The following is a 53,685-nucleotide window of genomic DNA, read 5'->3' as shown; positions in this document are numbered from 1 at the left end:
TGCTCGGCTGCGGCGTCATGGCCGGCGTCGGCGCCGCGATCAACACCGGTGCGGTCAAGCGCGGCGAGAGCGTGGCGGTGTTCGGCTGCGGCGGCGTCGGTGACGCCGCGATCGCCGGCGCGAAGCTCGCCGGCGCGACGACGATCATCGCCGTCGACATCGACGACCGGAAGCTGGAGTGGGCCCGCCAGCTGGGCGCCACCCACACGGTCAACTCCAGGCAGACCGACGCGGTGGAGGCGATCAAGGGCCACACCGGCGGCTTCGGCGTGGACGTCGCCATCGACGCCGTCGGCCACCCCGCGGTGTTCGAGCAGGCGTTCTACGCCCGCGACCTGGCCGGTCGCGTCGTCCTCGTCGGCGTCCCGACCCCGGACATGACGATCGAGCTGCCGCTGATCGAGGTCTTCGGCCGCGGCGGTGCGGTGAAGTCCTCCTGGTACGGCGACTGCCTGCCCAGCCGCGACTTCCCGATGCTCATCGACCTGTACCTGCAGGGCCGCTTCCCGCTCGACCGGTTCGTCACCGAGGCCGTCGGCCTGGACGACGTCGAGGAGGCCTTCGACAACCTGCGCCGGGGTGAGGTGCTGCGCTCCGTCGTGGTGTTGGACAAGTGAGCGCCCGGACCGAGCGTCTCCTCGTCCCCGGCCCGGCCGGGCAGGACGCCGACACCAACGTCTGGTTGGTCGGCGACGACGACGAGGTGCTCGTCATCGACGCCCCCCACCGCGCCGAGCCGATCGTCGAGGCGGTCGGCGGACGCACCGTGACGGCGATCGTGCTCACCCACGGGCACAGCGACCACATCACCGCCGCCGTGGCGCTGCGCGAGGCCACCCGCGCACCGATCTGGCTCAACGCCGCCGACCTCCCGCTGTGGCGGAGCGTCCACCCCGAGGCGCTGCCCGATCAGCCCGTCGGCCACTGCACGCCCTTCTCCGTGGCCGGGACGCGGTTGCTCTCGATGCACACGCCGGGCCACAGCCCGGGCAGCACCTCGCTGTACGCGCGCGACCTGGACACCGTCTTCACCGGGGACACGCTGCTGCGCGGGGGCCCCGGTCACTCCCCCGGCGACCGGACGTCGATCCGGCACTCCATCCGCTCGTGTCTGCTGACCCTCCCCGGGGACACCGTCGTCAGGGCGGGCCACGGCGAGGACACGACCGTCGCCGCGGAGGTGTGCCGTGTCGGTTGAGACGTCCGGCGCGCCCACGGGCGCGGGGTCCCCGCCTCGGGACGGGGGCCGGCCGGCGCGGCGGTCCCGCGCCGCGGTGGAGCGGGCGCTGCGCGGTGCGAGCTACGAGGTCCTGCCGCTGCGGGGCGCCGAGGAGGCGGTCGTCGAGTCCGTCCCCCGCACGGTGCCCCTCACGGTGACGGTGACGGAGGCGAAGGGCCTGGCGCCCACGCTCGAGCTGGCCGAGCGGTTGTCCGGGCACGGGTTCGACGCGACGCCGCACCTGGCCGCCCGGCTGGTCAGGGACCGTGCCCACCTGGCCGACGTCACCGCCCGCCTCCGCGCCGCCGGCGTCGACAGCGTGTTCGTCGTCGGCGGTGACGCGGCCGAGCCCGCGGGGGCGTTCCCCGACGCGCTCAGCCTCCTCCTCGAGCTGGAGACCGCCGGCCACTCCTTCCGGCGGGTGGGGATCGGCGGCTATCCCGAGGGGCACGGGCACATCAGCGCCGAGCTCATCGAGCAGGCACTGGAGCGGAAGGCCCCGCACGCGACGCACGTCATCACCCAGCTGTGCTTCCACCCGTCGACGACGACGGCGTGGGCACGTCAGGTCAGGGCACGCGGCGTCGACCTGCCGATCCGGGTCGGGCTCCCCGGTGCGGTGACGCGCCAGAAGCTGGTGCGCATCTCGGCCGGGCTGGGGCTCGGGCAGTCCGCCCGGTTCCTGCTCAAGCAGCACAGCCTGTTCTGGCGCTTCTTCCTCCCGCACGGCTACCGGCCGGACCGCCTGGTCGAGCGTCTCGCACCGGCCCTCGGCGAGCCGGGGCACGGCCTGCAGGGCCTCCACCTGTTCACCTTCAACGAGGTGGCGCGGACCGAGGCGTGGCGGCAGGCCTGGCTGACCCGCCTGTCGGACACCGGCAGCGACGACCGGTGAGCGGAGAGCCCGCGGCGTGCGGGGACGTGTCGTACGGGGGTGTCACCGTCCTCGCCTCACCCGGAGGCGGCCGCTACCCCGGCGGGAACTCCCTGCTGGTCCGGGGCAGCAACGGCACCGTGCTGGTCGATCCCTCGACCGAGGTCTCCCGGCGCGGCGGGGTGCCGGCCGCGGTGGACCTGGTCGCCGTCAGCCACGCCCACGAGGACCACCTCACCGGGCTCTCCCTGTTCGCCGACGTCCCGGTCCTCGCCCATCCCGCCGAGGCGGCCGCCGTCCGGTCCCCCGAGGCCCTGCTCGCGGGCTTCGGGGTTGGCCCCGACGAGGCCACGGTCCTCCGGGAGCAGTTCCGCGACACCTTCTCCCTGACCGGGCACGGGGAGGTCGGCACGTTCGAGGACGGGGAGGTGCTGGACCTGGGCGGTCGCACCGTGACCGTCGTCCACCTGCCCGGACACACGGCGGGTCACTGCGGCTTCCTCGTCGAGCCCGACGGCTTCCTGTTCCTCGCCGACGTCGACCTCACGTCCTTCGGCCCCTACTACGGCGACCTGTCGAGCAGCCTGGAGGACTTCGAGAGCTCGATCGCGCGCCTGCGGGACGTCGAGGCGCGCTGGTACGGGACCTCCCACCACGTCGGCGTGGTCGAGGGCAGCGCGGCCTTCCTCGGCATGCTGGACCGGTTCGCGGCGGTCATCCGCCGTCGGGACGACGTGCTCCTGGACCTGCTGCGGCAGCCGCGCACGCTCGAGGACGTCGTCGCCCACCGGCTGGTGTACCGCCCCCACGTGCGGTCGCCGCTCGTCGACGCGGTCGAGCGGCGCACCGCCCTCCTGCACCTGGAGCGACTCGTCCGCCTCGGCGCGGTCGCGGCCACCGGCGACGGCTACGTCGTCGTCTGACGGAGACGGCTCCGGGGCCGGGAGGACGACGTCCCCCCGGCCCCGGAGCACCGGTGGTTCAGCGCCCCAGGCGCTGGGTGAGCCACTCGTGGAAGGCACCGATGTGGTGCTCGGAGGGCACCAGCACGCCGCCCTTGGCGTAGGCACGGGAGGACATGGCCGGCTGGGTCCGCTCGCAGGCGGCGAAGTCCTGCTCGTTGACCCGGTGGAACAGCTCCACCGAGCGGGACACGTCGCGGCCCGACTCGACGACCTCGTGGGTGTACAGCCAGTCGCACTCCACGATCGTCCGGTCGGCCGAGACCGGGAACATGCGGTGGAAGATGACATGGTCGGGCACGAGGTTGACGAACACCGTCGGCTTGACCGTGATGGCGTAGTAACGGCGGTCCTGCTCCTCGTCGACACCGGGGAGCCGGTCGAAACCCTCACTGCCGTCGACGGTGAAGCCCTTGACGTCGTCGCCGAACTCCGCCCCGTGCCCGACGAAGTACTGCGCCGCGTAGCCGTCGGCGAACTCGGGCAGCACCTCGGTGAGCTCCGGGTGGATGGTCGCGCAGTGGTAGCACTCCATGAAGTTCTCGATGATCAGCTTCCAGTTGGCCTTGACGTCGTAGGTGACGCGGCGGCCGACGGACAGCGAGTCGAGGTCGTAGTGGTCGATCGCCTCCACGCTGCCGAGGCGCTCGACGATCTCGCCCATCACGCTGTCCTCGAAGGACGGGGGCTCCTTGGCCAGGCACACCCAGGCGTAGCCCAGCCACTCCCGCAGCGCCACGTTGACCAGGCCGTACTCGGCCCGGTCGATGTCGGGCATGTTCTTCAGGTTCGGGGCCGCGATCAGCTTGCCCTCGAGGTCGTAGGTCCACGCGTGGTACGGGCACCGGAAGGCCCGGTTGGTCGCGCCGGAGTCCTCCGTGCAGATCTGCGCGCCGCGGTGCCGGCAGATGTTGAGGAAGGCCCGCAACTGCCCGTCCCGGCCGCGGACCACGAGCACGCTCTCGCTGCCCACCTGCACCTTCTTGAAGGAGCCGGGCTTGGCCAGGTCACTGGACCGCACGACGCAGAACCACATGTCCTCGAAGACGTGCGACTGCTCCAGCGCGAAGACGCCGGGGTCGGTGTAGTAGTGGCCCGGCAGCGTGGAGATGAGGCTCGCGGGCTGTTCGGTGGTGGTCATACGGCACCTCGGGGTTCCGTCGGCGATCTGCGGGACGCCGGAAGTCGGACACAGGTCTGCGACTAGCCACGGTCGCCGTCCGCCAGCAAGCTGAGGACGACCGGTGTGTTTCACATTACAGAGCGAGTCGCGCTCTACGCAACAACCTGTTCCGCCACGAATCCCATGGGGTCCTTCTCGGAGCGTCAGCGCCGCCGACGCGGGGTGCGCAAGCAGGGAGCACCGGACGCCGCGCGCCCACCCGTCGCCGTCCCGCCGACGTCGTGCGCGCAGGACGTGCTCCCGACGCCGCCCCCGCGACGCTCTGTGCACAGAGCGCGCGCACCGACGCCGTCCCGTCGCCCCCCTCCGCCACCCCGTGGACGCTCGGCGCCGACCTCGCCGGTCACCGCTGTGTGCACACGACGTCCTCTCGACACCGCCGCGTCGACGGTGTGCGCACAGAACGCGCACCGGGCACCGAGCCCGGACGCGCGGACGCGCGCGGCCGGCAGCGCCCGGCCGGGAGTCAGCGGGACTGTGCGAAGTAGCCCAGCCGCCGGCTCAGCTCCTCGGCACCGGACTGCACCCGCCGGGCCAGCCTCGGGAAGTCCTCCTCGGCCATGCGGAAGGACGGCCCCGAGACGCTGAGCGCCGCGACCACGTCCCCGTCCGCACCGCGGACGGGTGCGGCGACCGCGCTGAGCCCGACCTCGAACTCCTCGACGGTGGTGCCCCACCCCTGCTCCACGATCCGGCCGAGGTCCTGCCGCAGCACCTCGGGATCGGTGATCGTCGCGGGGGCGAAGCGCGGCAGCTCCCGGGAGAGCACGTCCTTGCGGACGGCGTCGGGCGCGTAGGCCAGGAGCACCTTGCCGCTGGAGGTCGCGTGCAGCGGGGTGCCCTGCCCGACCCAGTTGTGCGTGCTGAGCGCGGCCGGCCCGCGGACCTGGCTGACGTTCACCGCGCGGTCGCCGTCCAGGATCGCGATGTTCACCGTCTCCTCGAGGTCGGCGGCCAGCGCCTCGCAGATCGGCCGCCCCTCCCGGGCGATGTCCAGCTGCGCGGCGGCCGCGCCGGCCAGGCGCACGACCCCGAAGCCCAGCCGGTACTTGCCCCGGTCGGCCAGCTGCTCGACGAAGCCGCGGCTCTCCAGTGCCGCCACCAGCCGGAAGGCCGTGGACTTGTGCACACCGAGCTCGGCGGCCACCTCCGTGACCCCGGCCTCCCCCTGGGCCGCCAGGATCTCCAGGACGCTCAGTGCCCGGTCGACGGACTGCACGACGGCGACCGAACCCCGGTCTGCGCTCTCACCCTGCGGCCCATTCATGACGCCAGAGTAGGCGGGCATGCCGGACGTGCCGGGTCGTCTCTTGACGCCCCCCTCCCGCGCGCGCATGCTGTTGCGCTATCAGCAGTGAGTTGCAGATACCGCAACACCGACCAGCTGGAGCGCCCATGATCCCGGTCTGCCCCACGACCGCGCTGCCGCCCGGAGAGGCGACCCGAGTCGAGGCCACCGAGCCCATCGCCGTCTTCAACGTCGACGGCGACTTCTACGCGATCGACGACACGTGCACCCACCAGGACGCGTCGCTGTCCGACGGCTGGCTGGACGGCTGCGCCGTGGAGTGCCCCCTGCACGCCTCCTGCTTCGACCTGCGCACCGGGAAGGTGTCCGGCCCGCCGGCCAAGACCGCGGTCCGCACCCACCGGGTCGTCGTCCAGGACGGCATGGTCTACGTGCAGCCCGGGATCGCCGCGGACGGTGCCGCATGACCCCCACCGTCGCCGTGGTCGGGGCCTCCCTGGCCGGCCTGTCGGCGGCGCGCGCCCTGCGGGAACAGTCCTACGACGGCCGCATCGTGGTCATCGGCGACGAGGTGCACGCCCCCTACGACCGCCCGCCGCTGTCCAAGGAGTTCCTGGCCGGCACGGCCTCGCTGGACGACATCGCCCTGGGCACGCCCGACGACGCGGACCTCGGTCTCGAGTGGCGGCTGGGCCGCCGGGCGGTCGGCCTGGACCGCACCGGCCGCTCGGTGCTCCTGGACGACGGCAGCGAGCTCCGCGCCGACGGCGTCGTCCTCGCCACGGGCGCCCGGGCCCGGCGCCTGCCCGGCAGCGAGGGGCTCGACGGGGTGCACGTGCTGCGCTCCCTGGACGACGCCGTCGCCCTCCGGGAGGACCTCGTCGCCGGCGGGCGCCTGGTCGTGATCGGCGCCGGCTTCATCGGGGCCGAGGTCGCCTCCACGGCCCGGACGCTCGGGCTGGAGGTCACCGTCGTCGAGACCCAGCCAGTCCCCCTCGCGGGCCCGCTGGGCACCGACATGGGCACGGTCTGTGCCGGGCTGCACGCCGACCACGGCACCCGGCTGCTGGTCGGCACCGGGGTCGCCGGAGTGGTCGGCACCGGCCGGGTCGAGGCAGTCGAGCTCGCCGACGGCACCCGCCTGCCCGCCGACGTGGTGGTGGTGGGGATCGGCGCCGTCCCGAACACCGAGTGGCTGGCCGACTCCGGTGTGGCCCTCGGCAACGGCGTCCTCACCGACGCGCGCTGCGCCACCAACGTCCCGGGCGTGGTCGCCGTGGGTGACTGCGCCGCGGCGTGGTCGGCCTCCGCGGAGCGGCACGTCCGCGTCGAGCACTGGACCCACGCCCTGGAGCAGCCGGCCGCCGCGGTCGCCACCCTGCTGGGCACCGGGGAGCCCGCGCCCGCCGCGGTCCCCTACTTCTGGTCCGACCAGTACGGCGCCCGCATCCAGTTCGCGGGTTCCCGTCGCGAGGGCGACGTGGCCCGCGTGGTGGAGGGCAGCTGCGCCGACCGCAGCTTCCTGGTCGTCTACGAGCGCGACGGGCAGCCCGTCGCCGTCCTCGGGATGAACCAGCCCCGCCTGTTCACCCGGTGGCGCCGGCAGCTGCGCTCAGCCGTGCCCACGCCGTCCTGACCGCTCCGCCGGCGTCGCCCGGTGACCGGCGCGCGGAGCGGCGACCGCGGCGGCCGGCACGAGCCCCGCGGCGGCGACGAGGGCGGCCGGTGTCCCGCCGGCGCCGGCGAGGACGCCGAGGAGGAGAGCCCCGACGGCCTGGCCCGTGGTGAGGGCCATGAACAGCAGAGCCGTGGCCCGCGCGGCGGCCCCGGGCACCAGCCGGCCACCCCAGACGATGAGCACGCCGCTCAGGGCGACGAAGCCGCAGCCGAACAGCGCGAACGCCACCGCGGCGAGCGGCACCGACCCCGGCCGCCAGGCGAGCAGCGCCGTCTCCGCGGCGGCCGTTCCCGCCGACACCACCCAGGCGGCGGGGAGGCCGGCGCGGCGCACGAGGCTGCCGCCGCAGCCGCCCAGGAGGGCGGCCCCGCCCAGCAGGCACCACAGCAGCCCGGTGACCCGGGTGGACGGTCCACTCCCGGTCGTCGCCTCCGGACCGAACGTCCACACCCCGGCCCCACCGGCGCCGGCGAGCAGACCGGCGGTCAGCGCGCGCCCGAGGCGCAGCGGTCGCGGTCCGGACGCCGGCCCACCGGGAGCGGCCGAGGGCGGGCACCAGCAGGCGGAGCGGTCGGTCCACCAGGTCACGAGCAGCGCGGCGGCGGCGAAGCCGAGCCATGCCCACCGCCACTCCTCCGGCCAGGCCAGGACCACCAGACCGCCGATGCCCCCCTCCGCCCCCGTGCCGCTGTTCACGACCGCCTGGGACCGCGGCTCGGCAGACGGGGACACCGTCCCGGCCACGGCGGCCACCAGCGCCGGGCTCGCGGCACCGGCACCGCTGCCGGCGACGAGCGCCCCGATCGCCAGGACCGGTACCGCCTCCGCGGCGGAGACCACCAGCGAGCCCCCCGCCGCCATGAGGCCGGCCCACCACAGGGCTCGACGCGCCCGCCCCCGGCCGACCAGGTGCAGGCCAAGGACGGCCGCGACGCAGTAGGCGAGGTAGCCGCCTGCGGAGATGCCGCCCGCGACCCCGGGGTCAGCCCCTGGTCCGCATCGGACCCCGGCAGGTACAGGCCGAACCCGTATCTGCTGTCCTTTACGACGGCGCGCTGGCCCGCCTCGCGCGCCGGGCCACCACGTCCGGCCTGGAGACGGGCGACCCGGTGCACCGCGCCCGGCAGATGGCGGCGGACTGGCTGGTGGGGCGGCTGCGTCGCGCTTGAGCGGGGCGCGGGGGCCCGCGAAGCGACGGACGAGAGCCACCCGGCACCGGTGCGGGGGGGGCGCGGCGGGTGCCGGGAGGCTCTTCCCCCTGGGGGCTGGTCAGTCCCGCGGGTCCTGCGGGCGGCCGATGGCCTCCGCCGTGGGCTGACTCGGCGCGGGGACGGGCGGGGTCCCCTCCTGCACCACGTAGTTGCCGCTCGGGCTGACGACCCGCCGGTCGGGCGGCTGCGGGGCCGCCGACCCCGCCGCCACGCCTCCGGCGTCCGGGCTCCGGGACGGCTCGACCACGATGACGAAGTCGTCGCCGTGGCGGGTGATGCCGTCGACGACGGCCTGCTCGATCGCCAGGTGGGCGTAGTTGCCGCGCAGGATGATCGGGTCGTGGCGGAGGTCCTTGACCAGGCTCACGGCCATCGCCGCCATCACCAGCGCGAACGGCAGGGCCGCGATGATCGTCAGGTTCTGCAGCCCCGTCAGGGCGGCGCCGTCCTCCCCCAGCAGCAGCATGATCGCGGCCACCGAGCCCATCACGACGCCCCAGAAGACGACGACCCAGCGGCTCGGCTCCAGGGTGCCGCGCTGCGAGAGCGACCCCATGACGATCGACGCGGCGTCCGCACCGGACACGAAGAAGATCGCCACGAGGACCATCACCAGGATGGTGGCAGCGGTGGCCAGGGGGTACTGCCCGAGGACGGCGAACAGCTGCCCCTCCGTGGTGCCCTGACCGGCGACGTCGATGCCGTCGCGCTGGGCGGCGATCCCGGCCCCGCCGAAGACGGCGAACCACAGCAGGCTGACCAGGCTGGGCACCAGGAGCACGCCGGTGACGAACTGCCGGATGGTGCGGCCGCGGCTGATCCGGGCGATGAACAGCCCGACGAACGGCGTCCAGCTGATCCACCAGGCCCAGTAGAAGACCGTCCAGCCGCGCAGCCAGGTCGCCATCGGGTCGCCGCCGGTGGCCTCGGTGCGCGCGGCCATCTCGCCGAGGTCGGAGAAGTAGCTGCCGACCGCGTCGGGGATCAGGTTGAGGATGAAGATCGTCGGCCCGAGGACGAACACGAACACGGCCAGCAGCAGGGCCAGGACCATGTTGGTGTTGGACAGCCACTGGATGCCGCGCTCGATGCCGGAGACGGCCGATGCGACGAAGGCGGCGGTCAGCACCGCGATGATCCCGACCAGGATGCCGTTGCCGACGTCCCCGGCCCAGCCGAGGATCTCCACGCCGCTGCCGATCTGGAGGGCGCCGAGGCCGAGGGAGGCCGCCGACCCGAACAGCGTCGCGAAGATGGCCAGGACGTCGATGACCCGGCCGGCCGGACCCTCGGCCCGCCGCCGGCCGAGCAGCGGGATGAAGGCGGAGCTGATCAGCTGACGGCGGCCCTTGCGGAAGGTGCCGTAGGCGATGGCCAGCCCGACGACGGCGTACATCGCCCACGGGTGCAGGGTCCAGTGGAACAGCGTGGTCGCCATCGCGGTCTGGATCGCCTGGGCGCTCTCGGCCTCGGTCGTGAGCGGCGGCGGGGCCACGAAGTGCGACAGCGGCTCGGCGACCCCGAAGAACATCAGCCCGATGCCCATGCCTGCGCTGAACATCATCGCGATCCACGAGATGGTGCGGAACTCCGGCCGCTCGTCGTCACGACCCAGCGGGATCCGCCCGTACTTGCCGGCCGCCAGCCAGATCACGTAGATGACGAACGCCGAGGCCAGCAGCACGAACAGCCAGCCCAGGTTGCCGGTCACCCAGCCGAGCACAGAGCCGCTGACCGTGCCGAGCCCGGTGGGGGTGGCGAACCCCCAGACCACGAAGCCCAGCGCCATGGCCGCGGCGATGGCGAACAGGACCCGGTCCACGGCCCAGTGCCGGTCGGCGACACAGGGTGGCGTCTCGGCGATCGCGGGATGGCACTCGGCCACGGAGTCCTCACCACCGGGGCCGGGGAGGCGCTCCTCCGCCACTCGGCCCGCGTCGCTGTCGGACGGCGGGGGCTGTCCGTTCACCTCCGCCCGGTTCGGCGGGCCGGAGGTCGAGACGTGCCTGCTGTGCGGCTGCTCCATGACACTCCCATTCCTGTTGCGTCATTCGAAACCGACTTCGCAAGAGGGAACCAGAGCCGTTGGGATGGGACAAGGGTCGAGCGTGATTCTCTGCACAGTTTCGTCCTGCGACGGCCCCGCGTCGCCCCGGGGACGAGGTCGGAGTCGAGCGCACCGGGTGACCCGCCGGTGCCGCCGGGTACGGCCGGGCGAGGAGGACGCGAACAGCCGGCCCCCCGGGACGCTCTGCGCCGGCCACGGCAACGCCTCACCCGGGTCGAGGAGGGCGGTGTCGGCCCCGGCACGCCGGTCAGAGCGACGAGGGCGCCGGCCCTCCGTGGTCGGGCTTCACGCGGTGAAGTCGGTGCTGCGGCTGACGTCCTCCCACGTGTCCACGTCCGATCGCAGGGCGTCGAGCGCGGCGCGGAACGCGTCCGAGGCGTCGTTGCCGAGCACGAGCAGGTAGGGCGCCTTGCCGGACTCGACGACGTCGACCAGCGCGGCCGCCGCCCGCGCCGGGTCCCCCGGTTGCCTGCCGTGCGCGGTGTCGTGGTCCTTGCGGCGCCGGCCGGCGGTGTCGGCGTAGTCGGCGATCGGCGTCTCGGCCTGGGTCAGCGACCGGCCGGAGAAGTCGGTGCGGAAGCCGCCCGGCTCGACCGTCATGGCGGTGATGCCCAGCGGGGCGACCTCCTTGCGCAGTGACAGCGTCAGCGCCTCGATCGCCGCCTTGACCGCCGAGTAGTAGCCCGACCCCTCCGGGCAGATCCGCGCGCCGATCGACGAGAGGTTCACGATCGTGCCCGACCGGCGCTGACGCATGCCCGGCAGGACCGCCTTGATCGTGCGGACGGTGCCGAAGACGTGCGTGTCGAACAACTGCCGGACCGGGCCGTCCTCGCCCTCCTCGACCGCCGCCCGGTAGCCGTAGCCGGCGTTGTTCACCAGGACGTCGACACCACCGAAGCGCTCCTCGGCGGCGGCCACGGCCGCGGCCACCTGCTCGTCGCTGGTCACGTCGAGGGCGCGGGCCAGCGCCGTCTCCGGGTGGGCGTCGGCCAGGTCCTGCACCGTCGCGACGTCCCGGGCGGTGACGACGACGTGGTGTCCCCGTCGGAGGGCCGCCTCGGCGAAGGCCCGGCCGAGTCCGGTCGAGCAGCCGGTGATGAGCCAGGTACGCATCCGGGTGTCTCCTGCCATGCCGCCTCTGCCTCCAGACCGGTCGGCTCCGTGGCCGGCCCCGAGCAGCCGCCAGATCGCCATCGGGGTCGTGGGTGCCGGGCTGCAGCTTGACCGACCGGAGCGGGACGTGGCCACTCCTGGGAGGCGCCGGCAGGACCGGCCGATGGCGAGAGGAGCCGCCCCACGCCGGCGACGTGCATCCCGCCGTCCGCGGGCCCGTCGCGACGGGTGAGCTGCGCGGCGGGCCCAGGCCGCGCGCCTGCGCGCGCAGTGCGCGGGTGGCGACGCAACTCACACCCCGCTGGGACGAAGTGCCCTGCCGGACACCGGGGTCAGCACCGACCGTGGTCGGCGTGAGTCGAGGAGGGGGCCACCACGGACGTCCTGGGCCCGCCCGGGGTCGCCGGTACGGCCGTGTCGAGGTGGAGAGCTGGACGGTGGGTGCCGATGCGGTCGTCCCGCGACCCTGGGAACAGGAGTGGGTGGACATGCCCGCCGGACGCCTGCACGCGGTCGGCGGCGACGGGCTCGTCGCCGGCCGCGCGGTCTGCCGGACGGCGGTGACGCTGCTCGACCCCGCGGACTGGACGTGGCCGGACGACGGCGACCGCGAGTGGCCGCTGTGCTGGACCTGCCTCGCGCTGACCCACTGAGGGCCCCGCCGCCGCAGCCCGTCACCCGCGGGCGGGGCCGCGGCCCGGCGACGGGTATCAGCTCGCGTCGATCCGGCCGGCGGCGCCGGCCGAAGGGCTGCGCGGACGGCGTGCACGCCCGACCACCAGCACGATGGCCCGGTGGAGCAGAGCACGAGGGTCGACGTCGGGGCCCCGGTCGAGCGGGTGTGGGAGGTGCTGCGCGAGGTCGAGCGGTGGCCGGAGTGGGCGCCGACGGTGACCTCGGTGCGGCGCCTCGACGACGGGCCGCTGGCCGTCGGGGCCCGGGTCCGGGTGGAGCAGCCCCGGATCCCCCCGACCGAGTACGTGGTGACCGAGCTGGAACCGGGACGCTCGTTCACCTGGGTGGCCACCGGCCCGGGCGTCCGCACCACCGCTCGGCACCTGCTCGAGGACCTCGGCACCGGAGGCACGCGGGTCACGCTGGCGGTGGAGCAGGCCGGGCCCGTCGGGCGGGTGATGGGGCGGTTCTACCGCCGGCTCACCGATCGCTACCTGACCGCCGAGGCCGAGGGGATCAAGGCGAGGAGCGAGGGACGGCGGTGACGCCCCGCGGGGTCGCCGCCGCCGAGCGTGACGATCGGGTAGCAGCTGAGGGCGCCCTAGCCTGGCAGCGTGTCCCTCTGGCCCCCGCATCGCCGTGTGCCGTACTCGCGTCTCCCGGAGCGGGCCTGGCGTGCGGTCGCGGGAAACGACCCGCCGACCGCCCCGATCGGCCTGCGGGCCCAGCCCAGCCGGATGGACGACCTCACCGCCCACGCCGCGCTGGGCCTGGCCCTGCGCATCGGGGCGTCCGTGCTCGCCGTCGGAGCTCCCTCTGCCGACGTGACCGCGATGGTGCTGCGGGTCGCCGCGGCCTACGGGCTGACCAGCTGCCAGGTCGACATCACGTTCACCTCTATCACGGTCAGCTTCGACCGGGAGGACGCCGTACCGCTCACCGCGATGCGGATCGTGCGGATGAGCCGCCTGGACTACACCCGCCTGCAGGGGATCACCGACCTGGCCCGCGCGATCGGCGCCGGGGACCTCGACGTCGAGGAGGCGCACCGCCGGCTGGACCGGGTGGTCGCGGCGCCCGCCACCTACCGCCGGAGCGTGAACGCGCTGGCCTGGGCCGGCGTGGCGGGCTGCTTCGGCCTCGTCCTCGGCGGCGGGTGGCGGGAGGCCCTCATCGCGGCGCTGACCACCGCCCTGATCGGGCAGGTGATGCGCGTGCTCGACCGGCGGAGCCTGCCGGTCTTCTTCCAGCAGGTCGTGGGGGCCGCACTCGCCACCGGGGTGGCCGTCCTCCTGCTGGCCTGGGACGTCGACGTCCGGACCTCCCTGGTCGTCGCCGCCGGCATCGTCGTGCTCCTCGCCGGACTCTCCCTGGTCACCGCCGCCCAGGACGCGATCAGCGGGTTCCCGGTGACCGCCGGGGCGCGGGCCTTCGAGGTGGTGACGCTGACCGCCGGCATCGTCGTGGGCATCGCCGGCGTGCTCGACCTGGCCCAGCGCGCCCAGCTCCCGCTGACCGTCGTCACCACCGCGGCCGCCCCGGTCCGCTTTCCCGTCGCGCTGGCCGCGTCCGCCGGGATCGCCGCGTTCTGGGCCCTGGCCAGCCACGCCCGGCCGCACGCCGTGGGCCTCGCCGCGACCGCCGGAGCGCTGGCCTGGGCGACGTTCTGGGCGTTCAGCGCACTGGGTGCCGGCCCTCCGCTGGCCTCCGGGATCGCCGCCGTCGTCATCGGGTTCTCGGCCGAGGTGCTGCCCCAGCGGCTGCGGATCCCCCCGCAGCTGATCGCCGTCTGCGGCATCGTCCCGCTGCTGCCGGGTCTGGCGATCTACCAGGGCCTGTTCCGGATCGTCGTGGACACAGACATCGACGGCGGGCTGGCCGCCCTCGTCGGGGCGCTGGCCGTCGGTCTCGCGCTCGCCGCCGGCGTCACGCTGGGCGAGTACCTCGGCAGGCCGGTCAGCGACGAGCGCGACCGCTTCGACGAACGGGTCCGCCGGCGGGCCATGACCACCGACTGAGCCGCTGATCGCCCCCGTGGCGGCACAGGACCCGGCTCCACCGCCGACGCGATGACCCCGCCCCCGTCCGAGGGCCCCCCGTCGGCCGCGGTGCCACCCGGCCACGTCGGCGGCTTCCCCCGTGGCCGTCGGCCCCGGGGGAAGCGGCGCGGCCGCCGCAGACCGGCTCACGGTCGAGCGGCGTCCTGCGCCGGCGCCAGGCGGCCCGGTCGGGTGCCGCGCGGACGACGGAACAGGGCTCGCAGGCCCCGCCGCGTGGTCGACGACACGGGTTGTACCGCCCGGGCCAGGCGGTCGTAGTCGTCGGCCCAGCACTGCGCCGGGTACGGCTGGCCGGGGTAGAAGCGGCGGTGGAACTCGATCATCGCCCGGTCGGTCGCCGCTTCCCAGATCCCGTCGTCCCAGCCCGAGCGGACGTAGTCCCGCGACGGCACCTCGGCGACGCACCCCCGCCAGATCAGCCACTGCTGGATGTTCTGCACGAACGGCCGCTCGCGGACGTAGTAGCCGCCGTGGCTGCGGGCCGGCCCACGGATGTTGCCGTAGTAGTGCCCGCGCGGCAGGTCCCAGCCGAGTCGCGGCGGAGCGCCCGGGACCACCACCGGCGGCGGCACCGGGGGCGCGGACGGAGGCGGGACGACCCCGCCACCGGCCGCCCTGCCGAGGATGCCCGGGATCTGGCCGACCTTCGCGGCGCCGGGGCAGAGCTTGCCGATCACGGTGGACCAGCGCTCCCCGCCCGGCTGCAGCCACCCGGGCACCGCGCCGACGCCGCGGGAGTGCTGGATCCCCAGCCGGTGCGGGCCCCAGCCACGACGGCCGGGCAGGCTGTCCGGCAGCAGCGCCAGCGGCACGCCGTGCACGTCGCGGGCCCAGCGCATGATGTCGGCCAGCCGCTCCTCCTGGGCCGGGGTCCACAGCTCGCTCTCGACCTGAGCGACCGGACCGGTGCCGCCCTGGGTCTCGATGGCGATCGCGTCGTCGTTGGCCTCGACGTCCGCGAACGCCCGGAAGGCGGTGTCCACGTACTGCTCGCAGTAGCCGTCCTTGGCGACGTAGAAGTGCCAGGTGTTGCCGTTGAACGGGGGCAGCGACCGGCGTTCGGAGACGGCGACGTGCAGGATGCCGCGCCCCTGCTCGTTGCGGGGGGTCCGCCCACCGAAGTCGGTCGGCTTGAAGACGGCTCCGGGGTAGATGGCCACGGGTCCTCCAGGGTCTCGGCCATGGCCGGTCGCGGCCGCGACCGGGCAGGAGTTGAGATGACTGACCGCGCCGCACGCTCGCGGGAGCGCCGGCGCCTCCCGCGGCCCGGTGGGAGCCGCGGGTGGCGTCCGCGGTGCGGCGCTCTCGGTCGTCACATCGCGGATCGCCGCGGCAGGTGTGCTCGGCCCGCCGGCTGCGCCGCGGGCCGGCGCCGGACGAGGCGTCACCCGAGACCGTCCCGGTCGGCGCCGGTCCCGTCGTACAGGCACTCCAGTCGCTGCTGGGCCTCGCGGACCTGGGCGAGTTCGGCGGTGAGCCGCAGCACGTCGAGGCGGAGGCCGAGCACCCCTTCCACGTAGGGAGGGTTCGGCGGCTCGGAGGTGCCGTGCTGCCCGGCCGCCACCGGGACGGGACTCACCGCCGCGTGCCGCTCCAGGGCGCGTACCTGGACGACCGGGGAGGGGCTCACGGACACGCCGGCGGAGTGCTCCGCCATCCGCTGGCGCAGCGCCCCGGCCAATGACCCGTAGGAGCCGCGGAACTCGGCATCGGGTCGTCCCGGGGCGATCGGCACGCCGCTCCCGTCGATGAACGTCGCCAGGTTGGCCGTCAGGCTCTCACCGCGCTCGTCCCAGGGCGTGGAGGTGGACCACGACCACATGTACACGCCGACGTACCACATCGGCCGCCGCGGCATGTCCGCCCAAGGCCCCGAGGACCGCGGATCCGCGTCGACCCCGACGATGTCGACCCAGCGTTCGAGCCTGGGGAGGACGATGTCGCCGCCGGGGCAGGACGCCGAGAGCAGCTGGGTGAGTTGGGCGACCTCGAGCACGGCCCCTCGTTCGTCCGTCCACTCGTGCTCGTGCTGTCCACCGGACGACGGCGCTGTGTCCGGATGACCCGTGGCGGCCGGTGAGCCCGGCGAGTGAAGAGGGGCCCAGCCCCGTCCCGTGCTCTCCGGGTGACCGGCGCAGGAGGGGTCGTTGCACCGCCCGCAGCGGGCCAGGACCCGGACGCCGTTCCGGTCGATCACGTGGTCGGCCCTCACGGGCTCCTCCAGGTCGTCGCGGTACGCCGACCCGTCACGGGGCTGCGGGACGCCGAGGACGCGGCCGGGCGCCGGTTCCGCTCCCCGGCTCGGATCGAAGACCGGGCACGTGACGGCGGTCCACGAGCTCCCGTCGAACCACCGCTCGGTCCGTGGGTGCTGCTCGGGCGAGAAGGGATCCGGATAGAAGCCGGCGGCCTGCGGGGCGGTACCCCGGTGCGGGTCCGTCGTCGGATCGGGCCCGGGCGGCGCCGCCAGGGACGTGCCGTCCACCGGCAGCCGACGCTGCGCGTCCCGTGGTCGTGCAACGGCGCGGGCGACGCCGCGCCGCGGCCGCAGCAGCCGTAGCCACAGGTCCCGGCCGGCGAGCAGCCACGACGCCGCGAAGGCCCAGACGGCGGCCGTCTCCGCCGCGAACAGCAGGGGAAGCGGGCCGAGGTCGACCGCCACGGAGTTGCCGAACCCAGCGGCGGCGACCGACAGCAGGACGACCACACCGCAGAGGGCGTGGGCGTACGCCGCCGTGGGGTTGCCGCCCCGGGCGCGCTCCCGCCGGGCGAAGAGGAAGGACAGGGCGGCCAGCAGCACGAAGCACGCGCCTGCGGCGATCAGGTGGAGTCGTCCCGTCCAGACGTCACCGAGCAGCTGTTCCAGCGGCGGGCAACCGGACAGGTCGCGCGTGCTGCCGCACCGGGGCGCTCCGTCGGGGATGCCAGGCCGCGCGATCGGGAAGAAGACCACTCCGAGCAGGGCCAGTCCCGCGAGCAGGCTCAACCAGAAGTCCCACGTCCACGGTTGCCCCGCGAGGTAGGTCGCCAGCAGGACGGCGATGATGCACAGAGCGCCGACGAACACGTCCTGCATCGAGGTGTGGTAGTAGGAGCTGAGCGAGCTCTCGACGTGCACCGCGCCGCCCCGGACCCAGCTCTCCCCGGCGATGAGGACGAGGGGCAGCAGGATGCCGATCGCCCCGACCGCCGTTCGGATGAGCAGGTAGGAGCGGACGTAGAGCACCGCCGGATCGCTGCGGTCGGACAGCCCACGGGGGCGGGGCAAGGTGTCCGGGCTCGGCTGACGCATCGCACCTCCGCATCGGCTCCCCCGACCGGTGTGCGCGGAGGAGCGCCAGTTGGCAGATCACCGCGCCTGGCCACCGCCAGGACCACGGGGGGACCTGGCGGTGTCGACGGCGCGGCCATCTCACTGCGGTCATCGCTCGGGAACGGCACGGGGATACGCCCACGAACCACCTGCCCCAGGCGTCACAGCCGTCCCGGATGCCACGCCGGCGTCCGTCGTGGCCGGCACCTCCGGCCCGAACGGCTCCCGCGGGCAGTGCGGGATGCCGAGTTCGCGCGTCCGGCCGTCGCCCCCACGGCGCAGGCCGGCCGGCAGGCCCACCGGTCAGCCACGGACCGGCGCGGTGCGACCGCTCGTGGCGGAAGGCGGCGTCGGGCGCCACCGACTCCGTGCGGTCACCCCGCGACTGCGCGGGGTCGTACGACCACGCGCAGGGGCCGACCCGGGCACGGAGCGTGTCCAGCGGCGATCCCGGCGGGGTGGGCCGCTCCCGGCCCGGTGTGGGGACGGACCGGGTCCCGGCGCCTCCACCGCCACGCACCGTCAGCGCCGGGCCGCCTTCGCTGCTGCGTTCTCGCAGGTCGACACGGTGGTCTACGACGATCGGCCACTGTCCGTCACTCCCCGTGACCTCCCAGGGTGTGGGTGCTTGATCAACTACTCAGGAGGACCCATGACAGCACCGCACGGTCACCGCCCACCGGGAGTCGCCCGCCGCCGGCGCAGCGCACTGATCGCCCTCGCCCTGCTCGTGGCCGCGGCCGCGCTGGCCTCGCCGGCTCAGGCGGCGTCGTCCAAGGCGTGCGAGGGCGGCGGCTACCAGCTGGTCGACGCCGCGACCGGTGCGGTGGTGGCCAACGGCCGCGGCGACCGCCGGGTGCGGACGACGATCCCGGCCGCCAGCCTCGGCGACCGGTTCATCGTGCGCGGGGTCCACCAGCAGTTCGCCGTGCGAGCCGGCGACTTCGCCGTGTTCGACCACCTGTTCACCGGGGCGGCCAACCGGGAACGCATGGTGACCGCACCGACCGTGGTGTGGGAGAGCAAGGTCCCGGACCACCGCGGCCTGACCCTGAGCAGCGCGATCACCGTCCAGTTCGACAGGGAGGCGATCGAACTCGGTCGTACCGGCGCAGGGCTGTCGATGAAGATCCAGAGCAAGGACTGCGCGCAGGGCGGCATCTTCCAGATGGAGCCCGAGCGCGGGGACGGCACCCGCACACGCATCGTGCACACCCTCGGCGGCCAGTCGTTCTACTTCGACAACCCGCTCTTCCGCGCCCGCATCGGACAGTTCCTCGGCTCCACCTGCACCAGCGTGGAGACCGGACCGCCCGGTCAGTTCTGCGTCCAGGTGTCGGCCCGCGTCAACATCGCCAGCGACAGCCCCGCCGCCCGCGACCTGGTGGCCCGCGACAGCGCCCAGGTGGCCACCCGGATCGACCAGCCGGCGTGCCGTGCCGTCGACCCGGCCCTCCCGCCGATCCCGCACTGCGGTCGCCAGTCGATCTGGGACGTCGCGAGTGGTGGCCGGATGGGCTTCGTCACGGGCGAGGACGCCGTCGAGGTCGCCAACCCGCCGACCACCTGCACCCAGGACTGCCAGGCGCAGAACCAGGTCCGCGGTCGCCTCGCCGTGCTCGGGTTCCCCTCCCCGGTCCCCCAGGGCAGCCGGCTGACCCCGCCCACCGCGCCGTTCGACAGCGCTCCGCTCACCGCCCCGTGACAGCAGGGCGGCCCTGATCGACCGTCGGGGGACCGACCGTTCCGGGCCACCCCCGGTGACGGCCTCCTCCCGCGCTCACGGCGGGAGGAGGCCGTCACCGGCTCCCGCACGGCCCGGCGCCGCCACCGGGCTGTCGGCGGCGACACCGACACCGCGGCAGGGACGTCCGATGGACAGGAACGGCTGCCGGTCCCCGAGGTGGCCCTCCATCCCCTCGATTGAGGGACTGGCACGCGACGGCCCGATTCCCGACCATCCAGGGGATCCGCACGGGGACCACGCGGGCCCGGTCGGGCCGGCGACCGCTGGCGGTCACCGCGGATGCCGGAGGGGTTCACTGTGACAGCGCCACGGAGCGTCGGGGACGAGCACGTGACGTCGGCGGAGACCCCACCGTGGGTGCGGCTCGTCGACCCGCCCCCCGCAGGGGGCTCGGCGCGAGCCCAAGGTTCACCGGCAACCGCCCGCCGGGTGCTGAGCAGGTTCGTGGCCGGCAACGTCGTCGCCGCCAGCCTGCTGTTGGCCGCCAGCGTCTGGGCGAGCCACGCGGCCGCCCGCAGCGAGGCGCTCGCCGACGCCCGGAGCAGGACCGACCTCGTCGCCGAGCTGCTCGTGGAGCCGAACCTGGGCGGCGGCCTGCTCACCGGGGACCCGCAGGCGATCGCCGACCTGGACGCCGTCGTGGAGACCCAGCTCCGCGACGCGGCGGTGGTACGCCTCAAGATCTGGGACGACGACCAGCGGATCGTCTACTCCGACGAGACCCAACTCGTGGGACGCACCTTCCCCGAGTCCGAGTACTCCGTGCGGTCGTTCGTGGACGGTGACATGTCCGCCGAGGTGAGCGACCTCGGCCGCGCCGAGAACGAGTTCGAGCGCTCCCGGGAGCGACTGCTCGAGGTCTACCGTCCCGTCATCGCCCAGTCCGGGGAGCGTCTGCTGCTCGAGGCGTACTTCGACTACGACCGGGTGACCAACCGGCAGGTGGCCATCTGGCTCGAGTTCGCCCCCATCTCGGCGGCGGCGCTCGTCTGCCTGCTGCTGTTCCAGCTACCGATGGCCAGGCGGATGATCCGCGACGTGCGGGCAGCGGACCAGGAACGGTTGCGGCTCCAGGCACAGGCGGCGGACGCGACCGTCGAGGAGCGACGCCGGATCGCGGGTGGTCTGCACGACGGCGTCGTCCAGGACCTGTCCGCGGCCCCGCTGATCATGTCCCGGGCGATCGACCATCTCAGGACACGCGCCCCGGGCGGCACCCACGACCACTCGGTGGCCGACGACCTGCAGCTGGCGACCGCCGCCGTCCGTCAGTCGGTCGCCTCCCTGCGCTCCCTGCTCATCGAGATCTACCCGCCACACCTGGCCCGCGCCGGCCTGCCGGCGGCGCTCGGCGACCTGGCCGCGCGCACCCAGTCCCGCGGCGTCCACACGCGCCTCGAGCTGCCCGACGACCTGGACCTGCCGCCCGAGAGCGCGGCCCTGCTGTTCCGCACCGCCCAGGAGGCGCTCACCAACGTCGTCAAGCACGCCCGCGCCCGGAGGGCCGTCCTCACCGTCACGGAGGACGAGTCGTCGGTCACGCTGGTGATCCGGGACGACGGGATCGGCTTCGACCTGACCGAGTCCTCGGAATCCCCGCCCGGCCACTTCGGCCTCCGCCTGATGCATGACCTCGCCCAGGCGTCCGGAGCCACGCTCGACCTCGCCACGGCCCCTGGTCGCGGCACCGCCCTGCGCCTACGCCAGCCGCACCCGCGGCGGCCACCCTCCGGGCGGGACGACGAGCGCACCCCTCGACCCTGACCTGGATCCGAGATCACCGCCGGCCTGGCGGGGTCCGGGGTGGTGGCGAGGGACCGGCAGCCGGGTCAGCCGACGAGGCGGACGGCGAGCAGTGCGACGTCGTCCTCCGGCTGACCGGACAGCACGCGGTCGAGCAGCGCGTCGCACAGCTCCTCGACCCCGAGGGGTTCCGGGCGCGCGTCACCGACGGCGACGAGGTCGGCGAGCGTGCTGCACAGCAGGTCGATGCCGTCGTCGATCGGGCGGTCCGGAGCCTCGACGAGTCCGTCGGTGTAGAGCAGCAGCAACGCGCCCGGCTCGAGCACCGCCTCCGCCTCGCTGTGGAGCACCCCGAGGGCCACGCCCAGGAGCATCTCCGGCCCGGAGGCCAGCACCGTGACCCGGCCGTCGGGATGCACCAGCAGCGGCGGCGGATGGCCGGCGTTGGCCCAGCGCAGGCGCCACGCGCCGGCCGCGCCGTGCTCGAGCGGGCGGACGTGGGCCACGATGGCGGTGGCCAGGGCGCCCAGCCGCAGCTCGGCCATCGCCGCGTCGACGGCGTCGAGCAGCGGTCCCGGCCCGGCGTGGGTCGCCACGGCGATGCCACGGAGCAGGGTGCGCACCTGGCCCATGGCGGCGGCGGCGTCCACGTCGTGACCGGCGACGTCACCGATGACGAAGGTCGCGCCGCCGCGCTGGACGAAGCAGTCGTACCAGTCGCCGCCGATCTCGGCCGCCCGCGCCGCCGGGGCGTAGCGGACCGCGATCTGCAGCCCCTCGATGGTCGGCGGCTCGGTGAGCATGGAACGCTGCAGAGCCTCGGCCAACGACCGCTGCGCGTCGTGGAGGCGCGCGTCGTCGAGCACCAGCCCGGCGCGGCCTGCGACATCGGCGGCGGCAGCGAGATCCCCGGCGGAGAACCGGCCCCGAGCCGCACCGTTGCACAGGCTCAGCAGGCCGACGGCGCCGTGCCGACCGAGCAACGGGAGCAGCATGACGTGCTCGGGGGCGAGAGTCGCCAGCAGGTCGTGCGCGGGTCCCGGCCGCAGCATCCCCTGCAGGGTCCGGGTCGCGTCTCCCCGCAGCAGCTCCGGACGGCCGGTGCGCAGGGCGCGGAACAGCAGCGAGTCGTCGGTGAGCGCCTCGACCCGGGTGCGGACGTACTCCGCAGCCAGCGCCTGTCGCGCCGGATCGCGATGTCGGGTGACGGCATGCCCCAGCCCTCGCCGGTGCCCGGGCCTCGGCACCTCGTCGATGAGGGTGAGCACGGCCCAGTCGGCCAGGGCCGGCACCAGCAGGTCGCACAACCGGGCGGCGGCCTCCTCGGGCTCCAGCGTGGTGACCAGCGCCTCGGTCACCACGCGGAGCAACGGCTCCCGATCGGCCGGGTCGGCGGCGGCGGTGGCGGACCGACCGAGGCCGGCGCCACTGGGGGACCCACCCCTCGGCGGGACGGATGGATCCCGGGGAGGCGTCGGGTCCGGGATCGGCACGTCCGCGCTCCTCACCGTGGGCACCCCAGGGCCGCACGCGGGACGGACACGCGGCACACTGCGGGTGGGTCGGCGCCGGAGCGAACTGTTTCGCCACGGGCGGGGACGTGGATCGTTGCTCGGACACGAGCCGCTGTCAACGATCGTTGCGGCCCGTGTCGACCGAACCGGGAGAGGCGACCGAGCGTCCGCGGGGAGGCGTCAGGCATGGAACCCCATGAGCCACCTGATCGGCGGGAGGGGCCGGGCGGGCTCGCGGAGGAGCCTGCGCTGCGCGCGCTCGCCGACCTGGTCGCCGTCGCCGAGCAGATGGCCGAGGTCACCGCGCTCATCCGCGAGCACGCCGCGGAGATCCGGGCCTGCCGGGCCCAGGGCCTGCCGTACCGGGAGATCGTCGCCCGTGAGCGCCGCCCCCTCATCGTGGAGGTCCTCACCGACGCGACCGCCCGCTTCGAGGCCGCCGGCACCCGGTTCCGACAGGCGAAGGCCGCCGCGTTGCGTCAGGAGGGGTTGACGCTCGAGGAGATCGGCGCCCTGTTCGGGCTGACCCGCCAGCGCATCTCCCGGCTCCTGCAGGAGGCCGACGGGGCCGACCCCGGCAGGCGGGCCGAGAGCCGAGACACCGGGCCGATCCCCGCCGAGCTCCCCCGACCCACCGACCGATGATCAGCCCCTCCCCCACCGTCCTGTGACCGAGGGGGACTCTCCGCGGTCACCGGACACGCGGGGGCGTGGAGGATGACCCGATGCTGATCACCGAGGATCGGGACGACGTCGCCGTCCTGCGCATCGACCACGGCCGGGTCGGCGCCCTGGACGTCGAGCTGCTGAACGCCCTGACCGACGCCGTCACCGCGTCCGACCGGGCGCTGGTGATCACCGGCAGCGGCTCCTCCTTCTCCGCCGGGGTGGACCTGCGCCGGATCCTGGACGGGGGCCGGCCGTACACCGAGGAGCTGCTGGCCGCGCTGTCCCGCACGTTCCGCGCCGTGTTCGATCATCCGCGGCCGACGGTCGCGGCGGTCAACGGGCACGCGATCGCCGGTGGCTGTGTGCTGGCGCTGGCCTGCGACCTGCGGCTGATGTCCGGCGGACGGATCGGGTTGGCGGAACTGGCGGTCGGCGTCCCCTTCCCGACGTCCGCCCTGGAGATCGTCCGGCACGCGCTCGGCTCCCGTGCCGGCCAGGTGCTGCTCGGCGCGCAGACCGCCGACCGCGAACGGGCGCTGACCCTCGGGATGGTCGACGAACTCGCCGCGCCCGGCGAGCTGCTCGACCGGGCGGTCGCGCTGGCCGCCGAGCTGGCCGCCCGGTCGCCGGAGTCCTACCGGCTGGCCAAGGTCCAGCTCCACCGTGCCGCGAACGCGGCGATCGAGGCGACCGCCGGCGACGACGCGGCCGTCCTCGCCGGGTGGACCTCCGATGACACCCGACGTCGGATCGAGGCCGCGCTCGCGGCGCTGGCCCGGCGCTAGTCGTGCGACCTCGCGGGGGGCACGCGCGCCGCGGGTCGTCCGAGCGCCGCGCGGTGCTCGTCCCCCGCCTCCGGGGTAGGGACGACGGAGAGGACGCCCGGTGACGCCGACCCCGCCCGGCCGTGGTCGTGCCGGGCGGCCACGACGTGACCGGTGGGTGTACAGGGAGCGGTACTCGCGACGAGGTGGACGAAGGGATCGAGAACGATGACGTCGTCGGCAGGCCAGCCACTGATCACCCCCGAGCTGCGCGAGGAACTGCACGCTCTGTACCGCCACCTGCACGCCGACCCCGAGCTGTCGATGCAGGAGCACCGGACCGCCGCACTGGTCTCCGAGCGCATGGGGCGGCTGGGCTGCGAGACGTCCACCTGCGGCGGTACCGGGGTGGTCGCGGTCCTGCGCAACGGGGACGGACCGGTCGTCGCCTTCCGCGCCGACACCGACGGCCTGCCCGTCGCGGAGGACACCGGGCTGGACTACGCCAGCACCGCCCGCGGCCGGCTCGGCGACGGCACCGAGGTGCCGGTGATGCACGCCTGCGGCCACGACGTGCACGTCACGAGCGCCATCGGTGCCGCCTCGGTGCTGGCCGCCGCCCGGGACACGTGGTCGGGGACCGTGGTGTTCCTCTTCCAGCCCGGGGAGGAGACCAGTGAGGGTGCCGCGGCGATGGTCGCCGACGGGTTGTGGGCCCGCGCCCCCCGACCCGAGGTGGTCCTCGCCCAGCACGTGTACCCGTTCCGGGCCGGTGAGATCCGGGTGGCCGGCGGGCCGGCGATGGCGATGGCCGACAGCTGGCAGGTGACCGTGCACGGACGCGGCGGGCACGGATCCCGCCCGGAGGACACCATCGACCCCGTCGTGCTCGCCGCCCACATGGTGGTGCGCATCCAGAGCATCGTGTCCCGCGAGGTGCCCCCGCTGACGCCCGTCGTGGTGACCATCGGCAGCTTCCACGCCGGGCTCAAGGAGAACATCATCCCGGCCACCGCGGTCTTCACGGTCAACGTGCGCACCCTGGACACCGACATCCGGGAGCGCGTGCTCGCCGCCCTCCGCCGGGTGATCGCGGCCGAGGCGCAGGCCTCGGGCGCGCCCGAACCGGAGGTCGAGGAGCTCTACACGTTCCCGCTGCTGCGCAACGACCCGGAGGCGACCGGACGCGTCACCGACGCGCTGACGCAGGTGTTCGGCGCCGGCAGGGTCAGCGACACGCCGCCGCTGCTCGGTAGCGAGGACTTCGGCCACCTGCCGGAGGCGATCGGTGTGCCGGGCGTCTACTGGTTCATCGGCGGCATGCCCGACGAGGTCGTCGACGGTGACGATCCCGTGCCGACCAACCACTCCCCCTTCTTCGCGCCCGTGATCGAGCCGACGCTCACCACGGGTGTCACGGCCGCACACACGGCGATCACGGCGTATCTCGGCGGGGCGACCACGGTGCGGTGATCGCGGGGACGCGTGACGTTCCGCGTCCGGCTCGGCGGGCGGTGCCCGCCGTCGGCGAGACCCCGAGGGCGATCGCCCCGGGCAGGCCCGCCGGCCGGTCACCGCGCGCCGGCGACCTCCGGGCTGGTGGGCCGCGCGTGGGCGACCGCCCAGTCGAGCACGTGGTCGGCGATCGCCTCCCAGCCCTCCTGGGCGGGCAGCAGGTGGGCGTAGCCGAGGTACTCCCGGTGCTCGGTGACCGTGTGCGGCGCCCGGCAGTGCCGGACGTTCGACCGCTGCACGCTCGGCGGCATCAGGTGGTCCTCGCCGCCCGAGACGAACAGCAGCGGCGGGCGGTCGTCGTCGGCGTGGTCGACCGCGGCGTCCTGCGGGCCCGGCATGACGTCGGCCAGCACCGAGCTCCACAGGATCCGGCCGGACGCCGGGATCGCGTACCGCTGGTACAGCCGCCGCGACTCCTCCTCGGGGAACGTGTCGGTGAAGGCGTAGCGCCACTGCTCCTCGTCCAGAGCCACCGCGCGGTGCCGGTTCGCCGGGTTCCCGAACGCGACGAGGGTCGAGCGCAGCTGGGACAGCGGCAGCACCCGCACGCCCTCGGTGGGAGCGGAGTCGAGGACGACGCCGACCGCCCCGTGGCCGCGGTCGAGCAGCAGTTGCACGAGGGTGCCGCCGGCGGAGTGGCCCATGACCATCGGCGGCCGGTCCAGAGTGCGGAGCAGCTCCTCCAGCGAGGCCACGCACGGCGGTCGCGGAGGCTCCGCGTCCGCCACGGCGCGGCACAGGGACCGCTCGACAAGGGGAGGGAGCGTCGCCTCCCATGACGTCCATGGACGACGTTCCCTCCGGGCCGCACATCAGCGATGAGGACCTCCAAAAGGTCACCGTCGGCGAGCGGATCCCGCACGACGCGCCGATCACCCTGGTCGAGTACGACCCGCGGTGGCCCGGCCTGTTCGCTCGCGAGGCTGACCGCGTCCGCACCGCCCTCGGTCAGGTCGCCGTCCGTGTGGAGCACGTGGGCTCGACGTCGGTTCCCGGCCTGTGCGCCAAGCCGATCATCGACATGGTCCTGGTGGTCCCCGACTCGGCCGACGAACCGTCCTACGTACCGGCCCTCGAGTCCGCCGGCTACGTCTTGACGATCCGTGAACCGGAATGGCTGGAACACCGCCTGCTCCGGGGCCCGGACACCGACGTCAACCTGCACGTGTTCAGTGCTGGTGAGCCGGAGATCGACCGGATGCTCGCCTTCCGCGACCGGTTGCGCACGCACGACGAGGACCGGGAGAGATACGCCGAGGCCAAGCGCGCTCTGGCCCGCAGGGTGTGGCGCCACGTCCAGCACTACGCCGACGCCAAGACCTCCGTGGTCCAGGAGATCCTGGCAAGAGCGGCGGCCGCTCGCGGATGACCGCCTCACCGCGGGCCGGACGAGGTGGTCGACGACTGCGGAATCCACGGCGCGGCCGAGGAGACCGCGCACCGAGGACCCGGTCGACCCACGTCCGCGGGCGCGGAGCGGACCGTCGTCGCCGCGGCTCGGCCGGTCAGGTCCCGACGGGAGCGGCGGGGGCATCCCGCGGCGGCCGGCAGTGCGGCCCCGGGGGCATGCCCGCCGCTCCGGCAGCGTTCGACGGCTGGACCGGCACGCGGTCAGGTGCGCGGGTTCCGCTGAGCCGGTCCAGCTGACCGCTCGGTCGACTCCCCTGCCTCGCGCGGGGACAATCGTCACGGCTGGGCGTGCGCGACGCCTCCGTGAGGGGCCAGGTGTCCGCCCTCGTCGTCCAGCAGGAACTCCACCGGCGGCGACGAGCGGAGGCGACGTGCGGTTCTCGACCACCTCGTTGTTGCGGGTGACGACGTGGGCGATGCTGGTCTCGGGCGCGGTCTACGGAGCCACGCTCGTCCCCGGCATCCGTCAGGCACCGGGCTACGACGCCGCCGTCGACGGATGGCTGAACATGACCGTCGACGGCCTCGTCATCGTCGTGCTCGCCCTCCGCTGCGTCGTCGACCGCCGGGACCGGGCGGCCTGGCTGTTCATGACCGCGGGACTCGTCGCAGCCTTCGCCGCGAGCGCCTCCTACTTCGCGTACTACCGGCACCTCGACCCCATCCCGAGCCCGTCGTGGGCGGACGCGGGGTGGTTGCTCTTCTACGGCCTGCTCGCCATCGGACTCGTCCTGCGGCTGCGCGCCCGGGCCCGCAGCATGCCGGCGAGCCTCTCCCTCGACGGCCTCATCGCCGGGCTGACCGCCGTCGCGCTGGCCGAGAACTACCTCGACGGAGCGTCCGTGCCGTTGGGCGACGACAGCGGTGCGCCCTTCACCGCCGCCTACCCGATCGCCGACCTCCTGCTCCTCGCGCCGGCGGTGGCCGCCCTCGCCGTGCTCGGGCGGAGTGCCGGCCGCTCCTGGTGGCTGCTCTGCGCCTCGTTCGTCACCTTCTTCACGACCGACGCCGTCTACGCGGACCTCGTGGCGCGGGACGCCTACGTCGGCGGGGAACCGGTCGACCTGGGGTGGCTGGTGGCCCGCCTGCTGCTGGCCGGTGCCGCGCTGGCCTCCCTGCGCCGATCGGAGTCGCGCGACGTCGACCTGGAAGGAGTCAGCGTCCTGGCCCTGCCCGGGGTCTGCGGTCTCGCCGTCCTGGTCCTGCTCTTCGACGGGACCCGGGCCGGGATCAGCGCCTTCGCCGCGGTCGTGGCCCTCACCGCAGGGGTGCTCATGGTGGGGCGCACGGCGCTCACCTTCCGGGAACTGCGCGCGCTCACCGAGGCCCGCCAGCGTGCGCTCAGCGAGCGACTGGTCGAGGTCCAGGACGACGAGCGGGCCCGCATCGCCGCCGACGTCCACGACGACTCGGTCCAGGCCCTGGCGGCCGTGGACCTGCGCCTCGGGGCCCTCCGGAACCGGCTGCGCGACCGGGCGCCCGAGGAGGCCACCGGGGTCGAGGCCGTGCTGGACGCCGTCCACGGCGCGAGCACCCGGCTCCGCCACCTGCTCTTCGACCTGGAGACGCCGGTCCTCGACGCGACGCTGGCCGAGGGCCTGACCGATGCGGCGGCGCACGTGTTCGAGGACTCCGACGTCACCTGGTCGGTCGAGGAACGCGGGCAGGCTCCGCTCCCCCAGCAGGTGCGGGTGTCGGCGTACCGGATCGCCCGCGAGGCGATGGTCAACGCCCGCAAGCACGCGCAGGCGCATCGCGTGACCGTCACCGTGGACGCCACCGACCGCGGCGTCCAGGTGCACGTCGTCGACGACGGGACCGGAGTGGCCGGCACGGCGACGACCCGCTCGGGACGCCGGCACTCCGGCGTGGTGGCGATGCGCGACCGCGCGGCGGCGTCGGGCGGCTGGTGGCGGTCGGGGCCGGGTCCGGGCGGTGCCGGCACGGCCGTGTCGTTCTTCCTACCGGTGACGGGCGGCGGGAACGGCACCCCCCGGCCGGCCCGGAGCCGGTCAGCCGGACAGCAGGCGGCGGACGACGTCGGCCGCGCCGGGCACTCCCACGACGAGGTGGCCCTGCACGCACCGGCGCAGCAGCGTGGGCAGGTCGCCGGACACGGAGCCCTTGACCAGGTAGGTCGACGCGCCGGCAGCCAGCATGCGCGTCCAGGTCGAGGGATCGGCCTGCGCTGAGAGCCCGGCGACGACCGGCCGGTGCGGGAGCGCCACCAGTCGCCTGACCACGTCCGGGCCCCCGCCCGGCATCCGCACGTCGGTCACCACGAGTGCCGCCCGGTGGTCGCGCGCGGCCGTCACGGCGTCGTCGCCGTTGGCCGCCCGTCCGACGACGCGGAAGTCGGGCTCGTCGTCCAGGAGTTCGGCCAGGGCGTGTGAGACGCGGGAGTCGTCATCCGCGACCACGACGGTGATCTCGCCGCGGGCTCCGGTCACCGGGACACGGTCGCGCACCCGGCGCCCGGTTGTCCTGATGCAGGCGCACCGCCTGCGCTGGCACCCCTGCACTACACGCCCGGGACCCGGGTCGTCCGGTGCGTGCAAGACTCGGATCGTGAGCTCGCCCGAGGCACCCGACGGGCCCACGTCCACCCCGGTCCGGATCCTGGTCGTGGACGACCACCCGGTGTTCGCGGCCAGCCTGGCGCAGGTCCTGCAGGCCGAGCCGGACCTCCTCGTCGTCGGTCAGGCGACGTCCATCGCCGAGGCGCGCGCGCTGGTGGGTTCGGTCGTCCCGGACGTCGTCCTCCTGGACCACCGGCTGCCCGACGGCGACGGGGTCGGTGCGATCGCGGACCTGCACCGCATCCGCCCCTCGGCGAGGGTCGTGGTGCTGACCGCCTCGACGTCCGACCGCGTGCTCGTCGCCGCGATGGAGGCCGGCGCCGCCGGTTTCATCGCCAAGACGCAACGGCTCGACGACGTCATCGCCGGCGTGCGGGCGGCGGCCCAGGGCGAGTCCGTGGTCAGCGCGAAGCTGCTCACCCGGCTCCTGCCGCGTCTGCAGCGACGCAGCGGCGGGGGCCGCGCCGAGCTCACCGAGCGCGAGCAGGAGATCCTCGACCTGCTGGCCCTGGGGTTGTCCAACGCCGACATCGCCCAGCAGCTGACGATCAGCGTGCACACCGTCCGGAACCACGTGGCCAACCTCTCGGCCAAGCTCGGGGCGCACTCCAAGCTCGAGGTGCTGGCCATCGCCGTCCGGGAGGGCCTGGTCAGCAGCGGCTGAGGGGTGACCGGCCGCGGGGGGCTCGTAGTGCATGCGCACCAGGAGGTTGGCACCCGCGCATCTGGCCGCGCCTGCCGGTCCTGGCGAGCCTTGAGGCCGGGGGCGCGGAGCCGTGCCCTGGAACGCCGGCAGCACGGGAGTGGGACAGGTGGCCAGGTCACAGGACGGCGGAGCCGGGGGGCCGGGCGACACCGCCACGGACGGCTCCGGCCGGCTGCCCGACCGGGCTGTCGTCGTCGACCGGCTGACCGAGGCCCTGACGAGGGCCGGCCACTCGACCGCCGTCCTGCTGGTCGACCTGGACGACTTCAGGATGGTCAACGCCTCGCGCGGGCACGGCGTCGGCGATCGGCTGCTCGACGCGGTCGGCGCGCGGCTGCGGGCCAGCGTGTCCGGCCAGGAGACCGTCGGCCGCATCGGTGACGACGAGTTCGTGGTCGTCTGCCAGGACACCGGCGAGCACTCGGCACACGCGCTGGCCTGCTTCCTGCGGAACACCCTGTCCGACCCCTTCTGCATCGACGGTGCCGCGGTGAGCGTCACGGCGTCGGTCGGTGTCGCCGCCGCACCCGCGGGGGCGGCGGTCACGGCCATGGACCTGCTGCGCCAGGCCGACTCGGCCGTACACGCGGGGAAGCGCGCCGGCCGCGGGCGGGTGCACGTCCACGACCGGGCGCTCCACGAGGGCGAGGCCGACCGGTACGCGCTGGGGGCGGACCTGCCGGCCGCGCTGGCGCGCGGTGCACTGGACGTCGAGTACCAGCCCGTCGTGGACCTCCGGACGGGAGCCGTCGTCGGCCTGGAGGCACTGGCCCGCTGGACGCACCCGGAGCGAGGGCCGGTGCCGCCCAGCGCCTTCGTCCGCGTGGCCGAGCTGACCGGGGTGGCCCCGGACCTGGACCGCTGGGTCATCCGGCAGGCGCTGCGGGACATGGCGCGTCTGCGCGCGGCAGGCGCCGTGCCGGCCGACGCGTACCTCGCCGTCAACCTGTCGGCGGCCAACCTGACCGACAGTCACCTCTTCGACCGCCTGCTGGACTGGACCTCCGACGCCGGGGTGCCCGCGGAGCAGCTGGTCCTCGAGATCACCGAGACGGCGATCATGCACGACCCCCGCCTCGCCGCGCGGCTGCTCCGCCGCCTCCGCGAGGCGGGCATCCGGGTGGCGATGGACGACTTCGGCATGGGCTACAGCTCCCTGGCGAGCCTGCGCGACCTCCCCGTCTCGGCGCTGAAGATCGATCGGAGCTTCGTCGCCGACATCACCGACCAGCGGGACGCGCTGGCCATCGTCGCGTGGATCATCGACCTCGCCCGGGCCCTGGGGGTCGATGTCGTCGCCGAGGGCGTGGAGACCGCGGAACAGGCTGCCCTCCTCCAGGGACTCGGCTGTGGCACCGGCCAAGGCTGGCTGTGGGGTCCGGCCGTCCCCCTGACCGACCTGTCGAGCTTGCGCGAGTGGCCGCTCCCCGCGGCGCGCGGGGCCGTCGACCGAGCCAGGGCCACCAGGCGCGGGAGGTGCGACACCGCCGACGCGCACGGCGTCGCGAGACTGCTCGAGCTGCACCGGGACGGGGCGTCCATCGACGCGATCGCCGCGGCGCTGGACGCCGAGGGCTTCCGCACCCCGGCAGATCGACGTTGGCGCCCCTCGAGCGTCGCCCGGCTCATCTCCCAGCAGATCCGCCGCCACGTCCAGGGACCGGGCGGGAGCCCGAAGGCCCGCCGCTCCGCGTGGCCGCCCGGTACCGCGACCGCGTCCCACCGCCGCGGCACCCGCTCGGACGTCCGGCCGCCGGAGCCGACCGACCCCGGCGGGTAGCGCCGGTCCACGGCAGTGCGTTCTTCGACGGGTCCGTGCGAGCGATCGACGGCGACCGGTCGCTGCGCGACCGCGGACGCTGCGACGCTCGAGGGTGCCTGCCCGCGGGCCGGCTCGGCCCGGGTGCGGAGCCGGGATGGCGCCGCGTCACCGAGCCCGGTGTCCCGCGTGCTGGACCACGGCTGCGAGACCCCCGAGCGGTACGGTTCGCCCACCATGATCCGCAGCACGCCCCGCCGGGTCGCCGCCGTCGTCGCCGTCGTCGTCCTCGCGGTCGCGGCGCTGCTGGCCGTCCTGGCCGGACAGGTCAACGCCGCCGCCGAGGCCGACTCCCTGCAACGGCAGGTCGACCAGGCCGGCACCGTCCTGACCACCCAGGTGACGGTGCTGACCACCCAGCTGGCCGACGCCGGTGAGGTCGCCACCGCGACGGACGCCGACCCCGGCGCCTTCCAGCGGTTCGCCGCTCGGATCTCCGACTCCACCGGCATGACGCTGTCCCTGTGGCGAGTCGGCGACGGCGGACAGGTCGAGCAGCTGAGCGTGCAGGGCCCGGACCCGGCCGGTCCCGACCGCGAGGGGTTCCCCGCGTTCCTCACCGCCGTGCCGACCGACGGCACGCTCGCGGTCACCGGCATCCTGCCCGGCGAGCCGGCCCGGCTGGGCTACGCGCTGCGGCCGGGCGGCGACGCCGGGCTGGTGGTCTACGCCGAGGCGCCGCTCCCGCCCGACCGGCGCGTCCAGGTGCCGCCCGACGAGGCGTTCGGCGGCCTGGACTTCGCCGTCTACCTGGGCCGCGACGAGGCCACCGACCAGCTGCTGTACTCCACCGGCCCCGTACCGATCGGCGGCCACACCGAACGCACCACGGTGCCGTTCGGGGACACGGCGATCACCATCGTCGGCGCGTCCCGGACGAGCCTGACCGGTGACCTGTCCTCCGCGCTGCCCTGGATCGTGCTGGGAGTGGGGCTCCTGCTGGCCGGGGGCGCGGCCGTGGTCGCGGCCACGCTGTTGCGACGGCGGGCCGAGGCCGAGCGGCTGGCCGCGGACAACGAGCGGCTCTACCGGCAGCAGCGGAGCATCGCCGGCACGCTGCAGCAGGCCCTGCTGCCCGAGGTGCCCACGGTCGACGGCATCGAGGTGGCCGCCCGGTACGTCGCCGGCGTCGACGAGCTGGAGGTCGGCGGCGACTGGTTCGACGTCCTGCCCTGCGGACCCGGTCGCTGCGTGTTCGTCGTCGGGGACATCTCCGGTCGCGGGCTGCCGGCGGCCACCACGATGGCGGAGCTGCGCTTCGCGGTGCGCGCCTACCTCACCCAGGGCGACGACATCCACGTCGTCCTCGCCAAGCTGCGCCGGCTGCTCGACGTGGGGACCAGCCACCAGTTCGCGACCGTGCTGATCGGCGAGCTGGACGTGACCGCCGCCCGGCTGCGCGCGGTCTCCGCCGGCCACTTCCCGCCCGTGCTGCTCACCGGGAGCAACGCCCGGTCCCTCACGATGCCCGTGGCCCCACCGATCGGCGTGGTGGACCCGGACCCGCCGCCGGCGGCCGAGTTCACGGTCCCGGCCACCGGCACGCTGCTGGCGTTCACCGACGGTCTGGTCGAGCGCCGCGGCGAGGTCATCGACACAGGGCTGGACCGGCTGCGCGCCGCCGGCGCCGCGGCCCTCGACGGGCAGCCACTGGGGCAGACACTCGACGGACTCATGCGAGCGCTCACCGCCGACGACGGACGGGACGACACCGTGCTGCTCGGCATGCGATGGACGGGATGAGCGGCAGGTCTCAGGCCCGGGTCTGCACCTGTCGTTCCCCGGTTGTCCCACGACGGCGGTTGCCCGATCGTGGACATGACGACCGAACGCACCAGGGGGTGGAGGGATGACCACGCCAGGACCAGCATCGGCAGAGCACCCCGAGGTCCCCCCGCCGACCGGAGACGCCGTCCCCCTCACCACCGAACCGGATCCCGCGGCCGCTCAGGGTCCCGACCCCCGAGACGCCGACCGCCCCGCCGGGGTCTACGCGGACGCGGAGCGGGCCGATGTCGCCGAGGACGAGGCGGAGGCGGCTCGCCGGCATCGGCGGTAGGAGGTCTCCCCGCCGGAACGGCCCCCGCTGTGCTCGGTCGGGCTGACGGGACGTGGCCCTGCGACCCCGGTCAGGACGCCTCCAGGTCCTGGAGCTGCTGGCGCAACCGGGCGACGGCGGCCCCGGCGGCGGCAGCGCGGTCGCGCGTGGCGGCGACGACGTGCTGTGGCGCCTTGGTGAGAAAGCCTCCGTCGGCCAGCCGGTGGGCGGTCTGATCACGTTCCCGCTCGGCGGCGGCCAGCTGCTTGCGGAGTCTGAGGATCTCGACGTCGACGTCGACGGCGCCGGACAGGTCGAGGCCCACCCGTGTCGCAGCGGTCGTCACGACCGCCAGCCCGGCGGGCAGCTGGTCGGCGGCCGTGACCGAGAGGTCTGCGAGCGCTCCCAGCTGCGGCGCCCAGAGCGCCAGCTCGCCGACCATCGTCGCCGGGACCCTCCTGCCGGGCCGGAGACCTTGCTGGGCGCGGAATCGGCGCACCTCGACCACCAGCTCCTGGAGCCGGCGCAGCTCCGCCTCGGCGGCGGCGTCGTGCGCGCCTGCGCCGGTCGGCCAGCTCGCGGTCACCACCGTCGTCCCCCCGGTCAGCGCCCGCCACAGGACGTCGGTGACGAAGGGGACCACGGGGTGCAGCAGGCGCAGCAGCGTGTCGAGACAGCGCCCGAGCACCAGGCGGGTCCGCTCCGCGGCCGCACCGCCCTCCCGGAGCGGGACCTTCGCCAACTCGATGTACCAGTCGAACAGCTCGTCCCAGGCGAAGTGGAAGAGAGCGTCGCAGGCCTTGGCGAACTCGAAGCCCTCGTAGAGGACGTCGACCTCGTCCCGCAGCCGGCTCAGACGGGACAGGATCCACCGGTCGGGCACCGACAGGTCGCCGGGCAGTTCGCCCTCGGGTACCCGTGCGCCGTTGAGCGAGGCGAAGCGCGTGGCGTTCCAGAGCTTGTTCACGAAGTTGCGGCTGCCCTGCACCCACTCCTCGCTCACCGGCAGGTCGACGCCGGGGTTCGCGCCCCGGGCGAGGGTCCACCGCAGCGCGTCGGCGCCGTAGGCGTCCATCCAGTCGAGCGGGTCGACGACGTTGCCGGCCGACTTGGACATCTTGCGGCCGCGGCCGTCCCGTACCAGCCCGGTGATCGCCACCTGCCGGAACGGCACCTGCGGCTGGACGTAGGTGCAGAGCATCATCATCCGGGCCACCCAGAAGAAGATGATGTCGTAGCCGGTGACCAGGACGTCGGTCGGGTAGTAGCGCTCGAGGTCAGGGGTCTGCTCCGGCCAGCCGAGCGTGGACGCCGGCCACAACGCCGAGGAGAACCACGTGTCGAGGACGTCCTCGTCCTGCACCCACCCCTCCCCCGACGGTGGCTCCTCGTCCGCATCGGGCACCACGACCTCTCCGGCGGGGCCGTACCAGACCGGGATCCGGTGCCCCCACCACAACTGGCGGCTGATGCACCAGTCGTGCATGCCCTCGACCCACCCGAGGTAGCGGTCGGCCATCGCCGCGGGCACGAACACCGTGTCTCCGGCCCGGACCGCGTCGGCGGCCCGCCGGGCCAGCGGGGCGACGCGGACGAACCACTGCAGCGACAGCCGGGGCTCGACCACCGTGCCGCAGCGGGAGCAGTGCCCGACCGCGTGCACGTACGGGCGCTGTTCCTCCACGATCAGCTGCTGCTGTCTGAGCGCCGCGACGATCGCCGGGCGAGCCTCGAGGCGGTCGAGGTCCTGGAACGGGCCGGGCACGGTCACCACCCCGCGCTCGTCGAGCACGGTGATCGACGGCAGCCCGTGCCGCAGTCCGATCTCGAAGTCGTTGGGGTCATGGGCCGGGGTGACCTTCACCGCGCCGCTGCCGAAGGTCGGGTCGACGTGTTCATCGGCGACGACAGGGATCTGGCGACCGGTCAGCGGCACGGTCAGCAGGGTGCCGACCAGATGCGTGTAGCGGTCGTCGTCGGGGTGCACGGCGACGGCGGTGTCCCCCAGCATCGTCTCGGGCCGGGTGGTGGCCACGGTCAGCGGCCCATAGGAGATCGAGACGAGTTCACCGGCGGTGTCGCGGTGCTCGACCTCGATGTCCGACAGCGCGGTCAGGCACCGTGGGCACCAGTTCGTGATCCTCTCGGCGCGGTAGACCAGTCCGTCGTCGTGCAGGCGCTTGAAGACGGTGCGGACGGCACGGGAGAGCCCCTCGTCCATGGTGAAGCGCTCCCGGCTCCAGGCCAGTCCCTCCCCCAGGCGCCGCATCTGGCCGAGGATCCTGCCGCCGTACTCCTCCTTCCACTGCCAGACCCGCGCGACGAACGCCTCGCGGCCCAGGTCTCGACGGCTCTTGCCCTCCTTCGCCAGCTCCCGCTCCACGACGTTCTGCGTGGCGATCCCGGCGTGGTCCATCCCCGGCAGCCACAGCACGTCGAAGCCCTGCATGCGCCTGCGCCGGGTGAGGGCGTCCATGAGCGTGTGCTGGAAGGCATGACCCAGGTGCAGCGAGCCGGTCACGTTCGGCGGCGGGATGACGATCGCGAAGGGAGGCCTGCCGGAGGTCGGGTCGGCCTCGAAGACCCCGAGATCCATCCACCGCTGATAGGTCGGTCCCTCCACCGACGCCGGGTCGTAGGCCGGGCCCAGCTCGGACGTCGAGAACGGAGAGCGCTCGGGGCCACCCATGGTCCGAGCCTAGGAACACCCGGGCCGAGGGGGGGATGCCATCGCGGCCGTGCGGGTGGGCCTGCAACCTGCTGCGGTGGTTCCGGCTGCTCGCGGAGGGCGCCGGACGCGCAGCGCCCGGTGCACACCCCTTCTGCACTCCGCGGCGAACTCCCCGCCGGCGACCGGGACCCACACCACGGTGGGCCAGGGATGCCTCGGGCACTCGTCGTACGCCATCGCCGCCGGCATCTCCTGCGCCGCACGCAGCCGGTGCAGCGCGCGGAGCTGCCCCGGTCAGACGAAGCGTGTGTGGGCTCGGGGCAGGGGCACACCGTCGACCTCGATGTCGACCTTCTCGTCGTAGAAGGCGACGAGGCCGGCGATCGGCAGCAGCTGCCGGGTGGGGAAGGAGTAGGACCAGGCGATGTCCTGGTGGGCCTTCGGCGTCTCGCCCTCGACCCGCAGCGACCAGTAGTCGGAGGTGACTCCCTTGTACGGGCATGCCGTCCGCGTGTCGGTGCGGACGAGGTGCTCGAGGGCCACATCGGTGCGGTGGATGTAGTAGCGGGTGAGCAACCCGGTCTCGAAGACCAGCACGGGGCTCCTGGTGTCGGCGAGCAGGCGACCGTCCAGGTGCACACGGACGTGGCGGTGCGACGGCAGCGCGTCCACCCGCACGTACGGATTGCGAGGATGGACGAAGATCTGCTCGTCCTCCTCGTACCAGGCGTCGAGGGCGTTCCAGTCGAAGCGGGCGGTGCCGGCGATCCCGTGGACCGCGTCGGCGCCGAAGACACGCACGCTGGCGGGACGTTCCTCGCTCCCCGCCCGCAGACCGTACCGGCGGGCGGTTCCGCGCTGGAGGCGCAGTTCGCGGCCCTCGTCGACCAGGACGGCGTCGTCGACGTCCTCGAGCGGGATGTAGTACTGGGGGTAGTAGGGGAACTCCCAGACGTAGCGCGCACGGACCGAGTCGAGGACGGTGCGGCCGCCCAGGGTGGCCCTCACCCGGCGCGGTGCCGGCTCGATGCGGCCGGCCTCGGCCGCCATGACGGGGTGGTCGCGAGCTGGTGTTCCTGACGGATGCGGCATGACTTCTCCAGGAGGTCTGCTCGTCCCGCGGCCCGGCGGGCCGCGGTCACGTCGACGGGCCGAGGTCGGCTGCACCGAAGGGGACGTCGAAGCGGTCGCACCAGACGACGACGCTCAGGTAGGCGGTGCTGTCGACGTCGGCGGGGACGGCGTAGTTCTGGTCACCGATGTTCCCCCTCAGCGGGCCCAGGCTGACGTGGTCGTCGTCGAAGGCCTCGTCGGGGCCGAGGGCCGGGTTCTTGGTCAACCAGACGACCAGCAGCGGGCCGTTGGAGGTGGCGAACCCCTCGAACCGGACGATCACCCGGCCGTCGGGCAGGCGGAGGAGGCGAGCGGTGCCCTCGGTCTCGTGCTCGCGAGAGGTGAAGCGGCCCGAGGCCAGTTCCAGGGGCCGCGCCGCGGCGGTCGAGTCGGTCGATCCAGGAGCCGGCGACCCCGTGGCGGCCGCGCTGGGCAGCACCTCGTCGACTCGCTGGTCGTACAGCAGCTTCTGGGGCTGGAACCACACGAGGGTTGCGGCAGCGAGGACGGTGAGCGCGCCTGCCGTCAGCCACCCCCATCTCCTGCGCCTGCCCGGGAGGCGCCCCTGGGGTCTGCCGGAGCGGGCGGGCTGCTGGTCCATGCGACCAGGAACTCCATCGGCACGGGTCATGACCGGTGTCCTCAGGCGGCCTGCAGGATGTCGCCCGACGGGACGCCGGAGGCCGCGGCGAAGGCGTAGGGGTGGGCGAAGGCGTAGCCGGCCTGATCGGGATCGGCCTGCAGTTGGAGGCACACCCCGGAGCTCCAGTTCCAGACGACGACCACCGCGTTGCTGGTGCGCTGGTCCCAGAACAGCGCCACCTCGACGGCGCCCTGCTCGCGGCGGGCCAGCTCGAGAAGCCCGGCCGCCCCGTTCCTCGTGCTGCTCGACATGACCCACCACTCCTGACCGTCCTCGACGTTCGCCCGTGGCGAGGGAGCCTCGGGGGTCGGCGGCCCGCCGGAGCGGGTGCCTTTCCACTCCCTTGGTCGGAGCAGCAGCCCGGTGGTTACACGCCCGGACCGCCGAGATCTCCGCTCGTGCCGGCCCACGGCAACGCCCGGCTCCTGCCACCGACCACGCCGTCGGGACCCTCCCGGCACGGGCGCCGCTCGTGACGGTCGCCCTCGGGCGACCGCCGGTGAAACGCCCGAGGGCGATCCCGGACAACGACTGCACGAGCTCCCGCGGAGTGGCGAGGGCGGCGACTGGAGGGACCGACATGGGTTCTCACGGCAGCAGGACCGGCGCCGCGCGAGCGGCGGATGGAGCGCACGACCGGTCCGGTGAGCGGTGACCCACCTCTTGGCGGACGCCTTCCTCCCCGCCGACGCAGGTCTCGCCGCCGTCGTGGGCTCCCGCCCGTCGCTGTCGGTCCTGGCCCGGTGCGACGCGCACGAAGGCCCGACGTACCTGGACGGCGCCCTCTACGTGACGACGGTGCCGAGCGGCCGGCCGCCCGCGGCGCTGGTCAAGCGGGTCGCGTCGGACCGCGACGAGGCGGATCGCGGAGCCGACGGGGGAACCGCGGTGCCGGGGAGGACCGTCATGCCGAACGGCATGACCGCGTGGGCGTCCCGCCTGCTGGTCTGCGAGCAGGGCGGCTTCGACTCCCCGGCGCGGCTGTCCGCCCTCGACCCCCGCACCGGGGCCACCACGGCCCTCGTCGAGGACCACGACGGGTGTCCGTTGAACTCCCCCAACGACGTCGTCGTGCGCCGGGACGGGACGATCTGGTTCACCGACCCCTCGTACGGCCACCTGCAGCACTTCCGGCCGAGCCCGGTTCTGCCCGATGCGCTGTACCGGTTCGATCCGATGACCGGTCGGCTCCAGATGGTCGCCGACGACCTCGACAAGCCGAACGGGCTGGCCTTCTCCTCCGACGAGACGGTGCTCTACGTCGCCGACAGCGGCGCGGTCCAGGGCCCGGGCAGCTACCACCCGGACCGACCGCACCACGTCTACGCCTACGACGTCGTCGGCGGGAACGCCCTGGGATCCCGTCGCGTCCTCGACGTCGCGCCCGCGGGCGCCCCCGACGGGCTCGCCGTCGACGAGGACGGCCGGGTCTACGTCTGCTGTGCCGACGGCGTCCGCGTCCTCTCTCCCGACGGGACGCTGCTCGGCCGCATCGCCGTCCCCGGCGGCGCGGTGAACCTCACCTTCGGCGGTCGCGCTCGCGACCGGCTCTTCATCACTGCGGACACGGCCGTGTGGGTGGCCGTCCTGAACACGAGAGGAGCGTGACCGCCATGACGGTGGTGCGCACGCGCAAGGTCCTGGACGGGGTCGGCGTGGACGCCGTGCTCACGGCCGCGGAGAAGCACGCGACCGAACACGGCTACCGGGTCGTCATCGCGATCGTCGACGCATCGGGACGGTTGCTCGCCCTGCGGCGTACCGAGGGCACCCAGGTCGCCAGCGACCAGGTGGCCATCGACAAGGCCCGGACCGCCGCGATCTTCGTCCGCCCCAGCCGGGAGATCGAGCAGCAGGTGACGGACGGGCGGTTGGGCGCCCTGGCCCTCTCCGGTGCGCGGGCACTCACGGGCGGCGTGCCGCTGACCGTCGACGGCCAGGTGGTCGGCGCGATCGGGGCCAGCGGCGAGACTCCCGACGAGGACGAGGCGGTCTCCGCGGCCGGCGCGGCCGCGGAGATCAGCACGCGCGAGGTCCCGGCGTTGAGCGTCACGGCCGCCCAGGTGGCCGTCCAGGCCGTCGCCGACGCGGCCACGGCCCGTGGCGTGGCCCCGGTCGCGGCGGCCGTCGACGCCGGCGGCGACCTGGTGTACCTCTGGCGCCCGGACGCGGCGCAGGTGGCCAGCGTCGGCGTGGCCACCGACAAGGCGCGCACCGCGGCGATCTACCGGCGGCCCAGCCGGGACTTCGAGCGGCAGGCCGCCGGTGGACGGCCGTCGGCCCTGCACCTGGCCGGCGCGGTGCCCCTGCAGGGCGGCATGCCCATCGAGGTGGACGGCCACGTCGTCGGCGCGGTCGGCGTCAGCGGTGCTTCCTCGGCCGACGAGGACCAGGAGCTGGCCGAGATCGGACGGGACGCCGGCCGGCGGGCCGCCTCCGGTGCCGGTGGTCAGGACGCCGTCCACATCCCCGCGGGCGACCTCGACGAGAAGTTCCGGCAGGGTGGCCTGCTCCTCGACACCGCCCGCTACAAGGTCGACGCCGGGCGGCGCACCGCACCGGGAGCGGTCGAGTACCACGCCGCCGTCGTCGACGTCATGCGGGTGGTCCGGGGCAGGGCCACGGTGGTCACCGGCGGCACGATGCGCTCCGCGCGAGAGGTGGGGCCGGGCGAGCTGCGCGCCGAGTCCATCGACGGTGGGACCACTCACGAACTCGGCGAGGGCGACGTCCTCGTGGTGCCGAACGGTGTGCCGCACCAGTTCGTCGACGTCTCGGACCCGTTCCTGTACTTCGTGACGAAGGTGGTGGCGTAGCCATGGCGGCTCCCGCGCCGATCAGGCCCAGCGCGACCGCCGACCTCCCCCGGCCCACGCAGCTCCTCCCCGGCGCCCCGGCCGCCGTGATCGATCTGCAGACCGACGAGGGCGCCGCGTCGACCGGTACGACCTGGCGGTACAGCGACGCACGGGTCGCGGAGATCGACTTCGTCGAGGTCGGCTCGGAGACCGACCCCCTCGGACCGGGCACCGTCCCGAATCGCACCTTCGACGTGCTGCCGCACGCCGGACCGGCCGACTTCGACGACTCCGACTGGCGTGTGCTCTCCCCCGCCGACACCCAGCTGCGCCTGGCCGGCGGGAGGGTCTGCTTCAACTGGTACCGGCTGAGCGTGACCGTGCCCGAGCGGATCGGGGACCTCGACCCCACCGGGTGCACCGTCGTCTTCGAGGTGGTCGTGGACGACTACGCCGAGGTGTGGGTCGACGGCCGGCTCCCCGTCGCCCTCGGGGACGCCGGAGGTCAGGTGGTGGCCGGGTTCAACGCTCCCAACCGGGTGCTGCTCACCGACGACGCCCGACCTGGGCAGACGTTCCGGATCGCGGTCTTCGGCGCCAACGGCCCCATCTCGGCGTCTCCCCGCAACTACATCTGGCTGCGCGGGGCGACGCTGGACTTCTACCGCCCCGAGCAGGCGCGGCGGACCGAGCCGGTCGACCACCGGGTCACGCGCGCGGACGCCGCCCTCGACGCGATCCTGGACCCCGGCGCGCAGCTCGAGCGCGTGGCCGGCGGGTTCGAGTTCACCGAGGGCCCCGTGTGGACGGCGGACGGGGCGCTGCTGTTCAGCTCGCCCAACACCAACCACATCTACCGGTTGAGCCCCCGGGGCCGGGTGACGGTGTTCCGCTCGCACAGCGGCTACGCGGGCGTCGACATCGGCCGCTTCGCCCAGCCCGGCTCGAACGGTCTGACCTTCGACCCGCAGGGGCGCCTGACGATCTGCCAGCACGGCAACCGGCGGGTGCTCCGCGTGGAACCCCACGGGGACGTCACCGTCCTGGCCGACCGGTACCAGGGCAGGCAGCTGAACAGCCCGAACGACCTCGTGTACCGCTCGGACGGCACGCTGTACTTCACCGATCCCCCGTTCGGGCTGCCCGGCGGCCACGACGACCCGAAGAGGGAACTGCCGTTCAGCGGCGTCTTCGCGGTCCGCGACGGCGCGGTCCAGCTGGTCGCAGAGGAGCTGGCGGGGCCCAACGGGATCGCCCTGTCGCCCGACGAGCGGCACCTGTACGTCGGCAACTGGGACCCCGCCCGCAAGGTGGTGATGCGGTACGACGTGGCGGTGGACGGCTCGCTGTCCGGGGGGCGGGTCTTCTTCGACATGACCGGCGCCGAGGGCGAGGACGCGGTCGACGGGATCAAGGTCGACCGGAACGGCACCCTGTACGTCTGCGGGCCGTCCGGCATCTGGATCCTCGCCCCCGACGGCCGGCACCTGGGCACGCTGCACCTGCCCGAGAGCCCGCACAACATCGCGTGGGGCGACGCGGACGGCCGCGGCCTCTACGTCACGGCGCTGACCAGCGTCTACCGCATCCGCACGAGCGTTGCCGGCGTCCGTCCCGGCACGGAGGAGGACCGATGAGCACCGGGCTGGACGTCGGGGCGACGCTGCGCGACTTCGAGTTGCCCGACGAGAACGGGACGACGTGGCGCCTGTCCCAGCTGCAGGGCTCCGACGCCATGGTCCTGCAGCTGGGCCGGGGCGAGCACTGTCCTCGGGAGCGCGCCTACCACCGGGAGCTGCTCAGGCTGCAGGAGATCCTCCCGATCGCCTTCACCTCACTGGTCACGGTCCTGCCGAACGACCTGCACGACACCCACAGGATGAAGAGCTCCACCGGCGCGTGGTGGACCTTCCTGTCGGACGGCGACCTGGAGGTCCAGTCCGCACTGCAGATCGACGAGTACACCGACCCCCACCACGCGGCGACCGTGCCGCACACGCTGATCCTGGCGCCGGGGCTGGTCATCGACCGCGTCTACTGCGGGTACTGGTACTGGGGGCGCCCGTCCGCCGACCAGCTCTGGCGGGACCTGCAGGATCTGTTCCGGCGGACCAAGGCCGACTTCGACCCCACCACCGACCGGGCGCGCGCGGCCTGGGACCGGGCCCGGGCCGCGGCATGACCTGAGCCGTCCGCGCCTGCCATGTCCGAGATCTGGACCCTCGACGTCCCGGCGGGCGAGAAGGTCGTCCGCACGATCGCCGTCTACGCCGCGCTCGCCCTCCTCCTGCGGGTCGCGGGGAAGCGGAACCTCGCACAGCTGAACTCGTTCGACCTCGTCGTCGTGCTGCTGCTCTCCAACGTCGTCCAGGACGCGCTCATCGGCCCGGACGACAGTGTGACCGGCGGGCTGCTCGCCGCCGCGGTCCTCATCGCGACCAACGCGGTGGTCGTCCGCGTCGTCTCCCGATCCGATCGGGCGGTGCGCTTGTTCGAGGGCGCCGACGTCCCGCTGATCAGGGACGGCCGGTTCCTGGACAGGCTCCTCCGGAGGGAAGGGCTGCGGCGCGCCGACGTCGAGGCCGCCCTGCGTGCGCAGGGCGCCGACGGTGCCGGCGACGTCGCCGAGGCCGCCCTGAGTCCCGGCGGCAGCATCGTCGTCTGGCTGAAGCCGGCCCGGATGTCCGCGACCCGCGCAGACGTCGACGCGCTCCACCGGCGGCTCGACGCCCTGCACCGGGCCGTCGAGGCCGTCGCCTCGGGTGCCCGCGGGAACGAGCACGGGGTCGGCTCGCGGAGGCCGGGCTAGGGGCTGGTCAGGACGTCGGAGGACTCCACGCCGACCAGTTCCAGGCCGAGATCGCGGATGCGGTCGAGGACCCCGAAGAGGGCGGCGGAGTCGACGCAGACCCCCGAGAGTGCCGTTCGACCCCCGTCGACGCCGGCGAGACCCAGCGGTTCGAACGCCGCGGCGAGGCGTTCGGTGAGGATCCCACTGACCGTGATCCGGTAGAACCGCTCGGGCATGCCGCCAGGGTGCGCCGTGGGGAGAGCCGGCGGCATCCACCGCGCCCTCATCTCACCCGGGTGAGATCGCCCTCGGGGGGAGGCATGCCCTCCCCTGCCGGACGAGGCTCACTCCCAGACAGCCCGGGGAGGGACGATGCCTTCGCTCAGCCGCCCGGCGCCGGTCGACCCGGACACCGCCGACCAGGACGCCGCCGAGAGGGAGACCGTGCCCGGCGTGGGTGCCGCACCGTCGGATGCGGAGCTGCTCGACCGGCTGCGCGCCGGGGACGCCGCCGCGTTCGCCGCCGTCGTCCACGCGTGGTCTCCGGTGATGCTCTCCGTCGCCCGGCGCTACGTCCACGACCGGCACGCCGCGGAGGACGTGGTCCAGGAGGCGTGGCTCGGGGTCATCAGCGGGATCGCGCGGTTCGAGGGGCGTTCCTCGGTCCGGAGCTGGACGTTCTCCATCCTGATCAACCGGGCGAAGAGCCGGTGGGAGCGGGATGCGCGCGTCGTGTCCTCCGCGGATCTGACCGGCTCGGCGCCGTCCGGGCCCACGGTCGACCCGGCCCGGTTCCAGGGACCGGACGGCGCCTACCCCGGGCACTGGACCTCGACGGGGGCGCCCCGGCCGTGGGACCAGCCCGAGGACGGCCTGCTCAACCAGGAGATCGGGCAGCGGCTGGAACGGGCACTGGCCGGATTGCCCGAGCGGCAGCGCCTCGTGGTGGAGCTGCGCGACGTGCAGGGCATGTCCGCCGAGGAGACCTGCGCGGCGCTGCGCCTGTCGGCCGGCAACCAGCGCGTCCTGCTGCACCGCGGCCGGGCCGCGCTGCGGGCCGCGCTCGAGGACTACTACGACGGCTGATGGCCGGTCCATCCTGGGGCGTGCGGAGGGCCTCACCCGCGAGGTCCCGGCGACGAGCCCCCGGGGGCCCCATGGACGACCTGTCCGGCAGCGCCGTGCTGGTCACCGGCGCGGCGTCCGGGATCGGCCGCGCCAGCGCGGTTCTCTTCGCCCGCGCCGGAGCTGCCGTCGCACTCGTCGACGTCGACGAGGACGGCCTCGCGGTCACCGCCGACCTGGTCCGCTCCTCGGGAGCGGAGGCGGAGGCGTTCGTCGCCGACGTGGCCGATCTCTCCGCCGTGGCGCGCGTGGTCGACGACACCGTGCACCGCTTCGGCCGCCTGGATGCGGCCCACAACAACGCGGGGGTGGCCGGCCCGTTCCTGCCGCTGGACGAGTACCCGCCCGAGGAGTTCCTGCGGGTCCTCCAGGTCGACCTGGTCGGCGTCTGGCACTGCATGCGCGCCGAGATCGCGCAGATGCGCCACCAGGACCGCGGCGCCATCGTCAACACCTCCTCGATGCTGGGTGATGCCGCCATGCCGGACAACGGCGCCTACATCGCGGCCAAGCACGGGGTCAACGGGCTCACTCGGGCGGCCGCTGTCGAGCTGGCCGGGACCGGCATCCGGGTCAACGCCGTCGCGCCGGGCGTCACCCGGACCGGCATGACCTCCGAGGTCAGCGCCGGGCTGCTGCAGCGGGTGCCGCTGTCCCGGATCGCCGAACCCGACGAGATCGCGGCGGTGGCGGTGTGGCTGTGCTCGCCGCAGGCGAGCTACGTCACCGGCTCCATCGTGATCGCCGACGGTGGGTGGCTCGCCGGATGACCGTCCGGGGACGCCGGACGGTCCGGGCCGACCAGCGGTCGTCAGAGCAGGTCCAGGGACCGGGCGCGCAGGACCGCGTCGTCCCGCGACTCGGCGCCCAGCTTGCGATAGATCGACCGCAGGTGCGTCTTCATGGTGTTCAGGCTGACGAACAGCGAGCCGGCCATCTCCCGTTGCGACATCGTCGTCGGGAGCAGCGCGAGGATGGCGAGTTCGCGCTCGGTGAGCCGGTCCGTCGGCGCCGCGGCGGACGGACGGACCCGACGGGCACGCTGCTGGCGGCCGAACCAGTTCCGGACGGTCGGACCGGGATCGGCACAGTGACGGAGCACCGCGGCAGCCGCGCTCAGCCAGCGCTCGGTGTCTGCTGCCCCGTCCGGTCCGGCGTGGCGCGCCGCCTCCGCCGCGGTGATGAGCGCGGCGGCCTGCTCGATCCGCCCGGCGCCGCGGCCGGCCAGCTCGGCAGCCGCACCGGCGGCGACCGTGGCGTCGTCCCACCGGCCGCGGGCCACGGCCAGCCGCGCCGCCGCCAGGGCGGGGAACATCGCGACGAAGTGGCCGTCGACGCGGGCGTCGGCGACGACGGCAGAGGTCCGGGCGAGCACCGCCTCGGCCGACCGCAGGTCTCCGGTGAGGACCGCGACCAGCGCCCGGGCCCCGAGGGCGTAGATCTGGGCGAGCCGGTTGTCGGTGTCCTCGGCCAGAGCCGTCGCGCGCCGCAGCCGCTCGTCCGCCTGCTTCAGCTCGCCCAGCCAGAGCGCGCAGTTCCCGCCCACCAGGTGCTGCACGGTGACGAGGAAGGGGTCGGCGCGCCGGCCCCGTAGGGCAGCGAGCCGCTCCCCGGCCCGCGGCAGGTCTCCGGCCTTGAAGGCGTGGAGCGCCCGGAGCACCCCGACGTGCACGTCGTCGGCGGCGACGGGAGCGGCGGCCGACAGCGCCGCACCGGCCTCGTCGAGCCTGCCACGGTCCATGTGCAGCCAGACCCGGGCGACGGTGAGCCGGGGGTCGGCGGCGACTTGTGCGGGGGGCAGCGCGTCCAGCCAACCCTGGACGGTCCGCAGGTGGCCGAGGTTGAACTCCGCCCGCCACGTCTCGCCGATCAGCGCCCCGGCGAGACCGAGGTCCCGGGACGCGATGGCGTGCCCGATCGCCTCGCCGGGCTTCCCGTGGTCCCGGAACCACTCGGCCGCCCGCCGGTGCAGCACTGCCGGATCCGCGAGCCGGGAGAGTTCCAGCTCGTACCGCAGCAGGTCGCGGAACAGCTGGTGGAAGCGGAACCACCGGCCCTCGTCGTCGAGCGCGCTCAGGAACAGGTTCGCCCGCTGGACCTCGTCCAGCATCCGGACGGCGTCGTCGCGGCCGGTCACGGCATCGGCCAGCGGCGCGCACAGTCGCGGCAGCACCGAGGTCTGGAGCAGGAACGCCCGCAGCCCTGGCGGCAGAGATCCCAGCACCTCCTCCCCGAGGTAGTCGACGACGTGCCGGTCCGCGCCGGTGAACCGGTCGATGAAGGCCCCGCGGGCCTCCCGGTCCGGGCGGTCCATGAGTCGCAGGGCCGCCAGCTGCAGCCCGGCCGCCCAGCCCTCCGTCCGCGCGACCAGCCGCTGCACGTCGTCGGCCGAGAGGTCGGGCACCGCCGCGCGGTCGAGCATGCGCGCCGCCTCCTCGGCGGTGAACCGCAGCTGCTCGGCCCGGATCTCCACCAGGTCACCGGCCACGCGCAGCCGGCTCAGCGACAGAGGTGGATCGGTCCTCGAGATGACGATCAGGTGCAGCGAGCCCGGTGCGTGGTCGAGCAGGGCGGCGACCGACCGGTGCACCGGCCGGCTGCCGACGACGTGGTAGTCGTCCAGGACCAGCACGAGGTCGGCGGTGGAGGCAAGTCCGTTGACGAGCACGGGCAGGACGTCGCGCACGACGTCGGCGCCGGCCGAGTCCAGGCGTCGCAGCGCCGCGGACCCGACGGAGGCGTCGGCCTGCTGCACGGCCAGGAGGAGATACCGCCAGAAGCGGGTCACGTCGCCGTCCGCGGCATCCAGGGACAGCCAGCCGCTCCGCACGCCGACCCCGCGCAGCCACTGCGCGACCAGCGTGCTCTTCCCCCAGCCGGCCGGAGCGACCACGAGGGTCAGCCGGGCGTCCACGGCTCGCGAGAGCCGCTCGTGCAGGCGCGGTCGCTCGATCGGGCCCGTCCCGAGCGACGGGACGAAGAGCTTGGTGGTGATGACGGGTTCCACGGAGGCGTCCTCGCGCCCGAAGGGCGGCAGCACCGGCTCCTCCCGCGCGGGTGCCACCGGCGACCTCTCGACCGACGAGAGCCTCATGGCCCGTCCCGCTCCCTCCCGGTGCACGCCGCTCCGGACGCCTCCGTCGGGTCGGGGACCAGCCTGACAGGCCTCCCGCCGGCGGGGGTAGGGCTCTCCGGCACCGGGTCACGCGGTCCATCGCCGGAACGCGCCCCGGGACAGGCCGGGATCCGGGTGTAACGCAACCGGGCACGGGCGGGACTCCGGGGCATGACGATGACTGCACCGCGGGTCCTGGTGGCCACGCGGACGAGCTGGCACCGGGTGGCCGAGCACGTCCTCGCCGCGGGTCAGTTCGCCGCCAGCGGCACCATCCGCCTGCGGCCCTGCCCGGGGGGCTTCGCCACCACGGTGGGGCTCGGGGATCGGCAGCTCGCCGTCGTGGGCGACGAGCTGCTGGTGATCCGCGGGGACACGCGACGTTCCCAGCCGCTCACCACCCTGGGGCGTGCGGCGCGGTTCGCCGGCGTGGAGCTCGGGCTGCGCGGCAGCTACACCCCGGCCACGCCGGCCGACCCCGACGCGCAGCTGCCGGTCGACCCGAGGGCCGCACGGCGGCTCGCCGACTGGTTCGCCCTCGGCGACGCCGCGCTGCGCCGCTTCGCCGAGCAGCTCGGCGAGCCGATGACACCGGTGCTCTGGCCCGAGCACTTCGACCTCGGCATCGCCGTCGGCGCCGTCAACTACGGCGCCTCCCCGGGGGACGAGGCGATGCCGGAGCCGTATCTCTACGTCGGGCCGCACGAGGGACCGCCGTCCGCCGACCCGTTCTGGAACGCCTCCTTCGGAGCCGCGTCCGGCGCATCCCGCATCGTCGCGATCGACCACGCCGTCGCCTTCTTCTCGGAGGGACGCCGACAGGTACTGAGGGACAGGAGCGGGACGTGAACGGTCTGCGGGGCAAGAAGGCGCTGGTCACCGGCGGCAGCTCGGGGATCGGCCAGGCGATCGCCATCCGGCTGGGCCAGGAGGGCGTGGACGTCGCGATCAACTACGTCGGCCCGCCCACGGGCGCCGAGGAGACCCGGGACGCGATCGAGCACGGCGTCGAGATCTGCATGAAGGAGATGTCGGCTGCGGGCACCCACCCGATCCTGGTCGCCGCCGACGTCTCGCAGGAGGAGCAGGTGGCCGCGATGTACGAGCGGGTGCTCGCGGAGTACGGCCGGGTCGACCTCCTGATCAACAACGCCGGCATCCAGATCGCCGCCGACAGCGACGAACTCCCGGTGGCCGCGTTCGACAAGGTGCTCGCGGTCAACCTGCGCGGCGCGTTCCTGTGCGCGCAGCGGGCGATCCGCTCCTGGCTGTCCGGAGGGAGCGGCGGCAGCATCGTGAACGTCTCCAGCGTCCACCAGGTCATCCCGAAGCCCCGGTTCGTCGGCTACTCGGTCTCCAAGGGCGGCATGCAGAACCTCACCCGGACCCTCGCGCTGGAGTACGCCGGCCGCGGCATCCGGGTCAACGGCATCGGTCCCGGGGCGACGGTCACGCCGATCAACCGGTCGTGGATCGACGACCCGGTCAAGCGGCGGATGGTGGAGAGCCACATCCCGATGCGCCGCGCCGGCGGGGCGGAGGAGATGGCGGCGGCCACCGCGTTCCTGTGCTCGGACGAGGCCGCCTACATCACCGGTCAGACGCTGTTCGTCGACGGCGGGCTGACCCTCTACCCGTCGTTCGAGACCACCTGGTCGTCGGAATGACGGCGCTGTCGCACCCGCCGTCCGTCGACGAGCGGACGGCGGGGTGGTTCCCGTCCCGGTGGGGACCCGACGACGAGGCCGGAGCGCTCAACGAGATCACCCCGGCCGGCGTCCTGGCCGCGGTCTCGCTGGTGCGCAGCGGTCGGGTGTTCGACCTCGCGCACGTGCTGCACGCCGACGTCCCCGCGTTCCCGGGCCGCACGTTCCGGTCGTACCTGACGACCAACTCCCACTACGTCAACCGTCGGCGGGCCGGCGGCAGCCCGGAGGGCTGGGGCCGGAACTCGGTGAACTGGATCGTCGAGCAGATCACCGCCACCCAGCAGATGGGCACCCACCTCGACGCCCTCAACCACCTGCAGGTCGGCGACCGCACCTACAACGGCCACCGGCTGGCCGACGTCGCCGAGGACTGGGGCACCAACCGGCTCGGCGTCGAGACGCTGCCGCAGATCGTCACCCGCGGCCTGCTGCTCGACATCGCCGCCGTCCGCGGCGTCGACCGGCTCGAGCCCGGCGACGTCGTCACTGTCGCCGATGCCGAGTCCGCGCTGGAGGGCCGGTCGCTGCGCCCGGGGGACGCGGTGCTGTTCCACACCGGCTGGGGCGGCTGGTGGGGCGTGGACGACGACCGGTACTCCGCGGGCGAGCCCGGGCCCGGCCGTGACCTGGCCGAGATGCTGGCCGCGTCCCGCGTCGCGCTGACCGGCTGCGACACCTGGAGCTACGGGCCGGTGCCGGCGGAGGACCCGGCCGAGCCGTTCGTCGTCCCGCAGACCCTCAACGTCCGGCACGGCGTCGTCGTGCTGGAGAACCTGCGGCTGGCCGAGGCCGCCGCCGCCGGGCTGCGCGAGTTCCTGCTCGTGGTCAGCCACGCCAAGCTGCGCGGCGCCACGGGAGCGTGGGTGACGCCGCTCGCGATCACCTGACACCGCGAGGAGAGGCACCATGACCGAGCACGCCGACGTTCTCGTCATCGGGTCCGGAGCGGGCGGGGGCGCCGTCACCTGGGCCCTGGCCCCCACCGGCAAGCAGATCCTGCTGCTCGAGCGGGGCGACTGGCTCCCCCGGGAGACCCAGAACTGGGATCCGCAGGCGCTCTGGGCCGACAAGCGCTACCACAACAGCGGGCAGTGGACCGACGGCGCCGACGGCCGCCGGTTCTCCCCCAAGCAGCACTACTACGTCGGCGGCAACACCAAGTTCTACGGCGCGATCCTCTACCGCTTCCGGGAACGCGACTTCGGCTCGGTGCAGCACGTGGACGGCGTCTCCCCTGCCTGGCCGATCTCCTACGCCGACCTCGCGCCCTACTACGACCGCGCGGAGCGGCTCTACCAGGTGCACGGCACACGGGGCGAGGACCCGGACGAGCCACCGGCGGACGGTCCCTACCCGTGGCCGGCCATCAGCGACGAGCCCCGGATCGCGCAGCTGCGCGCCGACCTGACCGCTGCGGGCCTGCACCCGTTCTCGCTGCCGAACGGCATCCTCCTCGACGAGGCGCAGCCCCACCTGTCGGCGTGCATCCGGTGCGCGACCTGCGACGGCTTCCCGTGCCTGGTCAACGGCAAGGCCGACGCACAGGTCATGACGGTGGAGCCGGCGCTGCGGCACCCCAACGTGACGCTGCGGACCAGGGCGCGCGTGGTGCGGCTGGAGACCGATCCCTCCGGGCGCAGCGTCAGCCGGGTGGTCGTCGACCGGGACGGCCGGCGGGAGGCGTACACGGCCGACGTCGTCGTCCTGGCCGCGGGGGCGGTCAACTCGGCGGCCCTGCTGCTGGCCTCGGCGAGCGACCGGCACCCGGCCGGACTGGGCAACGGCTCCGGGCACGTGGGCCGTCACCTGATGCTGCACAACAACTCGGGGCTGGTCGCGTTCTCGAAGACGCCCAACCCGACGCGGTTCCAGAAGACGCTCGGGGTCAACGACTTCTACTGGTCCGACCCCTTCGACCCCGACTGGGGGTACCCGGTCGGCTCCATCCAGATGAACGGCAAGAGCGACGCCGTCCTCATCGGCTTCGACGTCCCCGACGCGCGGGACCCGGCCGACCTGGCCCGCCACTCGCTCGACTTCTGGCTGACCACCGAGGACCTGCCGCTCGACGAGAACCGGGTGACCGTCGACCGCGACGGCGGGATCCGGCTGCACTACACCCGGACCAACGCCGCCGAGGTGGCCCGCCTGCGGATGCGACTGCAGCAACTGCTCGACTCGATCCGCTGCGAGCAGGACGTGTACGAGAACCGGCAGTACGCCGGCGGCCAGCTGGGGATCGGCGGGGTGGCGCACCAGAACGGCACCATCCGCTTCGGCCCCGACCCGACGACGGCGCCGCTGGACCTCCACTGCCGGATGCACGAGGTCGACAACCTCTACGTCGCCGACTCGAGCTTCTTCGTCTCCAGCACCGCGGTGAACCCGACACTGACGATCATCGCGAACGCGCTGCGGGTGGCCGACGAGATCGCCGACCGGCTCGGCGTCCGGACGTCGGTGGCGGACACGCTCGTGCCCGCGCCGCGGCGGCCCGACCTGGTGGTGGACCCGGCCCGCTGACCGCCGGCCCGTGTGCTGCCGGGGGCCGGGGCCCCCGGCAGCAGCCCCACACTCACAGGTCGACGGTGACCGCGGTCGTGGGCCGGGCGCAGCAGATCAGCACCAGCTCGCCGCCGGGCGCCTCGAGCGGTTGGGGCGCGTAGTCCACGGAACCGTCGATCAGGGAGGTCTCGCAGCGGTGGCAGACGCCGGTGCGACACGACCACCGCACCGGCACCTCGCAGGCCTCGGCGAGCTCGAGCAGGCTGGTCCACCGCGAGGGATCGAACGCCGTGGTGACGCCCGCCCGGGCGAAGGTGACCGGGGGTCCACCGGACGCGGGCGGTGTCGGCGTGCGGGCGGGCCGGCCGGTCGTGCCCCCCGCGTCCTGGACCGGACCGAACGACTCGACGTGGACGGCGTCCGCCGGCACCCCCAGGGCGTCCAGCATCCGGCGCACCCCGGCGGCGAATCCGTCCGGCCCGCAGACGTACGCGGAGAAGGACGCGTCCACGCCGAGGCCGGCCAGGGCCTCCAGAGAGAGCCGGCCGGCTGCGTCCCCCCGCACCGCTGCCTCCGCGGCCGTGTAGCGCAGGTGCCGCACCGCCGCCGGCATGGCCGACAGCGCGGCCTCGGCCTCCGCGGCGAAGGAGTGCTCGGCCGGCGAGCGGGCGACGTGCACCCAGATGACCCGACGCTCGGGATGGCCGGTGGCCTGGGCCAGCAGGCAGCAGAGCAGCGGTGTCACCCCGATGCCCGCGCTGATCAGCACGGCCGGTCCGGCGACGCCCGGGTCGAAGCCGAAGCCGCCCCTCGGGGCGGCGACCTCGACGGTTCCGCCGACGGGGAGGGCGTGCACCAGAGCGCTCCCCCGGCCCTCCCGCTTGACCGAGATCCGCAGCTCGGGACCCGCCGGCGCGGAGAGCGAGTAACTGCGGACCACCGACCCGTCGGCATCCGCCAGGCGCAGAGGGACGTACTAGCTGTACTGCCCATGAGCGTTGTTGACGGCGCCGAGGCCTGATCCAACGAGGAGACCTCCGAGCGAAGGTGTGGGTGCTGACGCCACGCCCGAATGCTCGGAGGTCTCGTGTCCCACGCTAACG

46 protein-coding genes and 1 pseudogene are annotated in these 53,685 nt (G+C 74.2%); 30 read left to right on the top strand and 17 right to left on the bottom strand.

Going from position 1 to position 53,685, the window contains the following annotated elements:
* The 4 genes from ACI784_RS20705 to ACI784_RS20690 all read left to right on the top strand — a co-directional run.
* Positions 1–617, top strand: a 617-nt coding sequence (locus ACI784_RS20705) for a zinc-binding dehydrogenase (protein ID WP_457014733.1), incomplete at its 5' end; no start/stop codon positions are given.
* The gene (locus ACI784_RS20700) at positions 614–1,198 is read left to right on the top strand and encodes an MBL fold metallo-hydrolase (RefSeq protein WP_456925731.1); all 585 of its coding nucleotides are present in this window, start codon (positions 614–616) and stop codon (positions 1,196–1,198) included. The genes ACI784_RS20705 and ACI784_RS20700, both read left to right, overlap by 4 nt.
* The gene (locus tag ACI784_RS20695) at positions 1,188–2,114 is read left to right on the top strand and encodes a methylenetetrahydrofolate reductase (protein WP_456925729.1); all 927 of its coding nucleotides are present in this window, start codon (positions 1,188–1,190) and stop codon (positions 2,112–2,114) included. Before ACI784_RS20700 ends, ACI784_RS20695 begins: the two co-directional genes overlap by 11 nt.
* Positions 2,111–3,016, top strand: coding sequence for an MBL fold metallo-hydrolase (locus tag ACI784_RS20690; protein ID WP_457014732.1), 906 nt, complete (start codon positions 2,111–2,113; stop codon positions 3,014–3,016). Before ACI784_RS20695 ends, ACI784_RS20690 begins: the two co-directional genes overlap by 4 nt.
* A 58-nt stretch (positions 3,017–3,074) precedes the next feature.
* Here the strand turns inward: ACI784_RS20690 and ACI784_RS20685 are convergent, their stop codons facing one another.
* Together ACI784_RS20685 and ACI784_RS20680 are read right to left on the bottom strand one after the other, a co-directional pair.
* Positions 3,075–4,196, bottom strand: a complete 1,122-nt coding sequence (locus ACI784_RS20685; RefSeq protein WP_457014731.1) for an aromatic ring-hydroxylating oxygenase subunit alpha — start codon at positions 4,194–4,196, stop codon at positions 3,075–3,077.
* Between the two features lie 508 nt (positions 4,197–4,704).
* Positions 4,705–5,457 (bottom strand): IclR family transcriptional regulator, encoded by a 753-nt coding sequence (locus ACI784_RS20680; protein WP_457014730.1) that lies wholly within the window; start codon positions 5,455–5,457, stop codon positions 4,705–4,707.
* Between the two features lie 176 nt (positions 5,458–5,633).
* On the opposite strand from ACI784_RS20680, the gene ACI784_RS20675 reads away from it, so the two are divergent.
* Positions 5,634–5,954: a bifunctional 3-phenylpropionate/cinnamic acid dioxygenase ferredoxin subunit gene (locus ACI784_RS20675; protein WP_456925725.1), complete on the top strand. Its 321-nt coding sequence runs from the start codon at positions 5,634–5,636 to the stop codon at positions 5,952–5,954.
* Positions 5,951–7,123: an NAD(P)/FAD-dependent oxidoreductase gene (locus ACI784_RS20670; protein WP_456925724.1), complete on the top strand. Its 1,173-nt coding sequence runs from the start codon at positions 5,951–5,953 to the stop codon at positions 7,121–7,123. Before ACI784_RS20675 ends, ACI784_RS20670 begins: the two co-directional genes overlap by 4 nt.
* Here ACI784_RS20670 and ACI784_RS20665 read toward each other — a convergent pair.
* From ACI784_RS20665 to ACI784_RS20655, 3 genes are all read right to left on the bottom strand, one after another.
* Complete coding sequence (locus ACI784_RS20665; protein ID WP_457014727.1) at positions 7,100–8,374, bottom strand: MFS transporter; 1,275 nt, start codon at positions 8,372–8,374, stop codon at positions 7,100–7,102. The genes ACI784_RS20670 and ACI784_RS20665 overlap by 24 nt on opposite strands.
* Positions 8,375–8,434: 60 nt before the next feature.
* Positions 8,435–10,261 (bottom strand): BCCT family transporter, encoded by a 1,827-nt coding sequence (locus ACI784_RS20660; protein WP_456925690.1) that lies wholly within the window; start codon positions 10,259–10,261, stop codon positions 8,435–8,437.
* A gap of 468 nt (positions 10,262–10,729) precedes the next feature.
* Entirely contained in the window at positions 10,730–11,560 is an 831-nt protein-coding gene (locus ACI784_RS20655; protein WP_456925689.1) for an oxidoreductase, read from the bottom strand.
* Between the two features lie 488 nt (positions 11,561–12,048).
* Between ACI784_RS20655 and ACI784_RS20650 the strand changes: the two genes are divergently transcribed.
* The 3 genes from ACI784_RS20650 (at position 12,049) to ACI784_RS20640 (ending at position 14,253) form a co-directional block, all read left to right on the top strand.
* Positions 12,049–12,213 (top strand): hypothetical protein, encoded by a 165-nt coding sequence (locus ACI784_RS20650; protein WP_456925688.1) that lies wholly within the window; start codon positions 12,049–12,051, stop codon positions 12,211–12,213.
* A 141-nt stretch (positions 12,214–12,354) separates the two neighbouring features.
* Positions 12,355–12,780, top strand: a complete 426-nt coding sequence (locus ACI784_RS20645) for an SRPBCC family protein (RefSeq protein ID WP_457014725.1) — start codon at positions 12,355–12,357, stop codon at positions 12,778–12,780.
* 69 nt (positions 12,781–12,849) lie between these two features.
* Complete coding sequence (locus ACI784_RS20640; protein WP_457014724.1) at positions 12,850–14,253, top strand: threonine/serine ThrE exporter family protein; 1,404 nt, start codon at positions 12,850–12,852, stop codon at positions 14,251–14,253.
* A 167-nt stretch (positions 14,254–14,420) separates the two neighbouring features.
* Here the strand turns inward: ACI784_RS20640 and ACI784_RS20635 are convergent, their stop codons facing one another.
* Complete coding sequence (locus ACI784_RS20635) at positions 14,421–15,455, bottom strand: N-acetylmuramoyl-L-alanine amidase (protein ID WP_457014723.1); 1,035 nt, start codon at positions 15,453–15,455, stop codon at positions 14,421–14,423.
* 224 nt (positions 15,456–15,679) lie between these two features.
* Positions 15,680–17,587 (bottom strand): DUF2510 domain-containing protein, encoded by a 1,908-nt coding sequence (locus tag ACI784_RS20630; protein ID WP_457014722.1) that lies wholly within the window; start codon positions 17,585–17,587, stop codon positions 15,680–15,682.
* 673 nt (positions 17,588–18,260) lie between these two features.
* Between ACI784_RS20630 and ACI784_RS20625 the strand changes: the two genes are divergently transcribed.
* Positions 18,261–19,313 carry a hypothetical protein gene (locus ACI784_RS20625; protein ID WP_457014721.1) on the top strand — a complete coding sequence of 351 codons (1,053 nt, stop codon included), beginning with the start codon at positions 18,261–18,263 and terminating at the stop codon, positions 19,311–19,313.
* A gap of 471 nt (positions 19,314–19,784) precedes the next feature.
* Positions 19,785–21,119: a sensor histidine kinase gene (locus tag ACI784_RS20620; RefSeq protein WP_457014720.1), complete on the top strand. Its 1,335-nt coding sequence runs from the start codon at positions 19,785–19,787 to the stop codon at positions 21,117–21,119.
* A 65-nt stretch (positions 21,120–21,184) separates the two neighbouring features.
* Here the strand turns inward: ACI784_RS20620 and ACI784_RS20615 are convergent, their stop codons facing one another.
* Positions 21,185–22,459: a PP2C family protein-serine/threonine phosphatase gene (locus ACI784_RS20615; protein WP_457014735.1), complete on the bottom strand. Its 1,275-nt coding sequence runs from the start codon at positions 22,457–22,459 to the stop codon at positions 21,185–21,187.
* 339 nt (positions 22,460–22,798) lie between these two features.
* Here ACI784_RS20615 and ACI784_RS20610 point away from each other — a divergent pair, with 339 nt between their 5' ends.
* The 3 genes from ACI784_RS20610 to ACI784_RS20600 all read left to right on the top strand — a co-directional run bounded on the left by ACI784_RS20610 (position 22,799) and on the right by ACI784_RS20600 (position 25,518).
* Positions 22,799–23,257 (top strand): sigma factor-like helix-turn-helix DNA-binding protein, encoded by a 459-nt coding sequence (locus ACI784_RS20610; RefSeq protein WP_457014719.1) that lies wholly within the window; start codon positions 22,799–22,801, stop codon positions 23,255–23,257.
* Between the two features lie 80 nt (positions 23,258–23,337).
* Positions 23,338–24,066 carry an enoyl-CoA hydratase/isomerase family protein gene (locus ACI784_RS20605; RefSeq protein WP_457014718.1) on the top strand — a complete coding sequence of 243 codons (729 nt, stop codon included), beginning with the start codon at positions 23,338–23,340 and terminating at the stop codon, positions 24,064–24,066.
* Between the two features lie 207 nt (positions 24,067–24,273).
* A complete protein-coding gene (locus ACI784_RS20600) occupies positions 24,274–25,518 on the top strand; it encodes an amidohydrolase (RefSeq protein WP_456925678.1) in 1,245 nt (414 codons plus the stop codon).
* 98 nt (positions 25,519–25,616) lie between these two features.
* On the opposite strand, the gene ACI784_RS20595 is transcribed toward ACI784_RS20600, so the two are convergent.
* A complete protein-coding gene (locus tag ACI784_RS20595) occupies positions 25,617–26,255 on the bottom strand; it encodes an alpha/beta fold hydrolase (protein WP_457014717.1) in 639 nt (212 codons plus the stop codon).
* Between the two features lie 89 nt (positions 26,256–26,344).
* On the opposite strand from ACI784_RS20595, the gene ACI784_RS20590 reads away from it, so the two are divergent.
* Together ACI784_RS20590 and ACI784_RS20585 are read left to right on the top strand one after the other, a co-directional pair.
* Positions 26,345–26,929, top strand: a complete 585-nt coding sequence (locus tag ACI784_RS20590) for a GrpB family protein (protein WP_457014716.1) — start codon at positions 26,345–26,347, stop codon at positions 26,927–26,929.
* Positions 26,930–27,386: 457 nt separating this feature from the next.
* Positions 27,387–28,931, top strand: a pseudogene (locus ACI784_RS20585) (sensor histidine kinase); the annotation flags it as partial.
* A 51-nt stretch (positions 28,932–28,982) separates the two neighbouring features.
* On the opposite strand, the gene ACI784_RS20580 reads toward ACI784_RS20585, so the two are convergent.
* Entirely contained in the window at positions 28,983–29,420 is a 438-nt protein-coding gene (locus ACI784_RS20580) for a response regulator (RefSeq protein ID WP_457014715.1), read from the bottom strand.
* A 118-nt stretch (positions 29,421–29,538) separates the two neighbouring features.
* Here ACI784_RS20580 and ACI784_RS20575 point away from each other — a divergent pair, with 118 nt between their 5' ends.
* The 3 genes from ACI784_RS20575 (at position 29,539) to ACI784_RS20565 (ending at position 33,817) form a co-directional block, all read left to right on the top strand.
* Positions 29,539–30,213 carry a response regulator gene (locus ACI784_RS20575; RefSeq protein ID WP_456925495.1) on the top strand — a complete coding sequence of 225 codons (675 nt, stop codon included), beginning with the start codon at positions 29,539–29,541 and terminating at the stop codon, positions 30,211–30,213.
* A gap of 148 nt (positions 30,214–30,361) precedes the next feature.
* The gene (locus tag ACI784_RS20570) at positions 30,362–32,035 is read left to right on the top strand and encodes a putative bifunctional diguanylate cyclase/phosphodiesterase (RefSeq protein WP_457014714.1); all 1,674 of its coding nucleotides are present in this window, start codon (positions 30,362–30,364) and stop codon (positions 32,033–32,035) included.
* A 216-nt stretch (positions 32,036–32,251) separates the two neighbouring features.
* Positions 32,252–33,817: a PP2C family protein-serine/threonine phosphatase gene (locus ACI784_RS20565; RefSeq protein ID WP_457014713.1), complete on the top strand. Its 1,566-nt coding sequence runs from the start codon at positions 32,252–32,254 to the stop codon at positions 33,815–33,817.
* Positions 33,818–34,203: 386 nt separating this feature from the next.
* Here ACI784_RS20565 and ACI784_RS20560 read toward each other — a convergent pair whose 3' ends face one another.
* From ACI784_RS20560 to ACI784_RS20545, 4 genes are all read right to left on the bottom strand, one after another.
* Entirely contained in the window at positions 34,204–36,801 is a 2,598-nt protein-coding gene (locus tag ACI784_RS20560) for a valine--tRNA ligase (protein ID WP_457014712.1), read from the bottom strand.
* A gap of 276 nt (positions 36,802–37,077) precedes the next feature.
* Entirely contained in the window at positions 37,078–37,833 is a 756-nt protein-coding gene (locus ACI784_RS20555) for a DUF427 domain-containing protein (protein WP_456925491.1), read from the bottom strand.
* Between the two features lie 88 nt (positions 37,834–37,921).
* The gene (locus ACI784_RS20550) at positions 37,922–38,383 is read right to left on the bottom strand and encodes a DM13 domain-containing protein (RefSeq protein ID WP_457014711.1); all 462 of its coding nucleotides are present in this window, start codon (positions 38,381–38,383) and stop codon (positions 37,922–37,924) included.
* A gap of 155 nt (positions 38,384–38,538) precedes the next feature.
* Positions 38,539–38,790: a hypothetical protein gene (locus ACI784_RS20545; RefSeq protein ID WP_457014710.1), complete on the bottom strand. Its 252-nt coding sequence runs from the start codon at positions 38,788–38,790 to the stop codon at positions 38,539–38,541.
* Positions 38,791–39,190: 400 nt separating this feature from the next.
* Between ACI784_RS20545 and ACI784_RS20540 the strand changes: the two genes are divergently transcribed.
* The 5 genes from ACI784_RS20540 to ACI784_RS20520 are packed head-to-tail and all read left to right on the top strand — an operon-like array spanning position 39,191 to position 44,146.
* Positions 39,191–40,147 (top strand): SMP-30/gluconolactonase/LRE family protein, encoded by a 957-nt coding sequence (locus ACI784_RS20540; RefSeq protein WP_457014709.1) that lies wholly within the window; start codon positions 39,191–39,193, stop codon positions 40,145–40,147.
* A 5-nt stretch (positions 40,148–40,152) separates the two neighbouring features.
* Positions 40,153–41,355: a bifunctional GlcG/HbpS family heme-binding protein/cupin domain-containing protein gene (locus tag ACI784_RS20535; protein WP_457014734.1), complete on the top strand. Its 1,203-nt coding sequence runs from the start codon at positions 40,153–40,155 to the stop codon at positions 41,353–41,355.
* A 2-nt stretch (positions 41,356–41,357) separates the two neighbouring features.
* Entirely contained in the window at positions 41,358–42,974 is a 1,617-nt protein-coding gene (locus tag ACI784_RS20530; RefSeq protein ID WP_457014708.1) for an SMP-30/gluconolactonase/LRE family protein, read from the top strand.
* Positions 42,971–43,519 (top strand): peroxiredoxin family protein, encoded by a 549-nt coding sequence (locus tag ACI784_RS20525; RefSeq protein ID WP_457014707.1) that lies wholly within the window; start codon positions 42,971–42,973, stop codon positions 43,517–43,519. The genes ACI784_RS20530 and ACI784_RS20525 overlap by 4 nt, the downstream gene beginning before the upstream one ends.
* 21 nt (positions 43,520–43,540) lie before the next feature.
* Entirely contained in the window at positions 43,541–44,146 is a 606-nt protein-coding gene (locus ACI784_RS20520) for a YetF domain-containing protein (RefSeq protein WP_457014706.1), read from the top strand.
* Here the strand turns inward: ACI784_RS20520 and ACI784_RS20515 are convergent.
* On the bottom strand, positions 44,143–44,364 hold the full coding sequence (locus ACI784_RS20515) for a hypothetical protein (RefSeq protein WP_456925483.1): 222 nt from the start codon (positions 44,362–44,364) through the stop codon (positions 44,143–44,145). The two genes, ACI784_RS20520 and ACI784_RS20515, sit on opposite strands and share 4 nt — an antisense overlap.
* 136 nt (positions 44,365–44,500) lie before the next feature.
* Between ACI784_RS20515 and ACI784_RS20510 the strand changes: the two genes are divergently transcribed.
* Together ACI784_RS20510 and ACI784_RS20505 are read left to right on the top strand one after the other, a co-directional pair.
* Complete coding sequence (locus tag ACI784_RS20510; RefSeq protein ID WP_456925482.1) at positions 44,501–45,214, top strand: RNA polymerase sigma factor; 714 nt, start codon at positions 44,501–44,503, stop codon at positions 45,212–45,214.
* A gap of 71 nt (positions 45,215–45,285) precedes the next feature.
* Positions 45,286–46,023 (top strand): SDR family NAD(P)-dependent oxidoreductase, encoded by a 738-nt coding sequence (locus tag ACI784_RS20505; protein WP_457014705.1) that lies wholly within the window; start codon positions 45,286–45,288, stop codon positions 46,021–46,023.
* 41 nt (positions 46,024–46,064) lie between these two features.
* On the opposite strand, the gene ACI784_RS20500 is transcribed toward ACI784_RS20505, so the two are convergent.
* The gene (locus ACI784_RS20500; protein WP_457014704.1) at positions 46,065–48,317 is read right to left on the bottom strand and encodes a LuxR C-terminal-related transcriptional regulator; all 2,253 of its coding nucleotides are present in this window, start codon (positions 48,315–48,317) and stop codon (positions 46,065–46,067) included.
* 222 nt (positions 48,318–48,539) lie between these two features.
* Between ACI784_RS20500 and ACI784_RS20495 the strand changes: the two genes are divergently transcribed.
* From ACI784_RS20495 to ACI784_RS20480, 4 genes are read left to right on the top strand one after another with little or no spacing between them, the layout of a single operon-like run.
* Positions 48,540–49,217, top strand: coding sequence for a hypothetical protein (locus ACI784_RS20495; protein WP_457014703.1), 678 nt, complete (start codon positions 48,540–48,542; stop codon positions 49,215–49,217).
* On the top strand, positions 49,214–50,035 hold the full coding sequence (locus tag ACI784_RS20490) for a glucose 1-dehydrogenase (RefSeq protein WP_456925478.1): 822 nt from the start codon (positions 49,214–49,216) through the stop codon (positions 50,033–50,035). The genes ACI784_RS20495 and ACI784_RS20490 overlap by 4 nt, the downstream gene beginning before the upstream one ends.
* Entirely contained in the window at positions 50,032–50,964 is a 933-nt protein-coding gene (locus ACI784_RS20485) for a cyclase family protein (protein ID WP_457014702.1), read from the top strand. The genes ACI784_RS20490 and ACI784_RS20485 overlap by 4 nt, the downstream gene beginning before the upstream one ends.
* Before the next feature lie 19 nt (positions 50,965–50,983).
* On the top strand, positions 50,984–52,600 hold the full coding sequence (locus tag ACI784_RS20480; protein ID WP_457014701.1) for a GMC oxidoreductase: 1,617 nt from the start codon (positions 50,984–50,986) through the stop codon (positions 52,598–52,600).
* Positions 52,601–52,652: 52 nt separating this feature from the next.
* Here ACI784_RS20480 and ACI784_RS20475 read toward each other — a convergent pair whose 3' ends face one another.
* Positions 52,653–53,438 carry a flavin reductase family protein gene (locus ACI784_RS20475; RefSeq protein ID WP_457014700.1) on the bottom strand — a complete coding sequence of 262 codons (786 nt, stop codon included), beginning with the start codon at positions 53,436–53,438 and terminating at the stop codon, positions 52,653–52,655.
* Between the last annotated feature and the right edge of the window lie 247 nt (positions 53,439–53,685).

This window comes from Geodermatophilus sp. SYSU D01186, assembly GCF_054050215.1.
Note: the sequence above shows the minus strand (reverse complement) of the source record. Positions and strands in the feature narration are given on the sequence as shown.

What these genes read in the sequence shown, in the direction of transcription:
- ACI784_RS20685 (WP_457014731.1), bottom strand. Translation starts at nt 4,196, where the DNA reads ATGACCACCACCGAACAGCCCGCGAGCCTCATCTCCACGCTGCCGGGC.
- ACI784_RS20675 (WP_456925725.1), top strand. Translation starts at nt 5,634, where the DNA reads ATGATCCCGGTCTGCCCCACGACCGCGCTGCCGCCCGGAGAGGCGACC.
- ACI784_RS20670 (WP_456925724.1), top strand. Translation starts at nt 5,951, where the DNA reads ATGACCCCCACCGTCGCCGTGGTCGGGGCCTCCCTGGCCGGCCTGTCG.
- ACI784_RS20655 (WP_456925689.1), bottom strand. Translation starts at nt 11,560, where the DNA reads ATGCGTACCTGGCTCATCACCGGCTGCTCGACCGGACTCGGCCGGGCC.
- ACI784_RS20650 (WP_456925688.1), top strand. Translation starts at nt 12,049, where the DNA reads ATGCCCGCCGGACGCCTGCACGCGGTCGGCGGCGACGGGCTCGTCGCC.
- ACI784_RS20630 (WP_457014722.1), bottom strand. Translation starts at nt 17,587, where the DNA reads ATGCGTCAGCCGAGCCCGGACACCTTGCCCCGCCCCCGTGGGCTGTCC.
- ACI784_RS20625 (WP_457014721.1), top strand. Translation starts at nt 18,261, where the DNA reads ATGACAGCACCGCACGGTCACCGCCCACCGGGAGTCGCCCGCCGCCGG.
- ACI784_RS20610 (WP_457014719.1), top strand. Translation starts at nt 22,799, where the DNA reads ATGGAACCCCATGAGCCACCTGATCGGCGGGAGGGGCCGGGCGGGCTC.
- ACI784_RS20605 (WP_457014718.1), top strand. Translation starts at nt 23,338, where the DNA reads ATGCTGATCACCGAGGATCGGGACGACGTCGCCGTCCTGCGCATCGAC.
- ACI784_RS20600 (WP_456925678.1), top strand. Translation starts at nt 24,274, where the DNA reads ATGACGTCGTCGGCAGGCCAGCCACTGATCACCCCCGAGCTGCGCGAG.
- ACI784_RS20590 (WP_457014716.1), top strand. Translation starts at nt 26,345, where the DNA reads ATGGACGACGTTCCCTCCGGGCCGCACATCAGCGATGAGGACCTCCAA.
- ACI784_RS20565 (WP_457014713.1), top strand. Translation starts at nt 32,252, where the DNA reads ATGATCCGCAGCACGCCCCGCCGGGTCGCCGCCGTCGTCGCCGTCGTC.
- ACI784_RS20560 (WP_457014712.1), bottom strand. Translation starts at nt 36,801, where the DNA reads ATGGGTGGCCCCGAGCGCTCTCCGTTCTCGACGTCCGAGCTGGGCCCG.
- ACI784_RS20555 (WP_456925491.1), bottom strand. Translation starts at nt 37,833, where the DNA reads ATGGCGGCCGAGGCCGGCCGCATCGAGCCGGCACCGCGCCGGGTGAGG.
- ACI784_RS20545 (WP_457014710.1), bottom strand. Translation starts at nt 38,790, where the DNA reads ATGTCGAGCAGCACGAGGAACGGGGCGGCCGGGCTTCTCGAGCTGGCC.
- ACI784_RS20535 (WP_457014734.1), top strand. Translation starts at nt 40,153, where the DNA reads ATGACGGTGGTGCGCACGCGCAAGGTCCTGGACGGGGTCGGCGTGGAC.
- ACI784_RS20530 (WP_457014708.1), top strand. Translation starts at nt 41,358, where the DNA reads ATGGCGGCTCCCGCGCCGATCAGGCCCAGCGCGACCGCCGACCTCCCC.
- ACI784_RS20525 (WP_457014707.1), top strand. Translation starts at nt 42,971, where the DNA reads ATGAGCACCGGGCTGGACGTCGGGGCGACGCTGCGCGACTTCGAGTTG.
- ACI784_RS20520 (WP_457014706.1), top strand. Translation starts at nt 43,541, where the DNA reads ATGTCCGAGATCTGGACCCTCGACGTCCCGGCGGGCGAGAAGGTCGTC.
- ACI784_RS20515 (WP_456925483.1), bottom strand. Translation starts at nt 44,364, where the DNA reads ATGCCCGAGCGGTTCTACCGGATCACGGTCAGTGGGATCCTCACCGAA.
- ACI784_RS20510 (WP_456925482.1), top strand. Translation starts at nt 44,501, where the DNA reads ATGCCTTCGCTCAGCCGCCCGGCGCCGGTCGACCCGGACACCGCCGAC.
- ACI784_RS20505 (WP_457014705.1), top strand. Translation starts at nt 45,286, where the DNA reads ATGGACGACCTGTCCGGCAGCGCCGTGCTGGTCACCGGCGCGGCGTCC.
- ACI784_RS20495 (WP_457014703.1), top strand. Translation starts at nt 48,540, where the DNA reads ATGACGATGACTGCACCGCGGGTCCTGGTGGCCACGCGGACGAGCTGG.
- ACI784_RS20485 (WP_457014702.1), top strand. Translation starts at nt 50,032, where the DNA reads ATGACGGCGCTGTCGCACCCGCCGTCCGTCGACGAGCGGACGGCGGGG.
- ACI784_RS20480 (WP_457014701.1), top strand. Translation starts at nt 50,984, where the DNA reads ATGACCGAGCACGCCGACGTTCTCGTCATCGGGTCCGGAGCGGGCGGG.